Here is a 57,424-nt window from a genome sequence, read left to right on the forward strand (position 1 = left end):
GGGGTGGGGAGTGGGGATTCGCAAGAGCGAGGTGCTGCGGTGACGGTGGGGCCGTTCGTAATTCGGCCCGGTGATCTCGACGATACGGTGGTGCGGGGGTTGCTGGAGTACCACCTGCAGCAGATGCATGCGCAGTCGCCGCCGGGCAGCGTGTATGCGCTGGATCTGTCCGGTCTGCGGCGCGCCGACGTGCGCCTGTGGAGCGTGTGGCGCGACGATGCGCTGGCCGCGGTCGGTGCGCTGCGCGTGCTGGACGCCGACGGCGGCGAACTGAAGTCGATGCGCACGCATCCGGCATTCCTGCGCCAGGGCGCGGCCGCGGCCCTGCTCGAACATCTGATCGCGGTCGCCCGCGCCGAAGGCCTGCAGCGCCTGAGCCTGGAAACCGGCAGTGGCGCGGCGTTCGAGCCGGCGCTCGCGTTGTACCGGCGGCGTGGCTTCCTTAACGGGCCGGCGTTCGGCGATTACGTGTCGAGCGCGTTCAACCAGTTCCTGCATCTGCCGCTGTCGCCGTAGCGGCGCGCCGTCGCCGGAAAACGGCATCCTGCGCGTGCACCGATCCGACGGTGCCGCTTCCCCTTACCATCCCTCGACCCCCAACGCCGCCACTGCCCGCATGTCCACTCCCGCTCCTGTCTCGCCGCGTCCGCGTTGGTTCGTCGCCGGCGACCTCAACGGTTTCTTCGGCCTGGTGGTCGACAACCTGTCGATCCTCGGTTTCATCACCCTGGCGCTGGTGGGAATCTTCCAGTTCCCCGCGGAGGTCATCTATACGCGGATGATTCCCGGCACCGCCTTCGGCGTGCTGGTCGGCAACCTGCTGTACACCTGGATGGCGCGGCGGCTGGCCGCGCGCAGCGGGCGCAGCGACGTCACCGCGATGCCGCTGGGCCTGGATGCGCCGACCAGTATCGGCATGGCCCTGCTGGTGCTGGGCCCGGCGTTCGTGCGCTACAAGCAGCAGGGCCTGGACCCGCAGGCCGCGGCGCTGGCCACCTGGCACCTTGGCATGGCGTCGCTGGTGGTGATGGGCGTGCTGAAGACGGTGCTGTCGTTCTTCGGCGATGCGGTGACCCGCGCGCTGCCGCGCGCGGCGCTGCTCGGCTCCATCGCCGGCATCGCGATCGTGCTGATGGGGTTCCTGCCGCTGCTGGAGGCGCTGCGTACCCCGCTGGTCGGGCTGGTGGTGCTGGGGCTGCTGCTGTACGTGCTGATCGCCAAGGGACGGCTGCCGTGGCGCCTGCCCGGCGTGCCGCTGGCACTGGCCTTGGGCACCGGCCTGTACTACTGGGCCAATGCGGCCGGCGTCGGCATTCCCGGGCATCAGGCGCCGCAGTGGATCGCGCCGCAACTGGTGCTGCCGTGGCCGAGCCTGGGCTTCGTCACCGGCCTGCGCGACACGGTGCCGCTGCTGCCGTTGCTGCTGCCGTTCGGCCTGCTGATGGTGGTCGGCGGCATCAACGTCAGCGAAAGCGCGCGCGCCGCCGGAGACGACTACCGCACCCGCGACATCCTGCTGGTCGAGGCAGGCGCGACCCTGATCGCCGGCGTCTGCGGCGGCGTCGCCCAGACCACGCCGTACATCGGCCAGCCGGCCTACAAGCACATGGGCGCGCGCAGCGGCTACACCCTGCTGACCGGCCTGTTCATCGGCCTGGGCGGCATGTTCGGGCTGGTCGCCGGCCTGGTGCAGTGGCTGCCGATGGCGGTGCTGGCGCCGATCATCGTCTACGTCGCCATCGACATCACCACCCAGGCCTTCCAGGCCACGCCCAAGCGCCACGCCGGGGCGATGGTGCTGGGGTTCCTGCCGTCGGTGGCCTACCTGCTGGCGATCAAGGCGCCGGGCTGGATCGCCCCGGAGCAACTGGCGAAACTCACCACCACCCTGGACGGCCACGGCCTGCCCGAACTGGCGGTGATCCTGACCCTGGGCAACGGCTTCATCATCACTGCGATGCTGTGGATCGCCGCGGTGGCGGCGATGGTCGACGGCCGCCTGCGCCGTGCCGCCGTGTTCCTGCTGGTGGCGGCCGGGCTGACCCTGTTCGGGCTGATCCATTCGGTGGACCCGCGCGGCGGCCTGTACCTGCCGTGGACGCTGAGCGGCGTGCCGAAGCTGATCGCCTGGCAGTTCGTCGGCGGCTATCTGGTGCTGGCCGCCTTGCTCGGTCTGCTGTCGTTGCAGAAGCCGCGCGCGGTGCTGGTGGAGTGAGCGGCGCTGCGGTACGCGTGTCGCCCGCGTGAGCTGGTAGTGCGGCCACCGCACGAGCGCAAGGCGGCCGCAGTGGCCTGGTGGCCAGCACGGACTGCCACACCACGCTGTACCTGGCCTCGTCGCCGCGCCTGCTGGCGGACTGCCTCGCAACGTGTGCGTTGCAGGCGGGAGGACGTGAGGTCCGACGATCCTCGACGCAGAAGGCGCAGGGAAACGCGAGGGCGTTGTCGGCGCTCCGCGCGGACCGTGCGCCGAGGCTGAACGCTGGCCGTCCCGTGCTGGAACCGGTAGGCACCGACGCTGTCACACTCCCATTGTCCGATGGAGATGTGCATCCCATGCAGCCGCGTCATTCGTTCTGGCCGTGGATCCTGGTCGCCGTGCTGGTGGCCGCCGCCGCAGCATGGTTGTTCCGCGACAACATCGCCGCGCTGTGGCCAAGCGCCACGCCGGCGCCTGCCAAGGTCGCGCCAGCACGCGCCGCCGCCGCGCCTGCAGCGCCTGACGCGCCGGCCGCGACCGCAACGCCACCCCCGATCCAGCATCCCATCGATGCCGCGGAAGCCGCCGATGCAGCGATTCCGGCGCTAGCCGCCAGCGACGACGCGGCCTGGGCGGCGCTGAGCACGCTGGCTGGCGGCGATGCGCCGCTGGCGCTGCTGGTGCGCGATCACCTGATCCAGCGCCTGGTGACCATGGTCGACAACCTGACCCAGCGCCGCGTCACGTCGCGCGCGCTGGCGCTCAAGCAGGTGCCGGGCGAACTGCAGGTGAGCACCGACGCCAGCGGTGTCAGCGTCATTGCCGATGCCAACGCACAGCGCTATGCGCCCTACGTGGAAGCCTTCACCCGCGCCGATCCGGCGACGGCGGTGGCGGCCTACCGGCGCTTCTATCCTCTGTTCCAGCAGGCCTACGTGGAACTGGGCTATCCGCAGGGCTACTTCAACGATCGCCTGGTGCAGGTGATCGACCACCTGCTGCAGACCCCGACGCCAAAGACCCCACTGGCGGTGGCGGTCGATCCGGTGCGCGGCAAGTACTGCTTTGTCGATCCGACATTGGAGTCGCTGTCGATCGGGCAGAAGGCGCTGTTGCGCATGGGCCCGACCCAGGCCGCCGCGGTCAAGGCGCAGTTGCGTGCGGTGCGCGCGGCATTGACGCGGACCTGAGCGACGGACGTGCCACACGAATGCGTGCGGCCTCTAGCGGTCGCGCCTGCGGGCGTTTTGTTTTCGTAGGAGCTGCTTCAGCCGCGACAGGCATGACCGGGAACGCCTGTCGCGGCTGAAGCCGCTCCTACGAGAGCGCACAGCCGGACTGATGCCGGGCGCACAACCTGCGCTCAGCCATCCAGTTTCGGGTAATGCCGGAAGATGCCGTTCTCGTTGAAGGGCAGACGCCGCGCCGAGGCAAGGTAGGCGGCGATGCCCGGGCGCTCGCACACGCGCTGCTGCAGCGCGCGCAGCCGTGGCAACTTGGGCGACAACCGTTTCATCGCCTGCGGGAAGGCGTAGTCCAGCCCGCTCATCAACTGGAACAGCGACAGGTCCACGTAGGAATGCTCGCGCAGTACGTGGCGCCCCCCGCCCTGATCCAGCACCTGCTCGAAATAGCCCAGGAACTTCGGCAGCCGCTGCGTGCGCAGGTCCTCGGCGCGCCGCTGCGCTTCGGCTTGCTGGTCTTCGTAGTACAGCCCGCTGGCGATGGGGTGGTGGCTGTCGTGGACCTCGGCGACCAGGTCGGCGATGGTCAGTTGCAATTGCAGCGCCTGCAGCCGCCGCGATTCGCTGTCCGGCACCAGGCCCAGCGGCGGGCCGAGGTAGTGCAGGATGTTGGCGGCCTGCGCGATCACCAGCCGGCCGGCCTTGAGGAACGGCGGCGCGAACGGGCGCGCGCCGGCATGGGCGCCGTCGAGGAAGGGCCGCATCGCCGCGTCGCCCTGCTCGCGGGCCACGTCGCGATAACCGGCGCCGGCATCCTCCAGCGCCAGCCGTACGAACTCGCCGCGGCCCTGGATGCCGGTCCAGTAGTAGAGCTCGTAATGCATGGGGCGGGTCCTGCGCGTGGCGACGGAAGCGCCGAGGGTAGCCGCCATCCCGGTAGCGGCGTGTGACCGCCGCGCGGCGCACCACGCGGCGACCACCGACCGCGCCGTATACAGGCAGCGCGGGCGGCCTTGAAACACGGGCGGACAGCCGCATTTTGCTGGCATGCCGGCACGGCCGGCCCTTTCATTCAGAGGACTTTCCGATGCGGATGGACAAGCTCACCTCGCGCTTCCAGCAGGCCCTGGCCGACGCGCAGTCGCTGGCCGTGGGCCGCGACCACACCATCATCGAGCCGGTGCACGTGTTCGTGGCGCTGCTCGACCAGGCCGGCGGCAGCACCCGGCCGTTGCTGGCGCAGGCCGGCGTCAACGTGCCGGTGCTGCGCGAGCGCCTCGGCGAGGCGCTGGACAAGCTGCCCAAGGTCAGCGGCCAGCCCGGCAACCTGTCGATGGGCAACGACCTCAGCCGTCTGCTCAACCAGACCGACAAGCTGGCGCAGCAGCACAACGACCAGTTCATCGCCAGCGAGTGGTTCGTGCTGGCCGCCGCCGATGACAGCGGTGCGCTGGGCCTGGCGCTGCGCGCCGCCGGTGCCGACAAGAAGAAGCTCGAGGCCGCCATCGACAAGCTGCGCGGCGGCGAGACTGTGCAGTCGGAGAACGCCGAGGAACAACGCCAGGCGCTGGAGAAGTACACCATCGATCTCACCGCGCGTGCCGAGAGCGGCAAGCTCGACCCGGTGATCGGCCGCGACGAGGAGATCCGCCGCACCGTGCAGGTGCTGCAACGGCGCACCAAGAACAACCCGGTGCTGATCGGCGAGCCCGGCGTCGGCAAGACCGCGATCGTCGAGGGCTTGGCCCAGCGCATCGTCAACGGCGAGGTGCCGGAAGGCCTGCGCGGCAAGCGCGTGCTGTCGCTGGACATGGGCGCGCTGATCGCCGGCGCCAAGTTCCGCGGCGAGTTCGAGGAGCGGCTCAAGGGCGTGCTCAACGACCTGTCCAAGAACGAAGGCCAGATCATTCTGTTCATCGACGAACTGCACACCATGGTCGGCGCCGGCAAGGCCGACGGCGCCATGGATGCGGGCAACATGCTCAAGCCGGCGCTGGCGCGCGGCGAGCTGCACTGCATCGGCGCCACCACCCTGGACGAGTACCGTAAGTACATCGAGAAGGACGCGGCGCTGGAGCGGCGCTTCCAGAAGGTGTTCGTCGGCGAGCCGTCGGTAGAGGACACCATCGCCATCCTGCGCGGCCTCAAGGAGCGCTACGCGGTGCACCACGGCGTGGAGATCACCGACCCGGCGATCGTCGCCGCGCTCACGTTGTCCAACCGCTACATCACCGACCGCCAGCTGCCGGACAAGGCCATCGACCTGATGGACGAGGCGGCGAGCCGCATCCGCATGGAGATCGACTCCAAGCCGGAGGAACTGGATCGCCTGGAACGGCGCCTGATCCAGCTCAAGATCCAGCGCGAGATGCTGAAGAAGGAAAAGGACGAGGCCTCGCGGCAGCGCCTGGCCGACCTGGAACGCGATATCGACACGCTCGAGCGCGAGTTCTCCGACCTGGACGAAGTGTGGAAGTCGGAGAAGGCGGCGCTGCAGGGCGCGACCAAGATCAAGGAGCAGATCGAGCAGGCGCGGGTGGAGCTGGAGGCGGCGCAGCGGCGCCAGGACTACGCCAAGATGAGCGAGATCCAGTACGGCCTGCTGCCGAACCTGGAAAAGCAGCTGGCCGCGGCCAACGAAGCCGAGCAGCACGACTTCAAGCTGGTGCAGGACCGCGTCACCGCCGAGGAGATCGCCGAGGTGGTGTCGCGCTGGACTGGCATTCCGGTCAACAAGATGCTCGAGGGCGAACGCGACAAGCTGCTGCGCATGGAGGACGAACTGCACCAGCGCGTGGTCGGCCAGGAAGAGGCGATCAAGGTGGTGTCCGACGCGGTGCGCCGCTCGCGCGCCGGCCTGTCCGATCCGAACCGGCCAAGCGGCTCGTTCCTGTTCCTGGGCCCCACCGGCGTCGGCAAGACCGAGCTGTGCAAGGCGCTGGCCGAGTTCCTGTTCGACAGCAGCGACGCGATGATCCGCATCGACATGAGTGAGTTCATGGAGAAGCACTCGGTGGCGCGGCTGATCGGCGCGCCTCCGGGCTACGTGGGCTATGAAGAAGGCGGTTACCTCACCGAGGCGGTACGGCGCCGGCCATATTCGCTGATCCTGCTCGACGAGGTCGAGAAGGCGCACAGCGACGTGTTCAACATCCTGCTGCAGGTGCTCGACGACGGCCGCCTCACCGACGGCCAGGGCCGCACCGTGGACTTCCGCAACACCGTCATCGTGATGACCTCCAATCTCGGCTCGCACCAGATCCAGGAGCTGAGCGGCGACGGCAGCGCCGAGGCCTACACGCAGATGAAGGCGGCGGTGATGGGCGTGGTGCAGGCGCATTTCCGCCCGGAATTCATCAACCGCCTGGACGACATCGTGGTGTTCCATCCGCTGGACAAGGCGCAGATCAAGTCGATCGCGCGCATCCAGTTGCACGGCCTGGAGAAGCGCCTGGCCGAGCGTGGGCTGAAGATCGAACTGGGCGACCGCGCGCTGGAACTGCTCGGCAACGTCGGCTTCGATCCGGTGTACGGCGCGCGCCCGCTCAAGCGCGCGATCCAGGCGCAACTGGAGAACCCGCTGGCGCAGCAGATCCTGTCCGGCCAGTTCCTCAGTGGCGACACCATCAAGGTCGAGGCCGAGGGCGGGAAGCTGGTGTTCGAAAAGGCTTGAGGCGGCGCGCGGCACGTCGTGGCCGCCATCGCCTTGGGCGAACCTGGGCGATGGACGAGCCGATACGCAGTAAGTGGTGAGGTGTATTTGAGGGTTTTTGATGTATATTAGCCTCATTCCGTGACTTGGAGGCTGTCATGTCTGTCCGTCTGAACCTGAACCTTTCCGATGATCTCAATAAGGCCATCGACCAGGCCGCCCTGGAATCCCAGCAGAGCAAGAGCGAGATCCTGCGCAAGGCGTTGCAGCTTTATCTCGCTGCTCGTGACGGCACTAAACAGGGCCGTAAGATCGGCCTGGTGAATCCGGAGACCCGTCAGCTCGAAACCGAAATCATCGGGTTATGAGTACGCTTGACCTGAACAACCCGCCAAGCGGACATAGTTTCAAGGTCAATGTTGAAAAGAACGAAACCGATGCCGAGCGCGCGGTACGCTTGACCAAGGACGTCCTGCTGTTCTTGTTCGCCTCGATCTTCATCGGCGCGATCGGCTGGTTCTGTCTGGCGACGCTGCTGGATACGACCGGCAAGGTATCGGCGGATGACAAGAAGTGGGCAATGTCATTCCTTACCGCGGTAGGAGGTGCACTGGTCGGATATCTGGTGCGCAAATAACGTGGTTGCTCAATGGCAGTAGCGTGGTGCTTTAGCGTATCGCCATGGATGCCACGCCGAACTACGCCAACGGCTCCGCACTGCGGTGATCGGGGCTGCCGCGTGGCGCGCGCAAAGCCAGGACATGTGGCACGGCGAACGGGAATCTCAAAGTACTTCGCGCGCTCCGGGTATAGACTCATAACCAGCGGTTAGCAGGCCCTTGCCGAATCGCCGTTATTGTCTCCGCTCTCCCTGCCGAGACTCGTCGCCCATGTCCGACCCGAACTGGAAGCTGGAAACCATCGCCGTGCACGGCGGCTATCGCCCCGATCCGACCACCCGCGCGGTGGCGGTGCCGATCTACCAGACCGTGGCCTACGCCTTCGACGACACCCAGCACGGCGCCGACCTGTTCGACCTGAAGGTGCAGGGCAACATCTACAGCCGCATCATGAACCCCACCACCGACGTGCTGGAACAGCGCATCGCCGCGCTGGAAGGCGGCATCGGGGCGTTGGCGGTGGCCTCCGGGCAGGCGGCGGTGACCTACGCCATCCAGACCATCGCCGAGGCCGGCGACAACATCGTCTCCTCCAGCGCGCTGTACGGCGGCACCTACAACCTGTTCGCGCATACGCTGCCGCTGTCCGGGATCCAGACCCGCTTCGCCGACTACCGCGATCCCGGCGCCTTCGCCGGGCTGATCGACGCACGCACCAAGGCCATCTTCGTCGAGTCGATCGGCAACCCGCGCGGCAATGTCACCGACCTGGAAGCGGTGGCCGCCATCGCCCACGCCCACGGCGTGCCGCTGATCGTCGACAACACCGTGCCCACGCCGTACCTGCTGCGGCCGTTCGACTTCGGCGCCGACATCGTGGTGCATTCGCTGACCAAGTACCTGGGCGGCCACGGCACCAGCCTGGGCGGGGCGATCGTCGATTCCGGGCGCTTCGCGTGGGCGGCGCACGCACAGCGCTTCCGTCGCCTCAACGAGCCGGACGTGAGCTACCACGGCGTGGTCTACACCGAGGCGCTGGGCGAGGCCGCCTACATCGGCCGCGCGCGGGTGGTACCGCTGCGCAATACCGGTGCGGCGCTGTCGCCATTCAATGCCTTCCAGATCCTGCAGGGCATCGAGACGCTGCCGCTGCGCATGGACCGGATCAACCAGAACACGCTGGCGCTGGCGCGGCACCTGCAGGGCGAAGCCAAGGTGGAGTGGGTCAACTACGTCGGCCTGCCGGACCATTCCGAACACGCGCTCGCGCAGAAGTATCTGCGCGGGCACGGCTCCGGCGTGCTCACCTTCGGCCTGCGCGGCGGCCGCGTCGCCGGTGCGCGCTTCCTCGATGCGCTGCAGTTGTTCACCCGCCTGGTCAACATCGGCGACGCCAAGTCGCTGGCCACGCATCCGGCGTCCACCACGCATCGCCAGCTCTCGCCCGAGGAACTGCAGCGCAGCGGGGTCAGCGAGGACACGGTGCGGCTGTCGGTGGGCATCGAGCACATCGACGACCTGCTCGCCGATCTGCAGCAGGCGCTGGCGCGGGCGTGAGCCACGCCGCGCGCTGCGTGCGCGCTCAGCGGAAGAACTGGCTCGGCGGCTGCCCGAACTGGCGCTTGAACATGGCGGTGAACGCGCTGGGGCTGTCGTAGCCCAGCTCCACCGCCACGTCGATGATGCGGTCGCCGGCGGCCAGCCGCTCCAGTCCGCGCAGCAGGCGCAGTTGCTGCCGCCACTGGCCGAAGCGCATCTGCAGTTCGCGCTGGCACAGGCGCTGGATGGTCTTGACGTCCACGCCCAGCGCCGCGGCCCAGGCGTGCAGGGTGGTGGCATCGGCCGGGTCGGCGTCGAGCGCGGCGGCGATGCGCAGCAGGCGCGGATCGCGCGGTTGCGGCAGATACAGCGGCAGCGCCGGCAGCGCATGCAGTTCGTCCAGGATCAGCCGCATCAGCCGCCCGTCGCGCGAGTCGGCGACGTGGTCCCAGGGGATCTCGGCGGCGCTGCGGATCAGCGCTTCCAGCAGCGGTTCCACCGCCATTACCGCCGGCGTGTCGGGCATGCCGGCGATGGCAGTGGGGCGGATGTAGAGGCTGCGCATGTGCAGGCTGCCGATCCAGCGCACGCTGTGTTCGGTGCCGGCGGGAATCCACAGCGCGCGTGTGCTCGGCACCACCCAGTGGCCCTGGCCAGAACGCACCACCATCAGTCCGGACGCCGCGTAGATCAACTGATGGCGCGCATGCCGGTGCGGGGCGATGGCGCTGTCGGGTGCGTAGTCGACGGCCTTGCACACCACGTCGGCCGGCGCGTCGTCCGCATTGCGGGCGGAGCGCGGCACCACGGTGCCCTTTTTGCGATGGTTGCTGGGCATGTCGCGCAGGAAGGTCGGGACAGGGAAGCCTACCATGCACGCACTCCCGGCAATGCCCGTCCCGCCATGTCCACGCTGCGTCCCGCCACACCTGTCGTTTCTGCCTCCACCGGCACCGCCGCCCCGCGCAAGGTCGCGTCCGGCGTCCTGGCCGCGATCACCTCCTCGCACCTGATCAACGACATGATGCAGTCGCTGATCCTGGCGCTGTACCCGGTGCTCAAGGGCCAGTTCCAGCTCAGCTTCGCCCAGGTCGGCCTGATCACCCTGACGTACCAGATCACCGCCTCGCTGTTCCAGCCGCTGATCGGGCTGCGCACCGACCGCCGCCCGGCGCCGTATTCGCTGCCGCTGGGCATGAGTTCCACGCTGTGCGGACTGTTGCTGCTGGCCTATGCGCCGAGCTTCGGCATGGTGCTGCTGGCGGCGGCCCTGGTCGGGATCGGCTCGGCGATCTTCCATCCCGAATCCTCGCGCATCGCGCGGCTGGCCTCGGGTGGGCGCCATGGCCTGGCCCAGTCGGTGTTCCAGGTCGGCGGCAATACCGGCACCGCGCTGGGACCGCTGATCGCCGCAGCGGTGATCGTGCCCAACGGCCGCCACAGCGTGGCCTGGTTCGGCGGCGCGGCGCTGCTCGGCATCGCCCTGCTGTCCTACGTCGGGCGCTGGTACGCGCTGCACCTGCAGGCCGTGCGTGCGGCGCCGCGGCCGGTCGCGGCGGTGCCGGCGCTGCCGCGCGCCATGGTAGTGCGGATCGTCGGCATCCTGCTGCTGCTGATCTTCTCCAAGTATTTCTACATCGCCGGGCTGAGCAGCTACTACACGTTCTACCTGATCCAGCGCTTCGGCATCTCGGTGCAGAGCGCGCAGCTGCATCTGTTCGCGTTCCTGCTGGCCTCGGCGCTGGGCACGCTGATCGGCGGCCCGGTCGGCGACCGCATCGGCCGCAAGCCGGTGATCTGGGTGTCGATCCTGGGCGTGGCGCCGTTCGCGCTGGCGCTGCCGCACGTGGGCCTGCATGCGGCCACCGCGCTGACAGTGCTGATCGGCTTCGTGCTGTCCTCGGCGTTCTCGGCGATCCTGGTGTACGCGCAGGAAATGATGCCCGGGCGCATCGGCACCATCTCCGGGCTGTTCTTCGGTTTCGCCTTCGGCATGGGCGGGCTGGGCGCGGCGGTGCTGGGCCTGCTCGCCGACCACCGCGGCATCGTCTTCGTGTACCAGGTGATGTCGTTCCTGCCGCTGCTGGGCATCGTCGCGGCGCTGCTGCCGAGCCGGCGGCCTGGCGCTACCGCGGCATACTAGCGCGACCGGCCGCCGCTGGCACGGACAGCTTGGCGAAAGCCAGCGGCGGCATGCTGTCGCGCCGGCCGTCGCGCCCTTTTGCCGTCTTCGCATGCCTGTCATTGCCATGGTCTCGTCCATTGCCCACGCCTGGTCCACGCTGGTCGACCTGGTCGCCAGCCACGCCGTGGCGCCGCTGCTGGCGGCGCTGCACCTGACCGGGCTCAGCGACGATCCGCACGACATCGCCGCCTCGCTGCTGGTGGCCGCGCTGCAGCTGTCCATCATCGGCGTGCTGTTCCGGCCGCTGGAGAGCCTGTGGCCGGCCGAGCGCTGGGAACACCGGCGGCTGGCACGCATCGATTTCCACTACACCTGGCTGATGTTGATCGGGGTGTTCCCGCTGTTCTCGTTCCTGATCCTGACCCCGGTGGTCAACGCATTGGGCGGCGCCGACCCCAACGCCGCGGCGGCGCCGGAGACCGGCCTGCGCCATGCCTGGCCGTGGCTGGACCAGCATCCGCTGGCGCTGTTCGCGCTGTACTACCTGGCCTACGACTTCACCTACTACTGGATGCACCGGGTACAGCACTGGATGCCGTGGTGGTGGGCGATGCACAGCATGCACCACAGCCAGCGCCAGCTCAGCTGCTGGGCCAACGACCGCAGCAACTACCTGGACGGCATGCTGCAGTCGTTTGTGCTGGCCGGGGTGGGCATCGCCTTCGGCATCGAGGCCGACGAGTTCGCCTGGCTGATGCTGCTCGGCGAACTGGTGCAGAACCTGTCGCACGCCAACACCCGTTTCGGCTTCGGCCCGGTGCTGAACAAGATCCTGGTCGATCCGCCGTTCCATCGCCTGCACCACATGCGCGTGGACCCGGAGCGGCCCGGTCTGCACAACTGCAACTTCGGCCAGGTGTTCGCGTTCTGGGACGTGCTGTTCGGCACCGCGCTGTACGGCGAGCCGGTGCGGCCGACTGGGGTGGGCGATCCGATGGTGGATCGCGACAACGAGCTCGGCTTGGTCGCGCTGCAGTGGGAAGGACTCAAGCGCTTCTGGGGCGCGGTGCGGCGGCGCTCAGGGTGGACGCCGGGCGAAGTCGCGTTCGGCGAGGACTATGTGCCGATTCCGGTGGATCACGCGGGGATGCCGGTGAGCGGTGGGGATTCGGGAGTGGGGATGACCAGCCATTCGGCTGTGGAAGGCCGGGAGTCGTAGGAGCGGTGGCGGTTGGCAATGCGGTTTTTGCCGGCCTCGCTGGCCGTCGTACCCTCACCCCAACCCCTCTCCCGGTGGGAGAGGGGCTAGCGCTTCTCCTTCTCCCTTCGGGACCATGGCCCCCTTTTCGGGGGAAGGTGCCCCGCAGGGGCGGATGAGGGTACGGGTCGCTCGTGTTCGATCTCAGCGAGACGCTTACGCGCCGTACCCTCACCCCAACCCCTCTCCCGGTGGGAGAGGGGCTAGCGCTTCTCCTTCTCCCTTCGGGAGAAGGTGCCCCGCAGGGGCGGATGAGGGTACGGGTCGCTCGTGTTCGATCTCAGCGGGTCGCTTCGCGCCGTACCCTCACCCCAACCCCTCTCCCGGGGGAGAGGGGCTTACTGGGCTCACTGCTTCTTCAGGCACCCGCTCATGAAGGTCTTGCGCGCGTCGCCCTGCAGTTTCTGCGTGGCCGCCTGGGCGTTGCAGTCCTTCATCCGTTGCTGGGAGGCGTTGCCCGCCGCCGGGGCGGTGCCGCCGCTGAGGCAGGCCTTCTGCGCGCTCTTGTACTCCTCGCCCTTCTTGCCCTTGTTCTGGGCCGAACACTTGGCCATCAGGGTCTGTTGCGCGGTCTGCGGCTTGGCCGCGGCGGTGGCCAGCAGCGGGGCGGCGGCGAAGCTCAGCAACAGGCAGGTGACGGCGAGACGGGCGGAACGGGTCATGGCGGCGGCTCCGGTGGGATAGTGGCCGGCAGCGTAGGCCGCCGCCGGTGGCCGGATCATGACGCGGTGCTGGCGGGCTCGGCAATGCGGCGCTGCGGCATGGCATCGGTGGCCTGCGCCGGGCCGTCGAGGAACAGCATCTGCGGCGGCGGGTGCATCAGGAACTGCTGGTGCGAGATGTTCCAGGCGTAGGCGCCGGCCAGCGAGAACGCCAGGCAGTCGCCCGGCGCCAGCGCGGTCACCGGCTGGTCGCGGGCCAGCACGTCCTTGGGCGTGCACAGCTGTCCGACCAGGGTCACCCGCGCATCGCGCAGCACCGGCGGCTGCGTGCCGCGCAGGACCAGGAACGGATGATCGTGGCCCTGCGCGGCAGGCGTGCGGAAATGATGGGTGCCGCCGCGGCCGATGGCGAACTGCGCGCCATGGCTGCGTTTGATGTCGAGCACTTCCATGAGATACCAGCCGCAGGCGGCGCTGACGTAGCGGCCAGGTTCCAGGCGCAGGCGCAGGCCTTCGCCGTGCGTGCGCAGCAGCGCCGGCAGGCCGGCGCAGAACGCGGCCCAGTCGAACGAGGCCGCCGGATCGGCGTAGTCCACGCCGAAGCCGCCGCCGGCGTTCACCGTCAGCGGTCCCAGTGCATACGCCTGGCGCCAGCCCTGCACGGTCTGCAGGTAGTGCGCGATCAGGCGCAGCTGCAGCTGCGCATCGCGCTGGTGCGACAGCAGGTGGAAATGGAAGCCGTCCAGGCGCAGCCCGGTCGCGCCGCGCAGCACCTGCATGGCCGCGTCGAGGTCGTCCACGTCCAGGCCGAACGGCGAGGGTCGCCCGCCCATCACCAGGCGCGTGTCCTGCATGCCCGGCACCACGATGTTCAGGCGCAGGAACACCGACAGCGGCCGTGTGTGCGACGCGGCGATACGGGCCAGCCGTTGCAGCTCGCCCAGGCTTTCCACATGCACGCTGCAGTCGGGCAGGCTGGCGGCCAGTTGCAGTTCGGCATCGAGCTTGCCGGGGCCGCCGAACAGCAGCCGGCGGCCGGGTTGATGCGTGTGCAGCCACTCCAGTTCGCCGCCGGAGGCCGCCTCGAAGCCGTCCACCCACGGCGCCAGCGTGCGCAGCACCGGCGGCTCGGCGTTGGCCTTGGCCGCATAGAACAGGTCGCACCCGGCCGGCAGCTGCGCGCGCAGCATCGCCGCGTGCGCCTGCAGTGCCGCCAGGTCGTAGACGTAGGCGCAGACCGGACCGTCGGCCTGCGCGCGCAACTGCGCCAGTGCCGCGTGCAGCGGCGCGGGGTCGATGCGCAGGCTCATGCCGCCGCCTGCCGCAGCGCGGCGCTGCCGATCGGATTGGGCAGGAAGCTGTAGTCGGCATGGCGGTCGGCGCGCTGCAGCAGACGCAGGCGCAGATTGTTCTTGGCCGGCAGCGGCGCGCCGTCGAGCAGGGCCTGCAGCGCCGGCTGCGCGCCATGGCGTTGCTGCCAGCGGCGGGCGATGTCGCCGACGATCTGCCACAGCTGGCGTTCGCGGCGGTCGTGGCCGTCGGCGAGGTGGAAGATCGCTTCGGCCAGGTTGTTGACCAGCGCGCAGTAGGCGATGCGGTTCCAGCCGCGTTCGGCGCTGTAGTACAGCGACTGTCGCGCGGTCTCGGACATGCCGGGCAGGCGTGCGGCCGGCCAGCGCGACGGCAGCAGCTTGGTGCCTTCCAGGTCGCGGATCCACACCTGCGTCGGCAGGCCGTCCTCGCAGCCGATCACGGTGTTCTGCAGGTGCGGCTCCAGCACGATGCCGTAGCCGAACCAGGCGCTCCACACCCCGTCCAGCAGCAACTGCGCGTAGGCGCGGAACCAGGCCGTCGTGGCCGCCTCCAGGCTGCTGCCGCTGCGCCGCGCCAGCGTTTGCAGCGCGGCGGCGCAAGCCGGCTGGCCGTGCGCATCGTTGGTGAACAGCGCACCGGCCACCTGCGGGCGATAGCGCGCGCGCTGTGCGGCCGGGATCGCCTGCCGATACAGCACGCCGAAGCTCTCGCCCAACTCGCGGCAGGCCTGCGCATCGGCGTCCAGCGCGGAGAAGTCCAGGTCGGTGGCGGCCGGCTCCAGCAGCACGTGGAAGCCCGGCACGCGCTGCGCCAGCGCCTGCCAGTCCGGCGCCAACAGGCGGGTCAGCGCCACCGCGCTTTCCAGCTCGTACCAGGCGTTCTTGCGCACGCAGTTGGTCAGGCGCACGTGTACCGACAGCTTGAGGAAATGATCGAGATCGGCGTGATACAGCGTGCGCACCGACGAGGTCGGACGCAGCGCCAGGCCGCGTTCGCCCAGCGGTTCGATCCAGCCACGCGCCTGCGCCTGGCGCAGCAGCGGATGCGCCAGCACACGCTCGGCCTCCCACGGATGGCAGGGGTACAGGTCGGCGCCGCCGCCGGCCTGCGCCAGCGCGGCGCGCACGTCATGGCCCTGCGCGCGGTACAGGCGCGGGTCGATGCGGAACCAGAACAGCGGGAAGGCGCTGCGCGCTTCCGGCGCGCACGCCAGCACCTGTTCCAGCGGCACGCCTTCGCGGCTCTTGGGCGTGGGATGGAAGGCGTGACCCCACAGCATCGATTGCTCGGCATCGATCAGCGCTTCGCCGGTGGGCTGGGCGACGTCGGCCTGGCGCAGCAACTGCACGGTGATGGCGACGCTGTTGGCGCTCTGCGCCAGCAGTTCCAGGTTGGGCGCCTGCTCGCCTTCGCCGAGTTCCTGCAGCAGCAGGCGCACCAGCGCCTCTGCGTCCAGGCAGTGCCAGGGACGGCCGTCGGCCTTGAGATAGGGCGCCGAGGCGAAGCGGCAGCGGCCCAGACGGTCGGCATGCGCCAGGCGCACGCACAGCGTCGCGCCCGAGGGCAACTGCAGGCGTAGCCAGCGTTCGCCGGCGGCGGCCACGCCGGGCCGGTCGAGGCCGCGGTAGTCGAAATCGGCTTGGCCGCGACCGAGCGCGACTTCGCGCAGGTAGCAGTTGAGCCAGCAGGTGATCGCCTGCGCTTGCGCCAGGCTGTCGTACCACGGGTCATGCATCGGCAAGGGGGACATGGACGGTTCTCCGAACGGACGTGAGCATCAGGGCCGGCAGCAGCGCCAGCAGGGCGGCCGCGGCGGCGGCGAGGAACGGCACGGCCAGGCCATGGCCTTGCACCAGGGCGCCGGCGAGGGCGCCGCCGGCGACGCCGGCGTACTTGCCGGCGGCATCGAAGCGGCCGAACAGCTGGCCCGCGCCGCGCCCGCCGGCAACCTCGGCCAGGCTGCGGTTGAGGCCGCGCAGCGCCATCCACATGCCCAGGCCGAACAGCAGCCGCGCGGCGATCAACCAGCCGGGCGCCGGCGGCGCCATCTGCAGCAGGCAGGCCAGTGCGAACAGCGCGAGCCCTGCCGGCAGCGGCGACACGCGGTGGTCGCGACCGCGCCAGCACGGCATCAGCACCAGGTAGACCAGGTGCGGCAGGCTGTACAGCAGGCCGGCGACCGCGCTGCTGTCGATGCCGTGTGCCTGCGCATATGGCAGGAAGTAGGGAAAGGTCACCACCATCGCGAAACAGAACAGGAACTGCGTGGTCCACAGCGCCCAGCGCTGGCGTCGCTGCGCCGCATCCGCGTGCGGCATGGCGGACGTGGACGTGGCTGTCGCCGACGCGCGCGGCGGATCGGCCGGCAACCGCCAGCTCAGCGCGAAGGCGAGCAGCGGCAGCAGCGCCAGATAGCGGTACAGCGACTGCGCCGGCCCCAGCGCGGTGGCCAGGCCGAGCAGCGCCGGCGCGGTGACCATCGCCAGCCGCGCGGAGAACTGGGTCCAGTCCAGCGCCCGTGCCAGCGAGCCACTCTGCGCCTGGCTGCTGAGATAGGCGTTGGTCGCGGCCAGCGAGCCGCCGCAGGCGCCCTGCACGACCAGGCCGGCGACCAGCCAGCCCAGGTTCGGGGCGAAACCGGCCATCAGGAACCCAAGCGCCAGGCCGAGTTGCGCGCGCAGCAGCGAGCGCTTGCGCCCGTAGCGGTCGGCCAGCCGGCCCCAGGCGCTGGCGGTGAGCGCGGTGCACAGGGTCGGCAGCACGTAGAGCACGCCGCTCCAGCCGATCGCCGCGCCCGGCGCGAGCTGCTGCAGCACCTGCGGCAGGAACAGCGGCATGCCCAGCGCGGTGAAGGCGGCCAGGTAATGCGCGGCCAGCACCGGGCCGAGGAGGCGCTTCATCGCGCGGCCCCGGCCGCGGCCAAGCGCGCCGCCAGCGCATCCTCGCGCAGCAGGTTGGGCGCGCTGTCGCCGTAGAACTTGTTGATGTCCGCCGCGCCGGTGATCTGCTTGCCGAGCAGGCTGCCGGCGCTGAGCAGGTACTTCACCGGGAGCGCGGGGGCGTCCAGCAGCGCCTGTGCCGGCGCGGTGTCGATGCCTTCTGCACGCAGCGCGCGCAGGGTGCCGTGCAGGCGCGCGCGCAGCAGTGCGTACAGCGGTGCGCGCAGCCCCGACTGCCATTCCGCCAGCCCTTCCAGCACCGCCTGCAGGTCCAGTTGCAGGATGATGGTGCAGAACATCCGTGCCAGCGCGGCATCGTCCTGCACCGCGATGCGTGCATCGCGCGGCGCGCCCAACGCGGCCAGCGCCGGCCGTTGCGCGTGCAGCCGCGACAGCAGCACGCGTGCCGCGTCGTTGTCCTTGAGCAGCAGCCGCGGCGCGCGGCCGGCGGCGTAGATCAGCACGCTGTTCTGCTGGTTGGCCTCCAGCGCGATGCCGTAGTGCAGCCACAGCCGCAGGTGCACCTCGCACATCAGCGCCAGGTAGCCGTCCCACCAAGCGGTGAGGTCGCCGCCATGGAAACGTTCGGCCAGGTGCACGGCCAGCGGCCGGCCATCGGGCAGCGTCGCGCACAGGCCGGCCACCGGCACCAGGGTCGCGTCCGGCAGCGCGGGATAGCGGCGCAGCAGGTAGGAGAGGTGCCGTGCCTCGCCGACATGGCCGGCATGCGCTTCGTCCACGTGCAGGTAGCGTTCGCCCAGCGCCGGATCGTGCGCGGCGAGGTCGCACAGCACGCGCTCGAACCAGTGCCCGTCGTACAGCGTGGACGGCTTGATCAGGCGCAGGTTGAGCGCGCCGAGGGTGCGCATCGGCACCGGCAGCTTCAGATGATGATCGGGAAACGCCAGCGGGATCACCGTGCGCAGCGACAGCGAGGGGCGCACCTGCAGCCACGGCTGCGGTGCGGCGATGGCGCCCTCCGGCAGGGCGAAGCCGTCCTCGCCCAGCCGCGCGAAGATCAGCGGGTGCAACGGCCAGGCGACGTGGTCGGCGTCCAGCGCCGGGTCCAGGCCGAGCATGCTCGGGCGCGGCCAGAACGCCGGCGGCGGCGTGGTCTGGGTGACCTGCGCGGCCGGCAGCGCCAGCCAGCGCAGCGCGAAGCTGGGGCCGAACTCCGGCGCATAGCGCGGCAGGTCGGCATCGTCCAGACCGAGCTTGGCGCGCGCGCTGGGATAGAACGGATGGTCGCGGTGGCTTGCCAACTGTTCGCAGCGGTAGGCACGTTCGTGCGCGTCGGCGGCGTCCAGCGCGGTTGCCAGCAGCGGCCGTTGCTGTGCGTAGGCCTGCCGCGCCAGCGCGCGCTGGCGCACCGCGCAGTCGGCTTCCTCGACATAGGCGCGATGCAACGCCTGGGTCTCCGCGTCGAGTCCGGCGCCCAGCCGCGCCAGCCACTGCGCCGCACCGGATTCGTAGGCGCTGCGCTGCGCGGTATACAGGACCCAGCCGTCGCTGCAGGCGCTCACGGTCTGCAGGTAACCGGCGCGGCGCAGCGGCAGCCACAGTTCGCCATCGGGCAGATGCGCGATGCGCCACCATATGGCGTCCGCGGGCAGCGGCGCCTGCGCCCAGGCGGCGAGTACTGCCGGCGGCGGCGTGGCGGCGGCGCCGCGGCTGACGATGCCGCGCAGGTCTTCGCGCAGGCAGGCGTCGATCACGCGCAGGTCGATGTAACGGCGGTCGGCGTGCTGGCTCATGCCGCCACCCCGGTGGTGGCGTCGATGCGCCAGTGCAGCGACGCCTCGGTGCTGGCCAGCGCCTGCTGCAGGTCCGCCTCGGTGTCGGCGAGCACGTCCAGCACGCCCAGGTAATCCTTGTTGGAATGGCTCAGGCGGATCGCGTCGCCGGGTTGCCGCAGGCGCCGGTAGCGCGCCTCCCAGTGCGCGTCGCTGCTGGCGTGGTCGGCGCTGGCCACCGCCAGCGTGCCGTCGTGCTCGGCGACGTAGTAGCGCACCAGGGCCTGCCCGCGGCGCGCCTGCAGCGTGGGCAGCGGCCGGCCCAGGTGCAGGCCGAGCACGCTGTCGAACCAGTGCCCGCCGAACAGGCGATCGAGCAGGAACTCGCGGCCGTCGCCGATGCTGCGGTAGTTGATCTCCACCAGCACCGGGCCGTCGGCGGTGAGGATGAACTCGCTGTGGCACACGCCGAAGCCGATGCCGAACGCCTGCAGCTGCGCCAATGCCTGCTGCAGCACCGGCGTATCGGTCGCGCCGCGCCAGCGCGCCTCGCATTCGACGAAATGTGGCGGCGCCGACAGTTGCACGTCGAAGCCGCCGATCGGCTGCAGGCTGCGCCCGTCGCCGAGCGTTTCCAGGGTGAACAGCGGACCCTCCAGCACGCTTTCCAGCAGCACGCTGCGCTGCGGGTGGCGCTGCCAGAAATCATCGAGGTAGGCCTGCAGCGCCGCCGCGTCGGCGCAGTGGCGCACGTCCAGGCTGGCCACGCCTTCGCGCGGCTTCGCGATCAGTGGCCAGGGTGCCTGCGCCGGCGGCTGTGCGCCCGGCGCCAGGCTGCAGAACCACGGCGCCGGTAGGCCGAGCGCGCGCAGGCGCTGGCGCATCGCCGCCTTGTTCTTGGCCGCGTAGCAGACCTGCCAGTCCTTGCCTGGCACGCCGAGCGCGGTGGCGACCACGGCGGCGCTGGTCTGCAGGTGATCGCTGTTGCTGAACACCGCGCGTGGCGGCTGCGGCAGGCTGCCGAGCAGGTCGAGCACGCCCAGCGGATTGAACACGTCGCACTCCAGCACCTGCACCGGCGCGGCCGGCGGATGGCGGCGGAAGTGGTCGAGGTGGGCGTGGCGGTGGTCGGTCAGCAGCAACACCGGCACGCCTATGCGCTGCGCGGCGGGAAGGAAGCCATCGGTCACCGCCGGGTGGCAGACGTGGCTGAGGATCAGCAGGGGAGCGTCGTGCGAGGTCATGTGCGGGTCTCGTCGGGCGCAGGCGCACGCACGCCGCCGGCGCGGCCGCGCGGCGGCGGACACGGGACGCATGCGCCGCGGCTGCGGCAGGGTCGCGTGGTTGCCTGGCGCATCGCATCGGGCGCGCGCTGGGTGGGGGAAAGGACGCGGCTGCGTCCGTTGCACTGGCCCGCGTCTCCCGCGGGCGGCGGCGCGCCGTCAGGGCGCGCGGTGGTGCGGCGACCGGCGTCGTCGTCCGACGCCGGCGTGGATCAGAATGTGTACTCGAGGCCGACGGTGACGCTGCGGCCCGGCGCCGGCTGCCGGCCCCAGGGGCTGGTGTCGATGCCGCGGTACCAATACTTGCGATCGAACAGGTTGTTGACCGCCAGCGACGCGCTGAGCTTGCCGCTGGCGCCTTCGCTGAGCACCTGGCTCAGCTGCGCGTTCCACACCCAGTAGGCCGGCAGTTCGCCGACCGAGCCGATCGCGTTCTCCTGCATGGTGTTGGCCGCATCGCTGAAGGCGCGGCTGAAGTAATAGCTGGAAACGGCGACGGTGGTATGACCGGATTCGGGCCGGTACGACGCGCCGAGGGTGAGCTGGTTGCGCGAGGTGTAGGGCACGCGCAGGCCGTCGTACACGCCCGACTTCTGCCGCGCGTCCAGATAGGCATAGCCGGCGTTGAGGGTCAGCGCGCGCAGTTGCGCCGGGCTCCACTGCAGTTCCACTTCGCCGCCCTGGTGGCGGGTCTTGCCGAGGTTGCGGTAGGTGCGGGTGGTGTTGTCGAGCTGGATCTGCTGGTCGAAGTCGATCAGGTAGCCGCCGAACTGCACGCGGGTGCGCTCGTTGGGCTGGTAGCGCGCGCCGGCCTCGTAGTTCCAGGCCAGTTCGGCGTCGAGGTTGTCGCCGAAGATGATCTGGGTGACCTGCGGCGCGCGCAGCGAGCGCTGCCCGTCGGCGTACAGATACCACGTCGGGCTGGCCTGGAAGCCCAGGGTCAGCCCGGGCAGCACGTCGTCGGTCTTGTTGCGCGTGCGCACGCCGCTGGCCAGGTTGTAGTAACGCGAATCGACCTGCTCGTAGCGCAGGCCGGGGGTGACGGTGACGCGGCCGTCGGCAAAGGCGATCGCGTTGCTGACGTAGGCGGCGGCGCCGCGGTCCTTGAAGCGCCAGTCGCGCACCAGGGTGTACAGGCCGTCGCTGAGGCGGGTGTTGCCGACCAAAAAGTCGATGTCCTCGTTGATCGCACGCGCGCCCAGCGTCCACTGCTGGCGCACCGCACCGTCGCCCATCGTCCAGCTCAGCCGCGGCTCGCTGCCGTAGACGCGGAAGTCGCGCGGCGCGCTCTGCCGCAGTTGCGGCGGCAGGTCGGGGCGCCAGGTCTCGCTGGCCGCCGAGCGCATGCCGACGATGAAGTTACGGCTGCTGCGCGCGCTGAAGTTGCTCCAGTCCAGGCGCAGGTCCTGGAACGGACCCACATCGCCGAAGTCCTGCTGGTAGACCAGCGAGGCGCGGGTGGTGCGGCCGTTGAATTCGTCCAGCGGCCGCGTCGACTGGCGCGGATCGCGCAGGTAGTCGGCGGTGGACAAGGCGCCAGCCATGTCCATGTCGGCGACGTAGCGCTGCACGCTGGCCTTGAGCAGCTTGTCCGGCGCCAGCCACCACTCCGCGCGCAGGCGCAGGTTCTTGATGTCGGTGGCGCTGTGCTCGCGCCAGTAGTCGCCCTTGGTCCAGTTCGCGTCCAGTTGCAGGCCGAACGTGTCGCTGGCGTAGCCGCCGGTGCTGATCGCGGTGTCGCCCAGGTAATGTCCGGCACCGCCGGCGGTGACCTTCTGGCCCAGCGTGGTGGTCCAGGTGGTGGGGATGTCCGGGCTGATCAGGTTGATCACGCCGCCCACGTTGTTGGGGCCGTACTGCACCGCCGCGCCGCCGCGCACGATGTCGATGCGGTCGACCTGGTTCAGGCCGACCGGGAACAGCGACAGGCTGGTCTGGCCGTACGGCGCCAGCGCCAGCGGAATGCCGTCCTCCAGCACCTGCACGCGGCCGCTGCGGCTCTCGTACAGGCCGCGCAGCATGATCTGCGGCAGCGCGCCGGTGCCGGTCTCGTCGAATACCTTGATTCCCGGTACCTTCTGCAGCGCATCGTCCAGCGAGCGGTTGGCGCCGGTGCGCAGCTGCGTGTTGTCGATCACCTGGCGGCTGCCGGCGTAGTGCTGCACGTCCTCGACGGTGGAGCGGCCGAGCAGGCTGCCCTGCACCTTCACCGCGTCGAGCTGGCGGATCCGCGCCTGCGCATCGGCATCGGGCGGGGCGTCCTCGGCGCGCGCGCTGGAGGGAGCGAGCAGGGCGGCGGCGAGGGCGACGGCCAGCAGCGAAGGGGAAAGCGAAGCGATCAAGACGATGACTCCAAAGGGACGAAAACGGTCAGGGACTGCGCAGGTCGGCCGCGCGCTGGCGCAGCGCGGCCTGCAGCAGCGCGCGGTCTTCGCCGGCGAACAGCCACTGCAGGTCCGGCTGTGCCAGCCAGTGCGCGCGTTGCGCGGCGTCGCGCGGATTGGGGCAGAAGGGAATGCCGGCGGCACGGCAGGCCGCATTGATCGCCAGCAATTGGTCCCAGACCTGCGGATGGGTGGGCTGCGGGCCGAGACCCAGGTCCAGCGCCAGGTCCAGCGCGCCCTCCATCACCAGCGAGACGCCGGGCACCTGCAGGATCTGCGGCAGGGCACGCACGCCGGCGGCGCTCTCGATCATCGGGATCACCCGCAGGCGCTCGTGGCTGCGGGCGATGTAGTCGGCCAGGCCCACGCTGCCGAAGCCGGTGACCCGGCCGCCGGTGATGCCGCGGCGGCCGTGCGGCGGGAAGTGCGCGGCGGCGACCGCGCGCTCGGCCTGCTCGGCGCTGTCCAGTCCGGCCAGGACCACGCCGCGGGCGCCGGCGTCGAGCACCCGGCCGATCAGCTTGGCATCGACCTCGGGCACGCGCACCCAGGGTTCGCAACCGCCCAGTTCGCAGGCACGGATGGCGTGTTCCAGCTCGGCCGGCGAGCGCAGCACGTGTTCCATGTCGAGCACCGCGAAGTCGTAGCCGACATGCCCGAACATCTCGCATAGCAGGGCACTGGGCACGGAGTTGAGCAACCCGATCTTGCAGGCCATGGGGGAGGGCGAGCGGAACTGGGGAAGGGAGCGCAATCCTGCCGTAAACGAGAATGCTTATCAAGAAGATCCGCCGCAGGCCGTCACGGCTGCCGTAGACGGTTTCTGTGCGCTACCGCGCTTTTGGCCGACCCACGTCCGAAGAAAGTCCGCCTCTGCGAATCTCCAATCCCCAATGTCCAATCCCGGCCGGCAGCCGCCGGCCCCGCTCAGCGCGCGGCGGCGCGCATTCCCCGGTACGGTGGTGTCGCCATCACCATTTCCGCCAGCGAGTACGCGAGCTCACGCTCGGCCATCACCGTGCCGTCGGCGCCGTGGTCGAGCAGGTGCTTGACCTCGGCATCGCTGTGCGCGCGCGCCAGCAGGGTCAGCGCCGGATTCAGCGCACGCAGCTTGGCCAGGGCTTCGCCGGCTTCCAGCGGCTGCGGGATCGCCAGGATCGCGATCTTGGCCTTCTCCGGATGCGCCTCGGCCAACACGCGATCGGCGGCGGCGCTGCCGCGGATGCCGGGGATGCCGTCGGCGTGGGCGCGTTCGACATGGTCGCGGTTGTCGTCGATCACCAGCACCGGCACGCCGCGCTCGAGCAGCACCGCCGCCAGCGCGCTGCCGACCCGGCCGTAGCCGATCACGATGGCGTGGTCGGCCAGGTCCAGTGACGGACCGGGCGGCAGTTCCGGTTCCACCGTCACCGGGGCCTCCACCGCCTGCCGCGCCTGCCAGCGGTCCAGCCAGGAGAACAGCAGCGGGTTGGCGATGATCGACAGCAGCGCGCCGGCCAGGATCAGGTCGCGGCCGGTCTCGGGCAGGATCGCCAGGCTCACGCCGAGGCCGGCAAGAATGAAGGAGAACTCGCCGATCTGCGCCAGGCTGGTGGAGATGGTCAGGGCGATGCCGGTGGGATGACCGAACGCGCGCACGATCACGAACGCGGCCAGCGACTTGCCGACGGTGATGGTCAGGAACGTGGCCAGCACCTGCCAGGGATGCTCGAGCAGGATGTGCGGATCGAACAGCATGCCGACCGAGACGAAGAACAGCACCGCGAAGGCGTCGCGCAGCGGCAGCGAATCGTTGGCGGCCTTGTGGCTGAGCTCGGACTCCTTCAGCAACATGCCGGCGAAGAACGCGCCGAGCGCGAACGACACGCCGAACAAGGTGGCCGAGCCGAACGCCACGCCCAGCGCGATCGCCAGCACCGACAGAGTGAACAGTTCGCGCGACCCGGTCGCGGCGACCTTCTCCAGCGCCCACGGGATGGCGCGGCGCCCGACCACCAGCATCACCGCCACGAACGCGGCCATCTTCAACAGGGTGATGCCGAGCGCGCCGAGGATCGAACCGGTGTCGGCGCCCTTGCCGCCAAGCGCGTCGGCCAGCGCCGGCAGCAGCACCAGCGCCAGCACCATCACCAGGTCCTCCACGATCAGCCAGCCCACCGCGATGCGCCCGCGCAGGGTCTCCAGCAGGCGCCGTTCCTCCATCGCGCGCAGCAGCACCACCGTACTGGCCACCGACAGCGCCAGGCCGAACACCAGGCCGTGCAGGGTCGGCCAGCCCATGCTCCAGGCCAGCCCCCAGCCGAGCAGGGTGGCGACCGCGATCTGCGCCAGCGCGCCGGGGATCGCGATCCACTTCACTTCCATCAGGTCTTCGAGCGAGAAGTGCAGCCCGACCCCGAACATCAGCAGCATCACCCCCAGTTCCGACAACTGGGTGGCCAGCGCCTGGTCGGCGACGAAGCCCGGCGTGAACGGACCCACGCAGATGCCCGCCACCAGGTAGCCGACCAGCGGCGAGAGTTTGAGGCGATGGGCGAGCGTGCCGAGGAGGAAGGCGAGCGCGAGCCCGACCGCGATGATGTCGATGAGACTGGTGTCGTGATGCATTCAGGATCGCAGAACAAGGAAGCCCCGAGTGTCGCCGATCGGGGCTTTTGTCGGCAAATCGGTGTGGCGGGGTGGAGCGGCGACAACGACGGCGCACGCTGGGTACTCGCGTGTCTCGGCCGCTGCGCGGGACGGCGTGATGCGGCAGGAAGGGGCCGGCCAGCGACTTGCATCCAGCCAGTTCAACCTGCGACTGCCTGATCAATCAGCTGAGGCTGGCCGGCGGAACTGCATCCGTCACGCATCGGGCCGGTCGGTCCGATCAGGCATCGAGACGGGGTGGCGAGGCGTCCGTCGTTGCGCAGTCGGCCCCGTCGGCGGACCCGCAGCAGGGTCGTGAAGGGCGCTCCCCGACACCTCGAATGGGATGGAGGTCGCAGCGATCGGGGGGCGCACGCAACTCCCTGTCAGGAAAGACATTACACGGCATGATGGACGTTAACTGTCTACTGTTTCGGCCCATTCCCTGGTGTATGTTTGCGCCATTGGTGTCCTGCCAGGACAGGGGCATGGCTAGACTGAAGACTTTCGCGAGCGGAATCCTCCTGAGCGCTTTGTACTGCACGGCCTACCTGGCCGTGTGGCACTGCTCTCTGGATCAGTGGTTCCTGCCGATCGGACTGCGTACTGCGGCACTGCTGTTTCTCCCCTATCGGCTTTGGCCTTACGTTTTCTTGGGAGATGCGGCGGCGCTGTTGAGCATGCGCGTGCCGATGATCGAAGAGGGCGGAGCAAATCCGGTATGGGTATACGGCAGCTCGTTCCTGTTGATGCCCGCGTTCTCGTTGCTGCCCTGGGCGGTCCGGCGCAGCCTTCCTGATTTCCGGGTCGAGCCGAGCTGGCTGCCGCTGATCTGCCTGTGTGCGGCGTTGTGGGCGGTACTCGTCAACAAGGGCGCCAACTGGTTATTGGGTGGGCCTGCCGCCTACATCAACCTGGAAAACACGCTGAAGTTCTGGATAGGTTTCTATCTGGGTATCGTCATGTTCGTCTTTCCCGCGCTGCTGTGGGTCAGGCGAGCAGAGGGGGACGCAGCTGCGCGAAGGACGGTTCTGCACAGCGCAGGCGTCGCCGCACTGTTGATGGGCGTCCTGTTCGGTGCCGCGATGCAGGTCGAGGGCGTTCTGCGCCAATTCCTCCTGGTTCTCATGATTACGCCTGCCGTCTGGCTGACGTTCAAGCACGCCTGGCGGGGCGCTGCGATCGGCGTGGTGATGGCCAACTTTGCGGTGGCCATGTCTCTGCCGAAGACCAACTACGCAGGTGCCTACGATGCGGACACCTTGCAGGTGCAGTTGTTGATCGCATTTGCCGTGACCGCGCTGGCCTCGCTCGGCGCCAGGCTATCTGTCGCCTTCGATCAGGTGCAACGCTTCGGCTTTGCGGAAAGAGAGGCGCTGCAGGTGGCCCAGGCCAGCTACATGTCGGCCGAGCGTACGCTGCGCAACCGGGTGATCGAGTACACCGATATCCACGTGCACATCAACAAGCTGCGCCGCGATATCGCCACGACGCTGAAGCAACACGGACACTATGCCGCGGCGATGGAAATGAACCGCACCGGGGTGATCCAGGCGCAGTTGCTGGACGATTATGTCGCCGCGCTGTATCCGCTGGATATCGAAACGCATGGTCTGTACGGCGCGCTGAATTCGGTCGCCTTCGCCAACGCCTGCGATACCGAGGTCGAGGCGCGGCTGCATGGCGATTCGCGGCGGCTGTCGATCGGTCTGCAACTGGCGGCGTACCGCTGCGTGCTCAATGCCATGGAGATCCTGCCCGATGCCGGCCGTCACACGATCGCGGCGCGGGTCTGGTCGGCGCGCGGCAAGCGCGGCGTGGTGGTAACGGTGGAGGCCGACGAGGGCATGCCGGGCAGTGGCCGCAGGCAGGTGGGAGCCGACGAGAGCGACTGGGAACTGGCCAGTCGCTTGAAGGCTCATGACGGCACCTGCCGGCGCCGTCATGAGCGAAAGATCAGTTTCCTGATCTCCGAGCCGCTGGAAAAGACCGTTACTTCTTGATGGTCACGGTCCAGACGTCGCCGTTGGCGCTGCTGGCCAGCTGCACGGTGAAGTAACGCGCGTCGTAGACCACGGTGCCGCGGCTGCTGTCGAAGGTGTCGACGGTGCTCACCCGATCCACGTCCTTGCCCATCGGCGTCACCCAGGCGGTGTCGCCGACTCGGCCGACTGCGCCTCGCACCTGGCCGGTGCTGTCGTTGATCTGCAGGTAGGTCACGCCGTTGCGCTCGAACTGGTAGATACGTGCCGACGCATTGGTGGACAGATTGGTCGCCGCTGGCGCGCTTTCACCCAGGCCGCGGATGGCGATCGGTGTGCCGACACCGCCGCCCGGACAGCAGCTTTGTGCATAGGCATTTGTCGCCAACGCAGAGCAGAGCACGATGCCCGAAAGCGTCGCGAATTTGGAAGTTTTCCACATAATCAGATCCTTCCCCATAAGGGATTTTTTGCCTGCCGTTCAGGCGATTCCACATTACGCGAATCGCAACAGGCCACTGTTGACAAATAATCAAGCGATTCATACTTGTGATGTGCATCACTTTTGTGCGTGCCGGAAATGAGTTCCGAAAAAAGTGTGTCGCATCGATTTTGCTCAGGTATGGCCCCAGGTCCCGCAGCATCTTGCGGGCCGATCCGGTATCGCCGGGCGTCGGGCGCAATGCTCATTGCAGTTTCCATGCCATAGGCGGCCAAGCCTGCGTGGCTTAGCGGCCGAATGTGGCCGGCCGCCTTGCCGCGCACGCATGTGCGGGTTTCGTTTGCTGGGGGCTTGGATCGAATGCCGCTGTCTATCGTGTGCGTACCGCATTGCGGGTAAACACGATCGCAGCGCCGCTTCTCGAGCGCGGCATGGCGTTCCTGTGTCGGGCGCCGCGATCATGGGCTGTGGCGAGATGGCTGCCACGCAGTCACCCGATGCATTCCATCGCGCGACGAACGCTTGACGCAGTGCGTCGCCGCCGCGATCAGGTCGGGGCGGCGCTGCAGCGGGATGAGAATCGCGACGGCCACAGTGTGATGCATTGCCGAAGGTGTCTGCCGGGCTGGTGCGGAAGCGACGCGCCGAATCCTTTCCGCCTTTGTGCCGGATGCCAGCCGTCGCGTCTATGCGATCGCGACGTCGCCGGTGGAGAGGACGGCAGCGATGCCGGGACATCGCCGCCGCATGCGCGTTACCAACTGTAGTTGACGTTGGCGTACGCGAACGCGCCATTGAAGCCGAACGGCGAGGACGTGCTGTACGGCAGATAGGTGCGGGTGCCGGCGCCGGCGCGCGAGCGGTCGGGGTATTCGTTGAGCACGTTATCGCCGCCGACGGTGACGCGCCAGCGGCCCAACGTATATGCCGCCGACAGGTCCAGGGTCCACTTGGCTGCATAGGTCTGGTCGGCGGCGGGCGTGGTGCCGAAGTCGGTGAACTCGCCCCAGCGCGTGGCGGTGGCGGTGAAGGCCCAGGCGCCGGGCGACCACACGCTGCTCAGGAAGAACTTGTCGCGCGGCGAGCCGCGGGTGATGCGGCCGATCTCGGCGCGGCCGATGCGCACCGCGGTCGGGTCGATCGCTTCCAGCACCGTCGGGTTGCCGGCGATCTTCTCGATGTCGGTCTTGTTGTAGTTGTAGCCGGCGGTGAGGTCGAGGCTGCTGGCGGGCAGCACGAGCTTGTAGGTGCCGATCGCGTCCACGCCCTGGGTCTTGGTGTCGATGGCGTTGGTGAAGTAGCGGCCGCCGCCGATGCCGGCGTAGCCGTTGCCCTGCAGGTAGTTGCGCACGGCGGTGGAGGTGAGGTTCTCCGAGAGCACGATGCGGTCGTCGATGTCGATGCGATAGGCGTCGAGGGTGATGTACAGCGCGTCCACCGGTTGCAGCACCAGCCCCAGACCGTAGTTCCTGGATTTCTCGGCCTTCAGCGGCTCGGCGCCGAGCGCGATCGCGGCCGGGTTGTCGGTGCGGAAGGTGCCGATCTCGAACGGCGTGGTGGCGATGCTGCCGTCGGGCTGGGCGACGTTGATGAAGTTGGTGGCGACCGACTGGAAATACTGCTGCTGCAGCGAGGGCGCGCGGAAGCCGGTGGACGCAGTGGCGCGCAGCGCAACCTTCGGGCTGAAGGCGTAACGCAACGACAGCTTGCCGGTGGCGGTGTCGCCGAAGTCGCTGTAGTTCTCGTAGCGCCCGGCCAGGCCGGCGGAGAACTTGTCGGTGATGTCGCCTTCCAGGTCCAGATAGGCCGAGTAGCTGTTGCGATCGTAGTGGCCGGAGTCGCTGGGCTTGAAGCCGGCGAACACCTGCGCGCCCGGCAGCAGCGTGCCGTTGGCCGAGGGAATGCCGCCGTTGACGTAGGACGCCGGCGCGCCCGGCGATTCGTTGAACTTCTCGCCACGCCACTCGGCGCCGAAGGCCAGGGTGAGCGGGTACGCCAGGCCGACTTCCAGCGATTTGCTGAAGTCGGCGTTGAGCACGTTCTGGGTGACCTGCAGCGCGCCGGCGTAGAACGCGGTGGGGCTGGCCAGGCCCAGGCTGTTGTTGAGGCTGTGGCGCACGTCGAAACTCAGGTCGTTGCGGCCGTAGTTGTAGCTGAGATCGATGGCCAGGCCGCCGGCGGTGCTGGACTTGACCCCGCCAACCCAGGACACGTCCTTGCTGACGTTGTAGATCTGCGGCAGGAAGCCGTCGGGATAGATCTCCGGGCGGTTGCGGTTGTCGCCGGACCAGCGGAAGTAGCCGTTGGACAGCACCTCGCGGCGGCTGAGCATCGCGTAGGAATAGAACGTGATGTAGTCGGCCGGGCTGTACTGGCCGTTGTAGGAGACCGCGCCCTGGTCCACGTCGGGGTCGCCGTAGCGCTGCTGCACCTGGCCCTGGTACGGCGTGGCGCGGTCGGTCTGGTCCTGGTGCCCGGCCTGCGCGGCGAAGTGCACGCTGCCGGTCTCGGCGAAGCTGAGGCCGGCATCGCCGGAGAGCTGGTACTGCTCGCCGTCGCCAGCGCTGTACTTGCCGTAGCGCCCGGCCAGGCTGCCGCCGGTGCCGCTGCCCTTGAGCACGATGTTGATGACGCCGGCGATGGCATCGGAACCGTATTGCGCGGAGGCACCGTCGCGCAGCACTTCGATGCGTTCGACCGCGGCGATGGGGATCGTGTTGAGATCGGCAGGCGAGGAGCCACGGCCCTGCGCGCCGTTGAGGTTGACCAGCGCGGTGGTGTGGTAGCGCTTGCCGTTGACCAGCACCAGCACCTGGTCCGGCGAGAGCCCGCGCAGCTGCGCCGGGCGCACCGCATCGGAGCCGTCGGTGATCGCCGGGCGCGGGAAGTTCAGCGAGGGCACCGCGCGCGACAGCGCAGTGGCCAGTTCGGTGGTACCGGTGGACTGCAGCGTCTCCGGCGAGATGATGTCGATCGGCGAGGCCGATTCGGCCACGGTGCGGTCGGCCACACGGGTACCGGTGACGATGACCGTGTCCAGCGTCTGCGCGTTGCCGGTGTTCTGCGCGTGGACCGAAACGGCGAACGTCGCCAGGCACAGGGCGACGGCGTGGGCGAGCGGAGTGAGCGTGCGCGTCATGGGGGAGGCGGCTCCAGAAGTGGGGGGCGGCGCCGCTGCATGCGCACTCCCCTGTCCCCTGGCGGATGCGGCGACGCCCTCTAGGGATTACCGGTTGATGTCAGTGGAGTCAACGTTCCGTTAAGCACGCCGTCGCGGTTGCAATTGCAACCACCGCTGCAGGCGTTGCGGCAGTGCGAATTCCCGGATTTTCCGGCCTCGTAGACAAAATGCCGGAGAAGCACGCGCACGCGGTGCCCGCGGCCGTGCCCGCGCGCGGCCGCCGTGGCGGTTTCGCAGCGCGATGTGCAGGATGCTGGCTGCGCGACACGGGCAGAGCACGGTGTCGGGCGCGTCGTGGGGGCACGAGCGCAGCATGCCGCGAGCATGCGTATGGCCTCCGTGGGAGCGGCTTCAGCCGCTACGCGCTATCTGTGAAGCGTCGCGGCTGAAGCCGCTCCTACAGGGGCAATGGCGTTGCGTTGCAGAAGCGCGGGCGGGCTGCGGCGAGCGATGCGTTCGGTCGCCTGCTTCGGCGAGGCCGAACATCGCGATGCATGTCGGGGGACGAGCATCCGGAAAAGCTGCGTGCGTGTGGCGAATCTTGCCCTTCGTAGGAGCGGCTTCAGCCGCGACCGTGGACGGCGCAGGTAGCGGCTGAAGCCGCTCCTACGAGAAGCCACAGACCGCGATACAGCATTGCATGCTGTGGAAAATCCCCAATCCCCAATCCCCAATCCGCGGCCCCAAAAACAACGGCCCGGAAATCCGGGCCGTCGTCATGCCGCTCAACCTGGGCGCAGTCCATGCCCGCTCACCCAATCACCAGCGGTAGTTGATCCGCCCGTACACATAGGCGCCGTTGAAACCATACGGCGAGTAGTTGCTGTACGGCAGCATGCCGTAGGTGGAGTTGATCAGGTTGGCGGTCTTGTCCGGGTACTGGTCGAACACGTTGTCCGCGCCCAGCGTCAGCGTCCAGTTCGTGCTCGGCTTGAAGCTGGCCGAGGCGTCGACCACCCAGTCCGCGCCGTAGGTCTGGTCGCGTGCGGCGATGGCCGAATTGCGCACGGTGAATTCGCCGTAGCGGGTGGCGGCCAGGCTCAGGTCCCACTTCGGCAGTTTCCAGGTGCCGCTGAGGATCAGCTTGTCCTTCGGGTAGCTGTCCTCCAGGCGGCCGATCTCGTCGCGGCCCAGGGTGGTCTGGGTCGAGCCGATGGCGGCCAGCGCCTGCGGCTGGGTCACCGCATGGGTGATGTCGGTCTTGCTGTAGCCGTAGCTGGCGGTGAGGTCCAGCGTGCTGGCCGCGAGCGGGATGCTGTAGGTGCCGACCACGTCGACGCCGCGGGTGCGGGTGTCGGCGGCGTTGCTGAAGTAGCGCACGCTGGTGACGTTGCTGTAGCCGAGCTGGCGCAGCTTGGCCAGCACCGCCGCGTCGTTGAGGTTGGACGACAGCAGGATGCGGTCGTCGATCTCGATCTGGTACGCGTCCACGGTCAGGTACAGGCGCTCGACCGGCTGCAGCACCAGGCCCAGGCTGTAGGACAGCGAAGTCTCGGCCTTCAGCGGTGCGGCACCCAGCGCCTGGGCCACGGCGCTGTTCACCGGGAAGGTGCCGGATTCGAAGAAGCTGCCGTTGATGTAGCTGCTGGTCACCGCCTGGTACTGCTGCTGCGCCAGCGACGGCGCGCGGAAGCCGCTGGCCACGGTGCCGCGCAGCGCCACCTTGTCGGTGAACGCGTAACGCGCCGACAGCTTGCCGGAGGTCTTGCTGCCGAAATCGGAGTAGTCCTCGTAGCGGCCGGTGAGGCCGGCGGAGAACTTGTCGGTGAGGTCGGCTTCCAGGCCCGCGTACACCGCGTAGTTGTGGCGGTCCGAATGCACCGCATTGAGCGGCGCGAAGCCGGCGAAGCCCTGCGCGCCGCCGGTGGTGCCGGTGTACGAGGCCGGCTCGCCCGGCGACTGGTTCCACTTCTCCTGGCGGTATTCGGCACCGAAGGACAGCGTCACCGGGTAGGCCAGGCCCCATTCAAGCGGCTGGGTGAAGTCGGCGTTGACCGCGTTCTGGGTGTACTCCAGCGCGCCGTCGTAGAAGCGACTCGGGCTGTCGGCGCCGAGGCTGTAGTTGATGCTGTTGCCGGTGTGGAAGTCGACCTTGTTGTAGCCATAGTTGTAGCTGACGTCCCAGGTGAAGCCGCCGGCGGTGCTGCCCTTCAGTCCGGCGACCAGCGAGCGGTCCTTGGAGTACTGCTCGATCTGCGGCACGTAGCCGTCGGGGTAGACCTGCGCCAGCAGCGCGGTCTGGCCGTTGTGGTTGGGCGAGCGGTAGAACGCGAACGAGGTGATGTCGCGGTTGCTGGCGATCGCGGTGGCGTAGCCGGTGAGGTGGTCGCCGAAGCGGAACTCGCCGTTGGCCGAGACCGCGGTGGCGTCGACCTTGGGATCGCCGTAGACGAAGGTGGTCTCACCGATGCCGGGATAGTTGCCGGTGTTCGGCGCGGTGCCCTGGTAGGGGCCGGCGCGGTTGGTGGCGTCCTGCTGGCTGATCTGCCCGGCCACGTGCACGCTGCCGCGGCCGTCGCCGAAGCCGACCCCGGTATCGCCGGAGAGCTGCGACTTGGCGCCGTCGCCGGCCGAGTACTGGCCGTGCTCCACGGCCAGGCTGCCGCCTTCGCTGGCGCCCTTGAGCACGATGTTGACCACGCCGGCGATGGCGTCGGAACCGTACTGCGCCGAGGCGCCGTCGCGCAGCACTTCCACCCGCTCGATCGCGGCGATCGGGATCGCGTTGAGATCCACCGCCGAGGCGCCGCGGCCGATGGTGCCGTTGACGTTGATCATCGCCGAGGTGTGGCGGCGCTTGCCGTTGACCAGCACCAGCACCTGGTCTGGCGAGAGCCCGCGCAACTGCGCCGGGCGGATGCCGCTGGTGCCGTCGGTCAATGCCGGGCGCGGGAAATTCAGCGAGGGCAGGGAGCGCGACAGCGCGGTCGCCAGTTCCGAGGTGCCGGTGGCCTGCAGCGCCTCGGGGGTGATGATGTCGATCGGCGATTGCGACTCGGCGACGGTGCGGTCGCTGACGCGGGTGCCGGTGACGATGACCGTGTCCAGTGTGCTGGGCGTGCTCGGTGCGTCGGACGCGGTCTGGGCGAAGGAGGGGGCGGCGAGGGCGGCGAGCACGGCGCTCGCCAGCAGCGACAACGGACGGTTCATGGAAACTCCAACAGGTGCCGAAAACGGCAGGCGGGGCACGCGGCGGCCGGCAGGGCCGGCAGGCTGCGTCCTCAGGGACGTCTAATTATTTTTTAACATGCGTGCTGCGTCGCAGGATGCAAGCGCATGTTCTTATTCCATTGCGTTCTAAGGGCGGCAGAACGCCGCGCCCCGCCATCCGCTATGGCGAGGCGCGAACAACGTCCCGGTAGCGTCCGCGCCCACCGGGACAGCTGCGGCATAGGCCTGTTGGCCGCGCGAGTCACGCGTGGCGAGACGTCGCCGCCTGTCGCGGCGACGCCCGCAAGGTTCGCTCAGAAACGGTAGCTCACCCGCCCGTACCAGTAGCGTCCGTTGAAGCCGAACGGCGACAGCGGCGAGTACTGCAGGCCGTTGGGGCGGTCGTCGTAGATGTTGTTGAGCGCGGTCCGGGTCGGGTACTGGTTGGTGACGTTGTCGGCGCCGACGGTAAAGGTGAGGTCGTGCCAGGCGTAGCTGGTGGACAGGTTGAGCAGCCAGCGTGCGGCGAAGCCCTGGTCCTGGCTGCCGTCGGCCTCGTCGCCGCGGCGGGTGATGGCGCCGTAGCGGGTGGCGTCGCCGTGCAGGGTCCAGCCGGCCAGGCTCCAGTCACCGCTGAGCACGTACTTGGTGCGCGGCGTGGCATCGGTCAGCAGGCCCTGGCTGGCGCGGCCGAAGTTCGGATCGGAGATCTCCAGGATCTCGGTCTTGCTGTAGTTGGCGCTGACACTGAGGTTGAGCGAGCCGGCGCGGTCGAGGTCGAGCAGGTAGTTGTTCACCCAATCCACGCCGCGGGTGCGGGTGGTGGCGCCGTTGACGAAGAACTGCGCCGCGCTGACCTGGCCGATCGGCACGGCCAGCGAGATCTGGTCCGAATACAGGATCTGGTCCCAGATGCGGATCTGGTACAGATCCAGGGTGGCATTGAAGCCGCCGCCGGGTTGCCAGACCGCGCCGACGCTGTAGTTGGTGGATTTCTCCGGCGACAGCGGCTTGGCGCCGAGCGCGATGGCCACCGGGTCGGAGGTGCGGTAGGTGCCGATCTGGCTGAGGACGCCGTCCACCGGCAGGGTCACCACCGAGGCGTAGTTCTGTTGCGCCAGCGAGGGCGCGCGGAAGCCGTTGGAGATGGTGCCGCGCACGGCGAAGGCGTCATTGAGCTGGTAGCGCGCCGACAGCTTGCCCGAGCGGGTGGCGCCGGCATCGCTGTAGTCCTCGTAGCGCGCGGCGATCCCGCCGGACAGGCGCTCGCTCAGGTCCGCCTCCAGGTCGGCGTACACCGCCTTGCTGTGGCGCTGGAACTGCCCGGCCACCGAGGGCGCCAGGCCGGGAAACACCTGCGAGCCGCCTGGGTAGGGCGCGCCAGTCTCGGGGTTGATGGCGTTCGGATCGAAGTAGATCGAGGTGGGCGAGCCGGCCACCACGGCGTACTTGTCCTGCCGGTACTCGGCGCCGAAGGCGAGGTTCACCGGGTAGGCCAGGCCCCAGTCCAGGGACTTGCTGAAGTCGGCGTTGAGCGCGTTCTGCTCGTTGCGGAAGCCACCGGCGTTGAAGCGCGTCGGCGAGGCGCCGGTGCTCCAGTACAGGTTGGTGTTGATGGTGTTGCGCAGGTCGAAGGTGACGTCGTTCTTGCCGTAGTCGGCGGAGACGTCCCAGGTCCAGCCGTTGTCGATGCTGCCCTTGACGCCGAGCACCGCGGCGCGGTCGTTGGACGGGTTGTAGATCTGCGGCAGGAAGCCGTTGGGATAGACCGCCTGCACGTTGCGGTCGCTGTTGTCCCAGGCGCGGTAGTAGCCGTTGGACAGCACCTCGCGGCGGCTGACGTTGGCGTAGCCGTACAGCTCCACGTGCGGCGTGAGTGCGTAGCCGAAATTGACCAGCCCCTGGTAGGTCTTGACCGCCGGGTCGCCGTAGCGCTCGTAGGGAACGCCGCTGGGGTTGGCGGCCCCGGCCAGGGTGGTGGCCTTGTCGGTGTTCTCGGCGCGGTTGGTGTTCATCGCGTTGAGGTAGTTCCACGACACCCGCACCCAGCCCGGCGCCTCGCCGCCCGGCGCACCGCCGAAGGCCAGCCCGTAGGAGCCGTCGATGCCGTTCTGCGCGCCGTCGCCCTTGTCCATGATGCCGCCGCTGACGGACACGCTGTTGCTGCCGGCCTTGGCGCCGTGCTTGAGCACGATGTTGATGACCCCGGCGATGGCGTCGGAGCCGTACTGCGCGGAGGCGCCGTCGCGCAGCACCTCGATGCGCGCGATTGCCGACATCGGGATCGAGTTGAGGTCGGCCGGCGCCGAGCCGCGCCCGACCGACGGGTTGTAGTTGACCAGCGAGGTGGTGTGGTAGCGCTTGCCGTCCAGCAACACCAGCACCGCGTCCGGCGACAGGCCGCGCAGGGTCGCCGGGCGCAGCGCGTCGTTGCCGTCGTTGATCGCCGGACGCGGGAAGTTCAGCGACGGCAACAGCTTGCCCAGTGCGCTGGCGAGGTCGCTGGCGCCGGTGGCCTGCAGCGCTTCGGGCGCGATGATGTCGATCGGCGATTGCGACTCGGCCACGGTGCGGTCGGCGACGCGGGTGCCGGTGACGATGATGTTGTCCAGCGTGGTCGGGGCCTGCTGGGACTGGGCGAGGCTGTTGGCGGAGGCGAGCGCGAGCAGGACGGCACTGACGAGGGGGAGGCGGCGTTGCGTCATCGGGCGGGGACTCCTGGCTGGGGGACTTGGCGTGGGTCTGGCGATTTCCGGTTTAGATGGGGCAAATGGTGCGATGCAGCGTGTGCCATCGGATTGAAATCCGTTTTTCACATGGGCGCGTATACAAAAACGGACCTGGGTCGGGTTTTCGCGGCGGCCCGCGCGCCGTCCCTGACCGCGCCGCATCGCCGCCCCGGGTGGGCCGGGGCGGGCGAAGCGGCTACACTTCCGCCTCGCTAGCCGAGTGCCCTGCCTTGATTTCCCTACGTAATTTCGCCTTGCGCCGCGGCGAGCGGCTGTTGCTGTCCAATGTCGACCTCACCCTGCACGCCGGCTACCGGGTGGGCGTGGTCGGCCGCAACGGGGCCGGCAAGTCCAGCCTGTTCGCTGCGGTGAAGGGTGAGCTGGAGGCCGACAAGGGCGATGTCGACCTGCCCGGCAAGGTGCGCATCGCCAGCGTCGCCCAGGAAACCCCGTCGCTGCCGGACCCGGCGCTGAGCTTCGTGCTCGGCGGCGACACCGCGGTGGCCGCGGTGCTGGCCGAAGAGGCCGAGGCGACCGCGCGCGAGGACTGGGAGGCGGTCGCCGCCGCGCACACCAAGATGGCCGAGATGGGCGCCTACGACGCCGATGCGCGTGCCGGCAAGCTGCTGCACGGCCTCGGCTTCCCGGCCGAGACCCATCACCGCGCGGTGTCCTCGTTCTCCGGCGGCTGGCGCGTGCGCCTGAACCTGGCGCGCGCGCTGATGATGCCCAGCGACCTGCTGCTGCTCGACGAACCGACCAACCACCTCGACCTGGACGCGGTGTACTGGCTGGAACAGTGGCTGCTGAAGTACCCGGGCACGCTGCTGCTGATCTCGCACGACCGCGAGTTCCTCGACAACGTCGCCACCCACACCCTGCACCTGCACAACGGCGGCGCCAAGCTGTACACCGGCGGCTACACCGATTTCGAGCGACAGCGCGCCGAGCAGTTGCGCCAGCAGCAGATCGCGCACGAGAAGGAACAGGCCGAGCGCGCCCACCTGCAGAGCTTCATCGACCGCTTCAAGGCCAAGGCCTCCAAGGCGGCGCAGGCGCAGAGCCGGATGAAGCGCCTGGAGAAGCTGGCCGGCACCGAGGCGGTGCGCGCCGAGCGCGAGTTCCGCATCGAGCTGGCGCCGCCGGCCAAGCTGCCGTTCTCGCTGATCCGCCTCAACCACGCCGAGGCCGGTTACGGCGCGGACGCGGTGATCCTGCACAACGTCGGTTTCGGCCTGGAGGCCGGCCAGCGCATCGGTCTGCTCGGCCCCAACGGCGCCGGCAAGACCACCCTGGTCAAGACCCTGGTCGGCGAACTGCCGCCGATCGCCGGCGAGCGCATGGCGCATCCGGACCTGCGCATCGGCTACTTCGCCCAGCACACGGTGGAGTCGCTGCACGAGGGCCAGTCGCCGATGGACCACATGCGCGAGATCGACAAGGACGCCAGCAACCAGGCGTTCCGCGATTTCCTCGGCAAGTGGAATTTCCCCGGCGACCGCGCGTTCGAGCCGGTCGACGGGTTCTCCGGTGGCGAGCGCGCGCGCCTGGCGCTGGCGCTGATCGCCTGGCAGCAGCCGAATGTGCTGCTGCTCGACGAACCCACCAACCACCTCGACCTGGAAATGCGCGAGGCGCTGGCCGAGGCGCTGAGCGATTTCGAGGGCGCGATCGTGATGGTCTCGCACGACCGCCATCTGATCGGCCTGGTCTGCGACACCTTCTGGCGTGTGGCCGACGGTGTGGTGGAGCCGTTCGACGGCGACCTCGACGCCTACGCCGCCTGGCTGCGCACCCGCCCGGCCGCGCAGGGCACCAAGCAGAAACTGGCCGAAGCCGCGCCGACCCCGCCGCCGCCGGTCAAGCCGCTGCCGGCGAAGAAGCCGCCGAACCCGCACAAGCTGGCCGCCGCCGAGAAGCGCGTGGGCGAGTTGGAAGCGACCCTGGCCGAACTCGATCGCCAACTCGCCGATCCGAAGCACTACGCCGATGCGGAGAAAATGGCTGTGCTGGGCCGCGAGCGCGAGACGGCCGCGCGCGACCTGGCGCAGGCCGAGCAGGCGTGGATGGAGCTGATCGACGGCGCCTGAGGCGTGCCGTCAGTCTCATTGCCGGTGCATGGCGCGAGGGCGGCTCTCACGCCTGCGCCGGCCACTCCCGGAACACCACGCAGGCCGTCGTGGCATTCGGCATCGCCGGCGGCGCGGTGCGGCACTGGCCGCTTTGCACCGATCCCGCGGTGCGTGGCACGCTCCGTGCCCGGCCCTGGGCGACAGCGCGAGGAGGAGCACGATGATCAGCGGCAGCATCACGGTGCAGGATTACCTGGCCGCACAACGCCTGCATCAACAGCGTGGGCATCGACGCGTGCTGCTGGCGATGGCGGCGCTGCTGCTGCTCGGACTGGCGGTGTTCGCGTTCGCCAGGCACGGTTCCGGCATGGCCATCATCGGCGTCATGCTGGCCGCCGCCGGTGGCGGTGGCCTGATCGGCCAGACCATCCAGTCGGCATGGACGATGCCGCGCAAAGTCCGGCGCCTGCATGCGCAGCAGGCGGCGTTGCGGCATCGCCTCACCTATCGCTGGGACGCGGCCGGCCTGGAGATCACCTGGACGGACGGGCGCGTGCAACGCCCCTGGCGCGACTACGTGCGCTATCGCGAGAATCCGCAGGTGCTGATGCTGTACCAGAACGACATCCTGTTCGATCTGGTGCCGACAGCCTGGTTCGCCGATGCCGCGCAGCGCGATGCGTTCCGGCAACTGGCGGCGGCGCAGGTGGGCACCGACGCTGGCAAGCGCGCCGTGTAGCGGGCGCCGCAGGCAGGGCGTGCGCCGGAGAGACGTGAGATGTGGATGTCCGGGCCAGGTCTGTTCCCGCGGATGCGGCTCGGCAGTGGTGTCGCCGCCGAGCACGGATGATTCCCGCCGACCTAACGGTACCTTCTCCCTGCGGGAGAAGGTGCCCCGAAGGGGCGGATGAGGCTGCGTGTGCCTGGGAAGTCGGAGCAGCCGGGCGTGCGTGCTGGCGCACCCTCACCCCAACCCCTCTCCCGGTGGGAGAGGGGCTTCAATCACGTCTTGACGCCGCTCCAAGCGAGGCCGGAGCGCGAGCCGGCGCACCCGTGTGGGAGGGGCTTCAGCCCCGACGCCGCATTGCCTAAGCCAACGGCAGGTCCCGCCTGCATTGCATGCGCCAGCGCCCAGGGCTGAGCGCGCGCCTGGCCCACGAGGACGCTGCTGGCGGCAGTGGCACGCCGTGCCCGGCGCGATCGGTCGCGCCGGACGCGCGGGGCAGATAAGGACGATCGAATCGGCCAGCGCGCGGCGCCGGCCCTTGCCGCTCAGGCGGCAGCGCTGGCCACGACCAGCAGGCCGCCGGCGATCGCCGCCCAGTCCAGCGGCGTGCGCGAGCGCAGGCTCTGCAGCGAGGGGCGGGCGGTCGGTGTCGGTCGCAGGCTGGCCTTGAGCGCCATCAGCGCCAAGCCGGTGGCGCTGAGCGCCCAATGCCATTCGCTGGCGCCGCCGCGCAGGAAGTAGGCCAGATGCAGCACACACAGGCATCCCAATACGGCTGCCAGCACGACGTCACGCGAGACCAGGCCCGGACGGGCGGTCAGGACAACACGGTTCATCAGCATGTTTCCCCCGAAAGCGGTGGCGCCTTCCCCAGGCGCACATTCCGACTGCGACCAGGATCATAGTTAGGGCCTGACATGCCGCCAAGCGGCAGTGCACAAATTCTTCACATGGCTGTCAGTCCCTGCTGATAGGCCAAGCAAGGCGCGTGCCGGATGTGTCCAGGTGGCGTGCTACAGGTGACCTGGAGAAGGGCCCGCAACGGGGCCTGCCGCTCAATCCGGGCGTAGCGCCTGCTCGGCCAGCAACCATTGGTGCAGGCGCCGGCCGGCGTCGCTTTCCGCGCGCGAACGCAGCCGGGTCAGCCAGTAGCGGCCCAGGTCGATGCGGGTCGGGAACGGGCACAGCAGTCGCCCGGCATCCAGGTCCTGGGCGAACAGGCGCAGCGGCAGCAGCGCCACACCGTGGCCGGCCGCGGCGATGCTGGCCAGGGTCAGCGAGGCATCGCAGATCGGGCCGCTGGCCTGCACGTCGGGTGCGCCGGCAGCCTGCAGCCAGCGCGGCCATTCGTCCAGCCGGTAGGAGCGCAGCAGGGTGGTCCTGGCGAGGTCTGCGGGCGTGCGCAGCAGCGGCGCCAGCACCGGGGCGCACACCGGGGCGAAGGGGGCGTCCAGGATCGGCGTGGCGTACTGGCCCTGCCAGTCGCCGTCGCCGAAGCGGATCGCGAGGTCCAGGCCTTCGCCGGCGAGGTCGACGCGGTTGTTGTGGGTGTACACGCGCAGTTCGATGTCCGGGTGCGCGGCGTGGAACGCATCCAGCCGCGGCAGCAGCCAGCCCACCGCGAAGGTGCCGACCACGCCCACGCTCAGCGTCTCGCGGTAGCGGCCGCCGGCGAAGCGCTGCAGGGTGGAGGCGATGCGGTCGAACGCCTCGGTCAGCACCGGATGCAGGCGCAGGCCCTCGTCGGTCAGCGCCACGCCGCGCGGCAGGCGCTGGAACAGCACCACGCCCAGGCGCGCCTCCAACTGCTTGATCTGGTGGCTGAGCGCGGCCTAGGTCACGCACAGCTCGGCCGCGGCGCGGGTCAGGTTCTGGTGCCGCGCCGCGGCCTCGAAGGCGCGCAGGGCGTTCAACGGCAGGTGCGGGCGGATCATCGCCAGGCATCAATTCGGCTCATGGGTGCGATTGAATAACCTCGCTGGTGGGGGCAGGTCAATGCGGCCATCATCCTGGCTCCCGACGGAGGTGGACGATGCTGACGAGACGACGGTTCCTGCAGGGCGTGGGCATGGGCGCGAGCCTGCTGGCGGTGGCTGCAGTACAGGCAAAAACCGCGCAACATCCTGCGCCCACGCTGCAACAGCGCTTGGCCGACATCGAGCGCCGCAGTGGCGGCCGGTTGGGCGTGAGCCTGCTCGACGGCAGCGGCGCAAGGCTGGGCGGACAGCGCCAGGACGAGCGCTTCCCGTTGTGCAGTACCTTCAAATTTCTATTGGCGGGCGCGGTGCTGCAGCGGATCGACCGCGGCGAACTGTCCCTGGAGCGGCGCGTGCCGGTGCGCAAGGCGGACCTGCTGGGGAATGCGCCGGTGTCCGAGCGCCATGTCGGCGGCACGCTCAGCGTGGCCGAGCTGTGCCGTGCGGCGATGATCTACAGCGACAACACCGCGGCCAACCTGCTGCTGCCGCTGGTCGGCGACCCGCCCGGGGTGACCCGTTTCCTGCGGGCGCTGGGCGATACGCAGATCCAGCTGGACCGCAACGAGCCAGGCATGAACGACTTCGTCGCCGGCGATCCGCGCGACACCACCACGCCGGCGGCGATGGCCGCGACGATGCGTGCCTTGTTGCTCGGCGAGGTGCTGCAGCCGGTGTCGCGACAACGCTTGATCGACTGGATGCGCGACAACCGCACCGGCAACGACTGCCTGCGTGCCGGCCTGCCGGCGGGCTGGCGGATCGGTGACAAGACCGGCAGCAATGGCACCGACACGCGCAACGACATCGCCATCGTGTGGGCGCCGGGACGGCCCACGCCGCTGCTGCTCACCGCCTATCTCAATGGCGCCACGGTCGACAGCGCTGCGCGCGATGCGGCACTGAAAGCGGTGGCGCAGGCGGTGGTGGCGTCGCTGCCTGCGCAGACACCGCGTACCGGCTAGGCGGCGTTGCGCGCGCTGTATCGCCTGCGCTCGTCGCAATCGCGCCGGATGCAGGTCGCTCTCCCGTAGGAGCGGCTTCAGCCGCGACGGGCTTTACCGGGAAAGTCCGTCGCGGTTGATCGCACAACAGGGGACAAGAGCCGTTCCTGCGAGACGCTGCTCGCGATCATCGGCGTCGTCCTCGTGCCGGCGCCGCGCGCGACCGCCTTCGTTGCGCCCAACGGCCATCGCCGCCGCGGCGGTCCTGCGGTTCCTTCCATTCCCAATTCTTTCCAATTCTGTTCGGAGCATCCCATGCGTCGATTCGTATGCTGTTCGTTGGCCATCGCCATCGGTCTGTTTGCCCACGCCGCGCAGGCGCGGGTCTGGGAACCCTCGCCCGGCCACGTGCAGGTGCCGATCTGGCCCGGCGCGGTGCCGGATGCGTTGCCGCATCCGAAGCCGGAATCGGCCGGCCCTGGTCCGGGCAAGCCGTGGTGGCCGGCCATCCACAACGTCAGCCGGCCGACCATGACCGTGTACCCGGCGCAGGGCCACAACACCGGCGCGGCGGTGGTGGTGTTTCCCGGCGGCGGCTACCAGATGCTGGCGATGGATCTGGAGGGCACGGAGATCTGCGACTGGCTGGTCTCGCGCGGCATCACCTGCGTGCTGTTGAAGTACCGCGTGCCGAACTCCGGGCCGACCTGGGTCAACGACCGGCGCTACTACCCCAAGGTGCAGACTGCGCTGCAGGACGCGCAGCGCACGCTGGGCCTGGTGCGGCAACAGGCCGCGACCTGGGGCGTGGATCCGCACAAGATCGGGGTGATGGGCTTTTCCGCCGGCGGCCACCTGGTGGCCGCGACCAGCACGCACTTCGCCCAGCGCACCTATCCGTTGGTGGACGCTGCCGATCGCGTAAGCTGCCGCCCGGACTTCGCCATCGCCGTGTACCCGGGCCATCTGTGGGTGCACGAGGACGAGGACGCCGACACCCGCGATTTCACCGATCTTGGGCTGCGTCCGGACATCCGCGTCGTCGCCGACACCCCGCCGACCTTCCTGTTGCAGGCGCAGGACGACTATGTGGACGGCATCTCGCAGGTACTGGCGTACTACGTCGCGCTCAACCACGCCGACGTGCCGACGGAAATGCACATCTACGCCCACGGCGGCCACGCGTTCGGCCTGCGCGCCAAGAACCTGCCGGTCGCGCAGTGGCCGCAGCTGGTGGAGACCTGGCTGCGGACGATCGGGGTGCTTGAGAGCCGGGATTAGGGAGTCGGGATTGGGGATTGGTAAAAGCGGCTTCCGCGCGAGTCGGGGATGGGTCGCATTACTCGGGATTGGCGGAAACGCATCAGCGTGCAGTTGCTGCTCTTGCGAATCCCAAATCCCAAATCCCGGACGTTGTCACGAATCCCCATTCCCGACTCCCCAATCCCGCCCGCCTCCGGCGGGCTCCTGATACAACCGCGCCGGTCCGCCCATCGCCGGGTCGCTGATGCCGGGCTTGCCGGTTTCCACGCGGCCGGCCAGGCGCTGGCGGGCGTTGTCCTGGACCAGCCACAGGTCGTACCAGCCGCCGCTCGGCTTGGCGCTCCAGCGCATGCGCTGCTCGGTGCCGGGCGCCAGCGTCAGCCGTTGGTGCGGTTGCGCCTGGGCGTAGGCGGCCGGTTCCAGGGACACGTCGAGGGGGGCGGTGCCGGCGTTGCGCAAGACCAGGCACAGCGCCTGCGCATCGTCCGGGTCCTGGGCGATCTCGGCCTGCAGCAGCGGTGCGCTCAGGTCGCCGCGGTAGTGGCGGTGGAAGCCGTTGGGGCCGAGCAGCCACAGGTCGTAGTCGCCGTCGTAGGTGGTCCAGGTGCCGTCCAGCGACGCACCGGCGCCCACCGTGTAGCGGCGCGGGATCGCGTCGAGGAGGTAGCGGTCGTAGACGTGCAGGACCGCCGCGGACCCGGTGTTGGTCATGCGCAATTGCACCTCGCCACGCTCGAGGACGTAGTGCAACTGCACCGACGGCCGATACGGCAGTGCGCGCGAACGGCGCACGCCGAACGCTTGCCGCGGCGCCTGCAGTTGCGTCGGCAGCGTCGGCAGCGCGTGCTCGCGCAGCGCCGCGGCCCGCGCTGCCGCCTCGCGCACATCGGGCAGGTCGGCGACGAACGGGCGCGTGTCGGCCTGGCGGAAGTCGAAGGCGTCGAGCAGGTCGCCGCAGACCGCGCGGCGCCACGGGGTCAGGCCGCTGGCGGCGACACCGAAGCGGCGCTCCAGCAGCCGCAGTACCGAGGTGTGGTCGTAGACCTGCGAATCGACCCAGCCGCCGCGGCTCCACGGCGAGATCACGTACAGCGGCACGCGCGGACCGAGGCCGTAGGGACGCCCACGCAGTTCCGGTGGGTCGGCCTTGGCATCGCCCGGCGCCGGGTGCAGGTGGTATTCGCCGTCGGTCGCGACGCTGGAGGCGCCGGCCCAGCCGCCGGCCGCGGCCGAGTCGGGCGAGGGCGGTGCCGGCGGTGGCACGTGGTCGAAGAAGCCGTCGTTCTCGTCGAACATCAGCAACAGCGCAGTGCGCGCCCACACCTTCGGGTCGGCGGTCAGCGCGTCGAGCACGCGCGCGGTGTAGGCCGCACCCTGCGCCGGGCTGGACGGATCGGGATGCTCGCTGCCGGCGGCGTCGGCGATGATGAAGCTCACCGACGGCAGCCGCGCGGCCAGCACGTCCTCGCGCAACTGCGCCAGGCTGCGGCTGGAAACGCCGCGTGCGCGCAACTGCGGATCGTGCGCGGGCGCACCGCGCCAGGCGGCGCGGAACGGCGCGAAGCCGGCCAGCGGGTTGTCGGTGAAGTTGTCGGCCATGTCCTGGTAGATCTGCCACGACACGCCGGCCTGCTGCAGCGCCTCGACGTAGCTGGGCCAGCGGTAGTCGTCCGGGTCGCCGCCCAGTTCCGGGAAGTTGTCGTGCGAGTTGGCGATCGCCGGGCCGCCGGCGCGCGCGTGCGGATCGTTCTGCCCGGTCCACAGGAACACCCGGTTCGGATTGGTGCCGGCCTGGATCGCGCAGTGGTAGGCGTCGCAGACGGTGAAGGTCTCGGCCAGGGCGAACTGGAACGGCAGGTCGTCGCGTTCGTAGTGGGCCAGCGCGTGGTCGCGTTTGGCCGCCGGCCACTGGCCCATGCGGCCGTGGTCCCAGGCCTGTTGCGCGTTCGGCCAGGTGTGCGGGGTGCCCTGCACGCGCATGGTGGCGAAGTTGTGCGCGGTGTGCAGCGGGAATGGCGCGAGTTGGCGGCTGCCGTCGGCGCTGGGTTGCAGCCACACCGTGCGCGGGGCGATGCCGGGCAGCGTCGGCGCCGGGATCGGGAAGCGGTCGCCGAAGCCGCGCACGCCGGCCAGGCTGCCGAAGTAATGGTCGAAGGCGCGGTTCTCCTGCATCAGGATCACCACGTGCTGCAGGTCGTCGAGGGTGCCGCTGCGCACGTCCGGGGCGATCGCCGCGGCGCGGGCGATGCTCGGCGGCAGCAATCCGGCGGCGCTGGCGGTGAGGCCGGCGCGGAGCAGCCGGCGGCGGGTCTGGTCGGTCATGGCGGTCCGGGAAAGTGCAAAACGGCGGCGGCCGGGATCGGCTGCCGCCGCGAGACTGCCATGGCGCCGGTGACAGGTCGACCATGAAAGTCGGACCGACGGTGCGCGGTGGCGCGATGAAGGGGCTGTCGCCTGTCTCCAGCCGCGGCGCGTTCGCAGCGAAGCGGCCGCAGCAGGGCAGCGCTGTCCTGCGAGCGCGTGCGGCTGCGCCATCGCGGCGCGTGCGTTCGGCATGCCCGCGCTCCGCCGTGATGGCGCACCACACAGGCGACCCGGCATCATTCGCCGCTGCCGCCGCCGGCGGGCCCGCGATGGAATCTCCTGCCCGATGAGCCACGAACTGATCTACCTGCTGCTGATCTTCGCCCTGCTGGTGATCCCGCGCGCGCTGCAGCGCTTCAAGATGCCGGCGCCGTTGACCTGCCTGCTGTTCGGCATCATCGCGATGCTGGCGATGGGGCCGCGCGCGCACGACCCGGTGGTGACGCTGCTGGCCACGCTCGGCATCTCCTCGCTGTTCCTGTTCGCCGGCCTGGAAGTGGATCCGAAGGCGCTGCGCCGCGGCTTGTGGCCGCTGCTGCTGCACCTGGTGGTGCGTGGCGGCACCCTGTTCGGCGTCGGCTGGCTGGCCTGGCGCTACGCCGGGCTGTCGTGGCAGGCGGCCGGATTGCTGGCGCTGGCCCTGCTGACCCCGTCCACCGGGTTCATCATCGAGTCGCTGGGGCGGCTGGGGCTGGACGAGGAGGAGCGCTTCTGGGTCACCAGCAAGGCCATCGCCGGCGAATTGCTGGCGCTGGCGGCGCTGTTCGTGATCCTGCAGGCCGGCGATCCCTGGCAGATGGGCCTGTCCAGCCTGGCGCTGCTGGCGATGCTGGTCGGCCTGCCGCTGCTGTTCGTGGCCCTGGGGCGCTGGGTGGCGCCGCAGGCGCCGGGCTCGGAGTTCTCGCTGCTGGTGATGGTCGGCCTGATCGCCGCCTACATCACCTATTCGCTGGGCGTGTACTACCTGGTCGGTGCGTTCATCGCCGGGCTGGTGGCGCGGCTGCTGCGCCAGCGCATGCCGCTGCTGGCCTCCGACGAGAACCTGCAGGCGGTGCGCCTGTTCGCCTCGTTCTTCGTGCCGTTCTACTTCTTCAACGCCGGCACCAAGGTGCCGAGCGGGGCGTTGAGCCTGCAGGCGCTCGGCCTGGGCCTGGCCCTGACCGCCTGCGTGCTGCCGCTGCGCATCGGCATCCTCTGGCTGCAGCGGCGGGTGCTGTTCGGCGAAGGCGCGCGCAGCAGTCTGCGGGTGTCGCTGGCGCTGTCGCCGACGCTGATCTTCACCCTGGTGCTGGCGGGGATCCTGCGCGAGCGCTTCGCCATCGCCGACGCGCTGTTCGGCGCCCTGCTGCTGTACGCGGCCCTGACCACGCTGCTGCCGGCGCTGCTGTTGCGCATGCCGTTCGACGTCAGCCCGCTGGAGGCGGCGCCGGCTGCACCGGCGGATGCCGCGTCTGCGCAGGCGCCTGCCGAGCCAGTCGCTGAGGTCCCGGACACGCATGCGCCGACGCCGCCCGCGGGCGCGCCGGAGACGCCGCCGCGTCCGCAGCCCGGACTGGCATGAGCGTGAATGCTTGAAAGCCGGCGTGCGGCCCCCATACTGGCCGCCTCCGTTGCTCTCGCGTTTTTGCCGCCATGCCGATCTACGCTTTCCAATGTGCCGCATGCGGTCACAGCTTCGACCGCCTGCAGAAACTGTCCGATTCCGATCCGGAGACCTGTCCGGCCTGCTCCGCCCCCGCGGTCAAGCGCCAGCTCACCGCGCCGGCGTTCCGCCTGTCCGGCAGCGGCTGGTACGAGACCGACTTCAAGAAGGACGGCGACAAGAAGCGCAACCTCGCCGAATCCGGCAGCACCGGCGGCAGTGGGGACAGCAAACCCGCCGCCGCGCCAGCGGCCGACGCACCGGCCAAGCCGGCAGCCGCCGCCACCCCGGCACCGGCGCCTGCCGCCGCCAAGCCTGCGGCGACCTGAACCCCGCGCTGCTCCAAGTAGGAACGGCTTCAGCCGCGACCGGGCATTACCCGGTAACGCCCGGTCGCGGCTGAAGCCGCTCCTACGCAGGGCGTCCAACACTAAAAAATCTATAAGACCGGGCCCCGCGGCCCGGCCTTCGCCCTGCCTCAGCGCGCCCCGAAGCGCGCCCGGCAGCCGCCGTTGACCCACACCGTATTGCCTTCGTAGCCCCAGGTGCGGCCTTCCGCGCAGGTGGTGCCGGACAGCTGTTCGATCAGTTCCGGGCGGCCCTGGCGGCGATCCCAGGCGCAGGTGCGCAGGCGCTTGTCGTCGCTGCTGCAGGTCACCGTGTAGCCGCTGTCCAGCGGCGGCCGACCCGGTCCCCAGCCACCACCACCGCCGCCGCGGCCCTGGGCGAACTCGCCGCGACAACCGTCGTCGACCCACACCGCGCCATCGCGCGAGCCCCAGGTGCGGCCCTCGATGCAGCGGGTGTCCGACAGCTGCCGCACCAGCATGGCGCTGCGCCAGCCGGTCGGGCACACGCGCTGGCGCTGGTCCTGGCTCTCGCAGCGCATGGTGCCGGCCACGCCGCCACTGCCGCCGCCGCCGCCCCAGTTGCCTCCCCAATTGCCGCGACCTTCGACGAAGCGACCACGGCAGCCCTGGTCCACCCACACCACGCCGGGCGCCGAGCCCCAGGTGCGGCCTTCGATGCAGGGCGAGTCGGACAAGGTGCCGACCAGTCGGGCAGGCCCGCGGAACGGCGTGGCGCATTGCTGGCGGCGGCGGTCGTTGCTGGAGCAGGCGACGGTGCGGCCATCGAAGCCGGGTTCCTGCCGCCAGCCGCCGCCACTGCCGCGCAGCGAGGTGGCGATGTCCTGCTGGATGTTGCCGAAGCCCCAGCCACGGTCGATCTGGTCCAGGTAGAACTCGAGCTGGTCGTCGGGGATCTGCCGGCCGCGCGACTGGTCGGCGTATTCGCGCTCGATCACCCGGACCCGGCCGGGAATCGACAGTTGCCGCAGATCCTGCGGGGCGTAGGCGCGGGCGCTTTGGGCCGCCGCCGGGGCGCTGGCCAGGGCCAGTACGGCGATCACCAGCCAGCCGCCAAGGTGCTTCAACATGGGTTCTCTCCTCCCCGTGAATGGTGCGCGGACTATAGCCGCAGGCCAACTTAAGCCAGGATGAGTCATGCGCGATTTGCCCGGGCCGACGCGCCGCCGCAGAATACCGGGCTTGCCGGTGCCTTCTGCGCCGGGCGCCCCCTGTTTGGAGCTAGCGATGCGTACCCACTTCTGCGGCCTGGTCGACGAGACCCTGATCGGCCAAACCGTCACCCTGGCCGGCTGGACCGACGTGGCCCGCAACCTCGGCGGCGTGTGCTTCATCGACCTGCGCGACCACGAAGGCATCGTGCAGGTGATGGTGGAGCCGGCGGCTGGCGACGAGGATGCTGCGGAGGTGTTCAAGGTCGCCGCCAGCCTCGGCTACGAGGACGTGCTGCAGGTCAAGGGCGTGGTGCGTGCGCGGCATGCGGTCAACGACAAGCTGCGCAGCGGCAAGGTCGAGGTGATCGCCACGTCCATCACCGTGCTCAACAAGGCCGCGCCGCTGCCGTTCCACGCGCACGAGAACCCGGGCGAGGAGACCCGCCTGAAGTACCGCTACCTGGACCTGCGTCGTCCGGAGATGCAGCGCATGCAGCGCATCCGCATCAAGCTGGTGCAGGCGCTGCGCCGCTACCTGGACGAGCGCGGCTTCCAGGACATCGAGACGCCGATCCTGACCAAGGCCACCCCGGAAGGCGCGCGCGACTTCCTGGTGCCGGCGCGCATGCACCCGGGCGAGTTCTACGCGCTGCCGCAGTCGCCGCAGCTGTTCAAGCAGATCCTGATGGTGGCCGGCTTCGACCGCTACTACCAGATCGCGCGCTGCTTCCGCGACGAGGCGCTGCGCGCCGACCGCCAGCTCGAGTTCACCCAGCTCGACATGGAGTTCGCCTTCGTGCGCGAGCGCGACGTGCAGGACTTCGTCGAGGCGATGGTGCGCGCCATCTTCAAGGAAGTGGTCGACGTCGAACTGGCTACCGAGTTCCCGCGCATGACCTGGGCCGAGGCCATGCGCCGCTACGGCTCGGACAAGCCGGACCTGCGCATCGCGCTGGAACTGACCGACGTGGCCGAGCTGGTCAAGGACAGCGACTTCGCGGTGTTCAGCGCCGCGGCCGCCGATCCCGACGGCCGCGTCGCCGCGCTGCGCATTCCCGGCGGCGCCAGCCTCTCGCGCAAGCAGATCGACGAATACGCCGCGCACGCCGCCAAGTACGGCGCCAAGGGCCTGGCCTACGTCAAGATCGCCGACAGCGGCGAGATCAGCTCGCCGATCCAGAAGTTCTTCGGCGAGGCCGCGTTCGCCGCGCTGCTCGCCCACGTCGGCGCCGGCAACGGCGACATCGTGTTCTTCGGCGCCGGCGCCTACGGCAAGGTCTCCGACTTCATGGGCGCGCTGCGCCTGAAGGCCGGCAAGGACTTCAGCCTGGTCGCCGACGGCTGGCGGCCGCTGTGGGTCACCGATTTCCCGATGTTCGAGTGGGACGAGGAGGCGCAGCGCTACGTGGCCCTGCATCACCCGTTCACCGCGCCGGCAGTGGACGACATCGCCGAGCTGCGCACGCATGCCAAGACCGCGGTGTCGCGCGGCTACGACATGGTGCTCAACGGCAACGAGATCGGCGGCGGTTCCATCCGTATCCATCGCCCGGACATGCAGAGCGCGGTGTTCGAGCTGCTCGGCATCGGTGCCGAGGAAGCGCGCGCCAAGTTCGGCTTCCTGCTGGATGCGCTGAACTACGGCGCGCCGCCGCACGGCGGCATCGCCTTCGGCATCGATCGCATCGCCGCGCTGATGGCCGGCACCGAGTCGATCCGCGACGTGATCCCGTTCCCCAAGACCACCGGCGCGCAGGACCTGATGACCGACGCGCCGTCGCCGATCGCCGACGCGCAGCTGGCCGAAGTGCACGTGCAGGTGCGCCCGCAGGCGCAGTGATCCCTTTCTTCCAACCGTAGCGCAGGCCGACACATGAGCGAGACCGCATTCAACCTGGAGTGGGAAACCCTCGGCAACGAGGGCGCAGTGGAGGCCATCGTCACCCAGCGCGCGCGCGTGTTCGGCGGCTGGCTGGTGCGTGCCGGCAGCGGCGCCAACGCACCGCTGGCGTTCGTGCCGGATCCGGAGGGCCGTTGGGACGGCGAGGACTTCGGCGAGGACGATTACGAGTACGAGGAAGACGACGAGGAAGAAGAGGACGAGGAAGAAGGCGACGACGAGGACGAGGACGACGGCGAAGAGGCCGACGCCGACGCCACGCACCCGGCGCGCTGAGCCGTGCTGATTCGCCGTGCCACGCCGGACGATGCCGCGGCGGTGACCCGCATCGCCACGGCCACTTTCTGCGAAACCTTCGGCCATCTGTATCCCGCGCAGGATCTGCAGGCCTTCCTCGACGAGGCCTATTCGCTGGAGCGCGCCCAGGTCGTGCTGGCGCATCCGGACTACGCGATCTGGCTGGTCGAGCACGACGGCGCGGTGGTCGGACACGCCGCGGCCGGCCCCTGCGGCCTGCCGCACGCCGAGGTGCAACCCGGCGACGGCGAACTGAAGCGCCTGTACCTGCTGCGCGCGCATCAGAACGGCGGGTGGGGCGCCCGGTTGTTCGACACCGCCCTGGCCTGGCTGGAACGCGACGGCCCGCGCACGCTGTGGGTCGGCGTGTGGTCGGAGAATCTGGGCGCGCAGCGTTTCTATGCGCGCTATGGCTTCGAGAAGGTCGGCACCTATGAATTCCCGGTGGGGCAGGTGCGCGATCTCGAATTCATCCTGCGCCGGCCGCCGCGCGCGGCCTGATGCCGACGGCCGGGTGCTTCCGCCACGCCGGCGCGTCGACACCGCGGCAACGCCGGCGCGCTAGAGTGCAGGCCTGTCCAGCCCCAGGAGAGCGCACATGATCCGACCGTGGATGGGAATCGCCGCCGTGTTGCCGCTGCTGGCCGCGTGCGCGCCGCCGGCGTCGTTGCAGCCGGCCAGTGGCGGGCCGAGCGTGCAGGGCGACGGTCGCTGCAACGTCGACGCGGTGGCCTGGGCGGTGGGTCAGGAAGCCACCCAGGCGACCATGAGCCGGGTCTGGAAGGAGAGCGGAGCCGGCGTGGTGCGGCCGATCGCGCCGGGCCAGGCGGTTACCCGCGACCTGCGCCTGGACCGACTCAACGTGTTCCTGGATGGCAGCAATCACATCGTCCGCACCACCTGCGGTTGAGTCGCCCGTGGCCACTGCGCCGCGGGTGCTGTTGCTGCACGGCATCTGGAATGCGCGGCCGTGGCTGCTGCCGCTGGCGTTGCGCCTGCACCGTGGAGGCTGGCGCGTCGCCAGCTTCGGTTATTCGACCGCCTTCGGCGGCGCCGAGGCCGCGCTTCCGCGGCTGCAGGCGCGCATCGAGCGGCTGGCCGCTGCCGGTCCGGTGGCCCTGGTCGGGCACAGTCTCGGCGGCCTGATCGCGTTGCAGGCCTTGCAGCAGGCGCCCTCGCTGCCGGTGACCCGGGTGGTGTGCCTGGGCAGCCCGTTGGCGGGCAGTGCGGCGGCGCGCGCCCTGGCGCAACAACGGCTGGGCGTGGCGCTGGGCCGCAGCGCCGCGCTGTTGCAGCAGGGCGTGGCGCGCTGGGACGGGCCGGCCGAGGTCGGCATGATCGCCGGCACCGTGGCGCGCGGACTGGGCGCGCGCTTCGCCGCGCTGGGGCCCGAGTCCGACGGCAGCGTGGCCCTGGCCGAGACCCGCGTGCCCGGCCTGGGCGATCACTGCCGGGTGCGCGCCAGCCACAGCGGCCTGCTGTTCTCGGCGGAGGCCGCGCGGCAGACCGCCGCCTTCCTGCGCGACGGGCGGTTCGCCGCCTGAACCGCGCACGCCGATGCGGGCGGGGCGGTGCAATCGAGTAAAATCCGCGCCTTGTCCTTACAACTGTCCGGAACGCCCCATGGGTAGAGGCCCCTCGATCGAAGCCCGCAAGAACGCATCCGATGCGAAGCGCGGCAAGATTTTCACCAAGATCATCCGCGAGATCGGCGTCGCCGCGCGCGCCGGCGGCGGCGATCCGTCCAACAACCCGCGGCTGCGCGTGGCGATGGACAAGGGGCTGGCCTCGAACATGTCCAAGGACGTGATCGAGCGCGCGATCAAGAAGGCCACCGGCGAACTGGAAGGCGTTGAGTACGAGGAAGTGCGCTACGAGGGCTATGCCCCGGGCGGGGTGGCGGTGATCGTCGACTGCCTGACCGACAACCGCGTGCGCACCGTGGCCGACGTGCGCCATGCCTTCAGCAAGTGCGGCGGCAACATGGGCACCGATGGCTCGGTGGCCTTCATGTTCAAGCGCCTGGGCGTGCTCAGCTTCGCCGCCGGTGCCGACGAGGAGAAGATCACCGAGGCGGCGATCGAGGCCGGCGCCGACGACATCGTGGTCTACCCCGAGGACGGCGCGATCGACGTGCTGACCGCACCGGAGGCGTTCCAGGCGGTCAAGGACGCCATGGATGCGGCCGGCCTGTCCGCCGACCATGCCGACATCACCTTCCGCGCCGACAACGACATCGCCGTGGACGGCGACACCGCGGTGCAGGTACGCAAGCTGCTGGACATGCTGGAAGACCTGGACGACGTACAGAACGTCTATTCCAACGTGGACCAGGCCGCGCTGAGTGACGGGGGCTGACACCATGAAACCCGGGGCCCGGGGCCCAAGACCCGGAACCCGGAACGGCACCATGCCGGTGCCGGAGGCATTGCCGACGTCGGTGGTTGTGTCGGGCAGCGGGGCCAGGATGCGCGCGGCTGTTGCCAATCCCCAATCCCCAATCCCCAATCCCGGCACTACGCGCATCCTCGGCATCGACCCCGGCTCGCAGCGCACCGGCGTCGGCATCATCGACGTGGACGCGGCCGGCCGTACCCGTCATGTGCACCACGCGCCGCTGGTGCTGCTGGGCGAGGGCGATTTCGCGCTGCGGCTGAAGCGACTGCTGCACGGATTGGATGCGCTGATCGAGGAATACCGGCCGCAGGAAGTAGCGATCGAGCGCGTGTTCATGGGCAAGAGCGCCGACGCGGCGCTGAAGCTCGGCCATGCCCGCGGCGCGGCGATCTGCGCGGCGGTGCTGCGCGAACTGCCGGTGCACGAGTACGCCGCCAAGGAGGTCAAGCTCGCCGTGGTCGGCAAGGGCGCGGCGGAGAAGCAGCAGGTGCAACACATGGTCGGTCTCATGCTGAGCCTGACCGGCAAACTTCAGGCCGACGCCGCCGACGCACTGGCCGTCGCCATCACCCATGCCCACGTGCGCGCCACCGCGCAGCGCCTGGGCGTCAGCACGCAGCAGGCTTGGAGCAGAAAATGAGTGGAGCCGGGATTGGGGATTGGGGATTGGGGATTCGCCAAAGCGGGGACGGCGCCTGCGCGCGCGGCTGTTGCCAATCCCCAATCACGAATCCCCAATCCCGGCGCCTCCACGGAGGCGCCCAATGATCGGCCGTCTGCGCGGGATCCTGGCCTACAAGCAGCCGCCGTGGCTGGTGATCGACGTGGGCGGGGTGGGCTATGAGCTGGAGGCGCCGATGAGCACCTTCTACGACCTGCCCGATGTCGGCCGCGACGTGATCCTGTTCACCCACTATGCGCAGAAGGAGGACAGCGTGTCGCTGTACGGCTTCCTGCGCGAGGGCGAGCGGCGGCTGTTCCGCGACGTGCAGCGGGTCAGCGGGATCGGCGCGAAGATCGCGCTGGCGGTGCTGTCCGGGGTCAGCGTCGACGAGTTCGCGCGGCTGATCACCGCCGCCGACGTCACCGCGCTGACCCGCATCCCCGGCATCGGCAAGAAGACCGCCGAGCGCATGGTGGTGGAACTGCGCGACCGTGCGGCCGACTTCAGCGGTGGTGCGCCGATCACCGGACAACTGGGCACCGACGCGGTGTCCGAGGCCACGGTGGCGCTGCAGCAGCTCGGCTACAAGCCGGCCGAGGCGGCGAAGATGGCGCGCGACGCCGCCGCCGACGGCGACGAGGTCGCCACGGTGATCCGCAAGGCCCTGCAGGCGGCGCTGCGCTGACCTCGGGTCGGCTCGGCTCCCCCTCCTTCTTCACGTTCTGGCGCTACTCTTCCCACCATGTCCAGCTCCTCCAGTTCCGCCGCCCGCCCGGGCAGCCACGATCCGCACGCCAAGACGGGCTTTGGGGTGATGCTGACCGCCATCGGCGTGGTCTTCGGCGACATCGGCACCAGTCCGCTGTACACGCTCAAGGAAGCGTTCTCACCGCACTACGGGTTGACCCCGGACCACGACACCGTGCTGGGCATCCTGTCGCTGGTGTTCTGGGCGCTGATGCTGGTGGTCACGGTCAAGTACGTCACCGTGATCATGCGCGCCGACAACGACGGCGAGGGCGGCATCATGGCGCTGACCGCGCTGGCCCAGCGCACCCTGCCGGGCGGCTCGCGCTCGATGTACGTGGTCGGCATCCTCGGTATCTTCGGCGCCTCGCTGTTCTTCGGCGACGGCGTGATCACCCCGGCCATCTCGGTGCTGTCGGCGGTGGAAGGCCTGGAGGTGGCCGCGCCCAAGCTGGAGCCGTTCGTGGTGCCGATCACCCTGGTGGTGCTGGGGATGCTGTTCATGGCCCAGCGCTACGGCACCGAGCGGGTGGGCAAGGCGTTCGGGCCGATCACCCTGGTCTGGTTCGTGGCGCTGGGCGCGATCGGCGTCTACAACATGACGCGCGCGCCGGAAGTGCTGCATGCGCTGAACCCGTGGTGGGGCGTGCGCTTCTTCGCCGAACACAACTGGCACGCGGTGTTCGTGCTCGGTGCGGTGGTGCTGGCGGTGACCGGCGGCGAGGCGCTGTATGCGGACATGGGCCACTTCGGCGCCAAGGCGATTCGCCGCTCCTGGCAGTGCGTGGTGCTGCCGATGCTGACCCTCACCTACCTGGGGCAGGGTGCGCTGGTGCTGCGCGACCCGGCCGCGGTCAGCAACCCGTTCTACGAGGCGGTGCCGGAGTGGGCGCTGTACCCGATGATCGTGCTGGCCACCGCGGCCACGGTGATCGCCTCGCAGGCACTCATCACCGGCGCCTATTCGGTGGCCAGCCAGGCCATGCAACTGGGCTACATCCCGCGCATGCACATCCGCCACACCTCGCACTCCACCATCGGCCAGATCTACGTGCCGGCGGTGAACTGGTGCCTGCTGGCGCTGGTGGTGGTGGCGGTGATCGGCTTCGGCGACTCGACCTCGCTGGCCACCGCCTACGGCGTCTCGGTGACCGGCACCATGCTGATCACCACGGTCCTGATGGTCATCTATGCGCGCGCCAACCCGCGCGTGCCGGCACCGCTGCTGTGGCTGTTCGCGCTGGTGTTCCTGGCGGTGGACTGCGCGTTCTTCTACGCCAACATCATCAAGTTCCTGGACGGCGCCTGGTTCCCGCTGCTGCTGGGCCTGATCCTGTTCACCCTGATGCGCACCTGGCGCCGCGGCCGCAAGCTGCTGCACGACGAGATCCGCAAGGACGGCATCAAGCTCGACACCTTCCTGCCCGGGCTGATGCTGGCGCCGCCGGTGCGCGTGCCCGGCACTGCCGTGTTCCTGACCGCCGACCCGATGGTGGTGCCGCACGCGCTGATGCACAACCTCAAGCACAACAAGGTGCTGCACGAGCGCAACGTGTTCCTGACCGTGGAGACCTTGCAGGTGCCGTACGCGGCGGCCGGGCAGCGCTTGAAGATCGACGCGATCGGCGACGAGTTCTACCGGGTCTACGTGCGCTTCGGCTTCATGGAGACCCCGGACGTGCCGCTGGCGCTCATGCGCTCCTGCGACCAGGGCGGGATCTACTTCGACCCGATGGACACCACCTATTTCGCCAGCCGCGAGACCATCGTGGCCAGCGCCAACCGCGGCATGCCGATCTGGCGCGACAAGCTGTTCGCGGTCATGCACCGCAACGCCGCCCCCGCCACCGGCTTCTTCCGCATCCCCGGCAACCGCCTGGTGGAACTGGGCGCGCAGGTGGAGA

Annotated in this window: 44 protein-coding genes and 1 pseudogene (1 of these 45 cut by a window edge); 25 read left to right on the forward strand and 20 right to left on the reverse strand. The window is 69.5% G+C overall.

Annotated elements, in window-relative coordinates; translation table 11 throughout:
* From ACP93_RS17040 to ACP93_RS17050, 3 genes are all read left to right on the forward strand, one after another.
* Positions 1-516: GNAT family N-acetyltransferase (locus ACP93_RS17040; protein WP_343123112.1), on the forward strand; the 516-nt coding region annotated here is incomplete at its 5' end.
* Positions 517-616: 100 nt separating this feature from the next.
* The gene (locus tag ACP93_RS17045) at positions 617-2,215 is read left to right on the forward strand and encodes a hypothetical protein (RefSeq protein WP_048491860.1); all 1,599 of its coding nucleotides are present in this window, start codon (positions 617-619) and stop codon (positions 2,213-2,215) included.
* A 341-nt stretch (positions 2,216-2,556) separates the two neighbouring features.
* Positions 2,557-3,390 carry a DUF3014 domain-containing protein gene (locus tag ACP93_RS17050; protein ID WP_048491861.1) on the forward strand — a complete coding sequence of 278 codons (834 nt, stop codon included), beginning with the start codon at positions 2,557-2,559 and terminating at the stop codon, positions 3,388-3,390.
* Positions 3,391-3,563: 173 nt separating this feature from the next.
* Here ACP93_RS17050 and ACP93_RS17055 read toward each other — a convergent pair whose 3' ends face one another.
* Positions 3,564-4,268 (reverse strand): glutathione S-transferase, encoded by a 705-nt coding sequence (locus ACP93_RS17055; RefSeq protein ID WP_048491862.1) that lies wholly within the window; start codon positions 4,266-4,268, stop codon positions 3,564-3,566.
* A 203-nt stretch (positions 4,269-4,471) separates the two neighbouring features.
* Between ACP93_RS17055 and clpB the strand changes: the two genes are divergently transcribed.
* The 4 genes from clpB to ACP93_RS17075 all read left to right on the forward strand — a co-directional run bounded on the left by clpB (position 4,472) and on the right by ACP93_RS17075 (position 9,213).
* Positions 4,472-7,057: an ATP-dependent chaperone ClpB gene (clpB, locus tag ACP93_RS17060; RefSeq protein ID WP_048491863.1), complete on the forward strand. Its 2,586-nt coding sequence runs from the start codon at positions 4,472-4,474 to the stop codon at positions 7,055-7,057.
* 137 nt (positions 7,058-7,194) lie between these two features.
* Complete coding sequence (locus tag ACP93_RS17065; protein WP_046978296.1) at positions 7,195-7,404, forward strand: ribbon-helix-helix domain-containing protein; 210 nt, start codon at positions 7,195-7,197, stop codon at positions 7,402-7,404.
* The gene (locus tag ACP93_RS17070) at positions 7,401-7,673 is read left to right on the forward strand and encodes a hypothetical protein (protein WP_048491864.1); all 273 of its coding nucleotides are present in this window, start codon (positions 7,401-7,403) and stop codon (positions 7,671-7,673) included. Before ACP93_RS17065 ends, ACP93_RS17070 begins: the two co-directional genes overlap by 4 nt.
* 253 nt (positions 7,674-7,926) lie before the next feature.
* Positions 7,927-9,213: an O-acetylhomoserine aminocarboxypropyltransferase/cysteine synthase family protein gene (locus tag ACP93_RS17075; RefSeq protein WP_048491865.1), complete on the forward strand. Its 1,287-nt coding sequence runs from the start codon at positions 7,927-7,929 to the stop codon at positions 9,211-9,213.
* A 25-nt stretch (positions 9,214-9,238) separates the two neighbouring features.
* Here the strand turns inward: ACP93_RS17075 and ACP93_RS17080 are convergent, their stop codons facing one another.
* Positions 9,239-10,069, reverse strand: a complete 831-nt coding sequence (locus ACP93_RS17080; protein ID WP_228136076.1) for an AraC family transcriptional regulator — start codon at positions 10,067-10,069, stop codon at positions 9,239-9,241.
* Positions 10,070-10,099: 30 nt separating this feature from the next.
* On the opposite strand from ACP93_RS17080, the gene ACP93_RS17085 reads away from it, so the two are divergent.
* The gene (locus ACP93_RS17085) at positions 10,100-11,338 is read left to right on the forward strand and encodes an MFS transporter (protein ID WP_048491866.1); all 1,239 of its coding nucleotides are present in this window, start codon (positions 10,100-10,102) and stop codon (positions 11,336-11,338) included.
* Positions 11,339-11,429: 91 nt separating this feature from the next.
* A complete protein-coding gene (locus ACP93_RS17090; RefSeq protein WP_048491867.1) occupies positions 11,430-12,539 on the forward strand; it encodes a sterol desaturase family protein in 1,110 nt (369 codons plus the stop codon).
* Positions 12,540-12,925: 386 nt separating this feature from the next.
* Here ACP93_RS17090 and ACP93_RS17095 read toward each other — a convergent pair whose 3' ends face one another.
* The 9 genes from ACP93_RS17095 to ybaL all read right to left on the reverse strand — a co-directional run bounded on the left by ACP93_RS17095 (position 12,926) and on the right by ybaL (position 25,500).
* Positions 12,926-13,240 (reverse strand): PsiF family protein, encoded by a 315-nt coding sequence (locus ACP93_RS17095; RefSeq protein ID WP_048491902.1) that lies wholly within the window; start codon positions 13,238-13,240, stop codon positions 12,926-12,928.
* 56 nt (positions 13,241-13,296) lie between these two features.
* Positions 13,297-14,550 (reverse strand): type III PLP-dependent enzyme, encoded by a 1,254-nt coding sequence (locus ACP93_RS17100; RefSeq protein ID WP_048491868.1) that lies wholly within the window; start codon positions 14,548-14,550, stop codon positions 13,297-13,299.
* On the reverse strand, positions 14,547-16,304 hold the full coding sequence (locus ACP93_RS17105) for an IucA/IucC family protein (protein ID WP_048491869.1): 1,758 nt from the start codon (positions 16,302-16,304) through the stop codon (positions 14,547-14,549). The genes ACP93_RS17100 and ACP93_RS17105 overlap by 4 nt, the downstream gene beginning before the upstream one ends.
* Positions 16,282-17,454 carry an MFS transporter gene (locus ACP93_RS17110; RefSeq protein ID WP_048491870.1) on the reverse strand — a complete coding sequence of 391 codons (1,173 nt, stop codon included), beginning with the start codon at positions 17,452-17,454 and terminating at the stop codon, positions 16,282-16,284. Before ACP93_RS17110 ends, ACP93_RS17105 begins: the two co-directional genes overlap by 23 nt.
* Positions 17,451-19,247, reverse strand: coding sequence for an IucA/IucC family protein (locus ACP93_RS17115; RefSeq protein WP_048491871.1), 1,797 nt, complete (start codon positions 19,245-19,247; stop codon positions 17,451-17,453). Before ACP93_RS17115 ends, ACP93_RS17110 begins: the two co-directional genes overlap by 4 nt.
* Positions 19,244-20,470: an ATP-grasp domain-containing protein gene (locus ACP93_RS17120; RefSeq protein ID WP_048491872.1), complete on the reverse strand. Its 1,227-nt coding sequence runs from the start codon at positions 20,468-20,470 to the stop codon at positions 19,244-19,246. The genes ACP93_RS17115 and ACP93_RS17120 overlap by 4 nt, the downstream gene beginning before the upstream one ends.
* Positions 20,471-20,721: 251 nt before the next feature.
* On the reverse strand, positions 20,722-22,851 hold the full coding sequence (locus tag ACP93_RS17125) for a TonB-dependent receptor family protein (RefSeq protein ID WP_048491873.1): 2,130 nt from the start codon (positions 22,849-22,851) through the stop codon (positions 20,722-20,724).
* Between the two features lie 28 nt (positions 22,852-22,879).
* The gene (locus ACP93_RS17130) at positions 22,880-23,611 is read right to left on the reverse strand and encodes an HpcH/HpaI aldolase family protein (protein ID WP_048491874.1); all 732 of its coding nucleotides are present in this window, start codon (positions 23,609-23,611) and stop codon (positions 22,880-22,882) included.
* A gap of 209 nt (positions 23,612-23,820) precedes the next feature.
* Positions 23,821-25,500 (reverse strand): YbaL family putative K(+) efflux transporter, encoded by a 1,680-nt coding sequence (gene ybaL / locus ACP93_RS17135; protein WP_048491875.1) that lies wholly within the window; start codon positions 25,498-25,500, stop codon positions 23,821-23,823.
* 509 nt (positions 25,501-26,009) lie between these two features.
* Here ybaL and ACP93_RS17140 point away from each other — a divergent pair.
* A complete protein-coding gene (locus ACP93_RS17140) occupies positions 26,010-27,524 on the forward strand; it encodes an MASE1 domain-containing protein (protein ID WP_082143522.1) in 1,515 nt (504 codons plus the stop codon).
* Here ACP93_RS17140 and ACP93_RS17145 read toward each other — a convergent pair.
* From ACP93_RS17145 to ACP93_RS17160, 5 genes are all read right to left on the reverse strand, one after another.
* Positions 27,514-27,945 (reverse strand): hypothetical protein, encoded by a 432-nt coding sequence (locus ACP93_RS17145; protein ID WP_048491876.1) that lies wholly within the window; start codon positions 27,943-27,945, stop codon positions 27,514-27,516. The two genes, ACP93_RS17140 and ACP93_RS17145, sit on opposite strands and share 11 nt — an antisense overlap.
* Before the next feature lie 2 nt (positions 27,946-27,947).
* Positions 27,948-28,193, reverse strand: a complete 246-nt coding sequence (locus ACP93_RS21900) for a hypothetical protein (protein WP_131721666.1) — start codon at positions 28,191-28,193, stop codon at positions 27,948-27,950.
* A gap of 506 nt (positions 28,194-28,699) precedes the next feature.
* Positions 28,700-31,084, reverse strand: coding sequence for a TonB-dependent receptor plug domain-containing protein (locus tag ACP93_RS17150; RefSeq protein ID WP_048491877.1), 2,385 nt, complete (start codon positions 31,082-31,084; stop codon positions 28,700-28,702).
* Positions 31,085-31,885: 801 nt separating this feature from the next.
* A complete protein-coding gene (locus ACP93_RS17155) occupies positions 31,886-34,276 on the reverse strand; it encodes a TonB-dependent receptor plug domain-containing protein (protein ID WP_048491878.1) in 2,391 nt (796 codons plus the stop codon).
* Positions 34,277-34,590: 314 nt separating this feature from the next.
* Positions 34,591-36,981: a TonB-dependent receptor plug domain-containing protein gene (locus ACP93_RS17160; RefSeq protein WP_048491879.1), complete on the reverse strand. Its 2,391-nt coding sequence runs from the start codon at positions 36,979-36,981 to the stop codon at positions 34,591-34,593.
* A gap of 254 nt (positions 36,982-37,235) precedes the next feature.
* Between ACP93_RS17160 and ACP93_RS17165 the strand changes: the two genes are divergently transcribed.
* Positions 37,236-39,095: an ABC-F family ATP-binding cassette domain-containing protein gene (locus ACP93_RS17165; protein ID WP_048491880.1), complete on the forward strand. Its 1,860-nt coding sequence runs from the start codon at positions 37,236-37,238 to the stop codon at positions 39,093-39,095.
* A gap of 202 nt (positions 39,096-39,297) precedes the next feature.
* On the forward strand, positions 39,298-39,816 hold the full coding sequence (locus tag ACP93_RS17170; RefSeq protein WP_048491881.1) for a YcxB family protein: 519 nt from the start codon (positions 39,298-39,300) through the stop codon (positions 39,814-39,816).
* Positions 39,817-40,349: 533 nt separating this feature from the next.
* On the opposite strand, the gene ACP93_RS17175 is transcribed toward ACP93_RS17170, so the two are convergent.
* Entirely contained in the window at positions 40,350-40,640 is a 291-nt protein-coding gene (locus ACP93_RS17175; protein ID WP_048491904.1) for a hypothetical protein, read from the reverse strand.
* A gap of 219 nt (positions 40,641-40,859) precedes the next feature.
* Positions 40,860-41,738, reverse strand: a pseudogene (locus ACP93_RS17180) (LysR substrate-binding domain-containing protein).
* Positions 41,739-41,836: 98 nt separating this feature from the next.
* Here ACP93_RS17180 and bla point away from each other — a divergent pair.
* Positions 41,837-42,745 (forward strand): class A beta-lactamase, encoded by a 909-nt coding sequence (bla, locus tag ACP93_RS17185; protein ID WP_048491882.1) that lies wholly within the window; start codon positions 41,837-41,839, stop codon positions 42,743-42,745.
* Between the two features lie 318 nt (positions 42,746-43,063).
* Positions 43,064-44,005, forward strand: a complete 942-nt coding sequence (locus tag ACP93_RS17190; RefSeq protein ID WP_048491883.1) for an alpha/beta hydrolase — start codon at positions 43,064-43,066, stop codon at positions 44,003-44,005.
* Between the two features lie 135 nt (positions 44,006-44,140).
* Here ACP93_RS17190 and ACP93_RS17195 read toward each other — a convergent pair whose 3' ends face one another.
* On the reverse strand, positions 44,141-46,309 hold the full coding sequence (locus tag ACP93_RS17195) for a phosphocholine-specific phospholipase C (protein ID WP_048491884.1): 2,169 nt from the start codon (positions 46,307-46,309) through the stop codon (positions 44,141-44,143).
* A gap of 328 nt (positions 46,310-46,637) precedes the next feature.
* On the opposite strand from ACP93_RS17195, the gene ACP93_RS17200 reads away from it, so the two are divergent.
* Positions 46,638-47,912 carry a cation:proton antiporter gene (locus ACP93_RS17200; protein ID WP_048491885.1) on the forward strand — a complete coding sequence of 425 codons (1,275 nt, stop codon included), beginning with the start codon at positions 46,638-46,640 and terminating at the stop codon, positions 47,910-47,912.
* Between the two features lie 71 nt (positions 47,913-47,983).
* Positions 47,984-48,322 carry an FmdB family zinc ribbon protein gene (locus tag ACP93_RS17205; protein ID WP_048491886.1) on the forward strand — a complete coding sequence of 113 codons (339 nt, stop codon included), beginning with the start codon at positions 47,984-47,986 and terminating at the stop codon, positions 48,320-48,322.
* Between the two features lie 149 nt (positions 48,323-48,471).
* Here ACP93_RS17205 and ACP93_RS17210 read toward each other — a convergent pair whose 3' ends face one another.
* The gene (locus ACP93_RS17210; protein ID WP_053069789.1) at positions 48,472-49,431 is read right to left on the reverse strand and encodes a DUF3011 domain-containing protein; all 960 of its coding nucleotides are present in this window, start codon (positions 49,429-49,431) and stop codon (positions 48,472-48,474) included.
* 157 nt (positions 49,432-49,588) lie between these two features.
* Between ACP93_RS17210 and aspS the strand changes: the two genes are divergently transcribed.
* The 9 genes from aspS to ACP93_RS17255 all read left to right on the forward strand — a co-directional run.
* Complete coding sequence (gene aspS / locus ACP93_RS17215; protein ID WP_048491887.1) at positions 49,589-51,355, forward strand: aspartate--tRNA ligase; 1,767 nt, start codon at positions 49,589-49,591, stop codon at positions 51,353-51,355.
* Positions 51,356-51,388: 33 nt separating this feature from the next.
* Positions 51,389-51,691 (forward strand): hypothetical protein, encoded by a 303-nt coding sequence (locus ACP93_RS17220; RefSeq protein ID WP_048491888.1) that lies wholly within the window; start codon positions 51,389-51,391, stop codon positions 51,689-51,691.
* Positions 51,692-51,694: 3 nt separating this feature from the next.
* Positions 51,695-52,213, forward strand: coding sequence for a GNAT family N-acetyltransferase (locus tag ACP93_RS17225; protein WP_048491889.1), 519 nt, complete (start codon positions 51,695-51,697; stop codon positions 52,211-52,213).
* Positions 52,214-52,310: 97 nt separating this feature from the next.
* Positions 52,311-52,622: an I78 family peptidase inhibitor gene (locus tag ACP93_RS17230; protein WP_228136077.1), complete on the forward strand. Its 312-nt coding sequence runs from the start codon at positions 52,311-52,313 to the stop codon at positions 52,620-52,622.
* Positions 52,585-53,256, forward strand: coding sequence for an esterase/lipase family protein (locus tag ACP93_RS17235; RefSeq protein ID WP_048491891.1), 672 nt, complete (start codon positions 52,585-52,587; stop codon positions 53,254-53,256). The genes ACP93_RS17230 and ACP93_RS17235 overlap by 38 nt, the downstream gene beginning before the upstream one ends.
* 79 nt (positions 53,257-53,335) lie before the next feature.
* Positions 53,336-54,070: a YebC/PmpR family DNA-binding transcriptional regulator gene (locus tag ACP93_RS17240; RefSeq protein ID WP_048491892.1), complete on the forward strand. Its 735-nt coding sequence runs from the start codon at positions 53,336-53,338 to the stop codon at positions 54,068-54,070.
* A gap of 109 nt (positions 54,071-54,179) precedes the next feature.
* On the forward strand, positions 54,180-54,749 hold the full coding sequence (ruvC, locus tag ACP93_RS17245) for a crossover junction endodeoxyribonuclease RuvC (RefSeq protein ID WP_048491893.1): 570 nt from the start codon (positions 54,180-54,182) through the stop codon (positions 54,747-54,749).
* A gap of 124 nt (positions 54,750-54,873) precedes the next feature.
* A complete protein-coding gene (ruvA, locus tag ACP93_RS17250) occupies positions 54,874-55,458 on the forward strand; it encodes a Holliday junction branch migration protein RuvA (protein ID WP_017907444.1) in 585 nt (194 codons plus the stop codon).
* Between the two features lie 129 nt (positions 55,459-55,587).
* Positions 55,588-57,424 carry the 5' portion of a potassium transporter Kup gene (locus tag ACP93_RS17255; protein WP_225851637.1) on the forward strand. The gene runs 5 nt beyond the window's last position, so only the first 1,837 of its 1,842 coding nucleotides appear in the window; its start codon is at positions 55,588-55,590; its stop codon lies off the right edge, out of view.

It is taken from the genome of Xanthomonas sp. NCPPB 1128 (assembly GCF_001043115.1).
GTDB lineage: Bacteria > Pseudomonadota > Gammaproteobacteria > Xanthomonadales > Xanthomonadaceae > Xanthomonas_A.

What these genes read in the sequence shown, in the direction of transcription:
- ACP93_RS17155 (WP_048491878.1), bottom strand. Translation starts at nt 34,276, where the DNA reads ATGAACCGTCCGTTGTCGCTGCTGGCGAGCGCCGTGCTCGCCGCCCTC.
- ruvA (WP_017907444.1), top strand. Translation starts at nt 54,874, where the DNA reads ATGATCGGCCGTCTGCGCGGGATCCTGGCCTACAAGCAGCCGCCGTGG.
- ACP93_RS17080 (WP_228136076.1), bottom strand. Translation starts at nt 10,069, where the DNA reads ATGGTAGGCTTCCCTGTCCCGACCTTCCTGCGCGACATGCCCAGCAAC.
- ACP93_RS17160 (WP_048491879.1), bottom strand. Translation starts at nt 36,981, where the DNA reads ATGACGCAACGCCGCCTCCCCCTCGTCAGTGCCGTCCTGCTCGCGCTC.
- ACP93_RS17100 (WP_048491868.1), bottom strand. Translation starts at nt 14,550, where the DNA reads ATGAGCCTGCGCATCGACCCCGCGCCGCTGCACGCGGCACTGGCGCAG.
- ACP93_RS17145 (WP_048491876.1), bottom strand. Translation starts at nt 27,945, where the DNA reads ATGTGGAAAACTTCCAAATTCGCGACGCTTTCGGGCATCGTGCTCTGC.
- ACP93_RS17105 (WP_048491869.1), bottom strand. Translation starts at nt 16,304, where the DNA reads ATGTCCCCCTTGCCGATGCATGACCCGTGGTACGACAGCCTGGCGCAA.
- aspS (WP_048491887.1), top strand. Translation starts at nt 49,589, where the DNA reads ATGCGTACCCACTTCTGCGGCCTGGTCGACGAGACCCTGATCGGCCAA.
- ACP93_RS17095 (WP_048491902.1), bottom strand. Translation starts at nt 13,240, where the DNA reads ATGACCCGTTCCGCCCGTCTCGCCGTCACCTGCCTGTTGCTGAGCTTC.
- ACP93_RS17050 (WP_048491861.1), top strand. Translation starts at nt 2,557, where the DNA reads ATGCAGCCGCGTCATTCGTTCTGGCCGTGGATCCTGGTCGCCGTGCTG.
- ACP93_RS17200 (WP_048491885.1), top strand. Translation starts at nt 46,638, where the DNA reads ATGAGCCACGAACTGATCTACCTGCTGCTGATCTTCGCCCTGCTGGTG.
- ACP93_RS17170 (WP_048491881.1), top strand. Translation starts at nt 39,298, where the DNA reads ATGATCAGCGGCAGCATCACGGTGCAGGATTACCTGGCCGCACAACGC.
- ybaL (WP_048491875.1), bottom strand. Translation starts at nt 25,500, where the DNA reads ATGCATCACGACACCAGTCTCATCGACATCATCGCGGTCGGGCTCGCG.
- ACP93_RS17175 (WP_048491904.1), bottom strand. Translation starts at nt 40,640, where the DNA reads ATGAACCGTGTTGTCCTGACCGCCCGTCCGGGCCTGGTCTCGCGTGAC.
- ACP93_RS17130 (WP_048491874.1), bottom strand. Translation starts at nt 23,611, where the DNA reads ATGGCCTGCAAGATCGGGTTGCTCAACTCCGTGCCCAGTGCCCTGCTA.
- ACP93_RS17210 (WP_053069789.1), bottom strand. Translation starts at nt 49,431, where the DNA reads ATGTTGAAGCACCTTGGCGGCTGGCTGGTGATCGCCGTACTGGCCCTG.
- ACP93_RS17150 (WP_048491877.1), bottom strand. Translation starts at nt 31,084, where the DNA reads ATGACGCGCACGCTCACTCCGCTCGCCCACGCCGTCGCCCTGTGCCTG.
- ACP93_RS17115 (WP_048491871.1), bottom strand. Translation starts at nt 19,247, where the DNA reads ATGAGCCAGCACGCCGACCGCCGTTACATCGACCTGCGCGTGATCGAC.
- ACP93_RS17235 (WP_048491891.1), top strand. Translation starts at nt 52,585, where the DNA reads ATGGCAGCAATCACATCGTCCGCACCACCTGCGGTTGAGTCGCCCGTG.
- ACP93_RS17140 (WP_082143522.1), top strand. Translation starts at nt 26,010, where the DNA reads ATGGCTAGACTGAAGACTTTCGCGAGCGGAATCCTCCTGAGCGCTTTG.
- ACP93_RS17205 (WP_048491886.1), top strand. Translation starts at nt 47,984, where the DNA reads ATGCCGATCTACGCTTTCCAATGTGCCGCATGCGGTCACAGCTTCGAC.
- clpB (WP_048491863.1), top strand. Translation starts at nt 4,472, where the DNA reads ATGCGGATGGACAAGCTCACCTCGCGCTTCCAGCAGGCCCTGGCCGAC.
- ACP93_RS17070 (WP_048491864.1), top strand. Translation starts at nt 7,401, where the DNA reads ATGAGTACGCTTGACCTGAACAACCCGCCAAGCGGACATAGTTTCAAG.
- bla (WP_048491882.1), top strand. Translation starts at nt 41,837, where the DNA reads ATGCTGACGAGACGACGGTTCCTGCAGGGCGTGGGCATGGGCGCGAGC.
- ACP93_RS17220 (WP_048491888.1), top strand. Translation starts at nt 51,389, where the DNA reads ATGAGCGAGACCGCATTCAACCTGGAGTGGGAAACCCTCGGCAACGAG.
- ACP93_RS17075 (WP_048491865.1), top strand. Translation starts at nt 7,927, where the DNA reads ATGTCCGACCCGAACTGGAAGCTGGAAACCATCGCCGTGCACGGCGGC.
- ACP93_RS17085 (WP_048491866.1), top strand. Translation starts at nt 10,100, where the DNA reads ATGTCCACGCTGCGTCCCGCCACACCTGTCGTTTCTGCCTCCACCGGC.
- ACP93_RS17240 (WP_048491892.1), top strand. Translation starts at nt 53,336, where the DNA reads ATGGGTAGAGGCCCCTCGATCGAAGCCCGCAAGAACGCATCCGATGCG.
- ACP93_RS17120 (WP_048491872.1), bottom strand. Translation starts at nt 20,470, where the DNA reads ATGACCTCGCACGACGCTCCCCTGCTGATCCTCAGCCACGTCTGCCAC.
- ACP93_RS17110 (WP_048491870.1), bottom strand. Translation starts at nt 17,454, where the DNA reads ATGAAGCGCCTCCTCGGCCCGGTGCTGGCCGCGCATTACCTGGCCGCC.
- ACP93_RS17055 (WP_048491862.1), bottom strand. Translation starts at nt 4,268, where the DNA reads ATGCATTACGAGCTCTACTACTGGACCGGCATCCAGGGCCGCGGCGAG.
- ruvC (WP_048491893.1), top strand. Translation starts at nt 54,180, where the DNA reads ATGCGCGCGGCTGTTGCCAATCCCCAATCCCCAATCCCCAATCCCGGC.
- ACP93_RS17195 (WP_048491884.1), bottom strand. Translation starts at nt 46,309, where the DNA reads ATGACCGACCAGACCCGCCGCCGGCTGCTCCGCGCCGGCCTCACCGCC.
- ACP93_RS17090 (WP_048491867.1), top strand. Translation starts at nt 11,430, where the DNA reads ATGCCTGTCATTGCCATGGTCTCGTCCATTGCCCACGCCTGGTCCACG.
- ACP93_RS21900 (WP_131721666.1), bottom strand. Translation starts at nt 28,193, where the DNA reads ATGAGCATTGCGCCCGACGCCCGGCGATACCGGATCGGCCCGCAAGAT.
- ACP93_RS17045 (WP_048491860.1), top strand. Translation starts at nt 617, where the DNA reads ATGTCCACTCCCGCTCCTGTCTCGCCGCGTCCGCGTTGGTTCGTCGCC.
- ACP93_RS17230 (WP_228136077.1), top strand. Translation starts at nt 52,311, where the DNA reads ATGATCCGACCGTGGATGGGAATCGCCGCCGTGTTGCCGCTGCTGGCC.
- ACP93_RS17065 (WP_046978296.1), top strand. Translation starts at nt 7,195, where the DNA reads ATGTCTGTCCGTCTGAACCTGAACCTTTCCGATGATCTCAATAAGGCC.